The sequence below is a fragment of the Glycomyces halotolerans genome, assembly GCF_054779575.1.
This window is the reverse complement of record NZ_BAAGXZ010000003.1, coordinates 224,795-282,465: the sequence shown is the minus strand read 5'-3', so window position 1 is coordinate 282,465 and position 57,671 is coordinate 224,795. Positions and strand designations below refer to the sequence as shown.

General features: G+C 69.7%; 48 protein-coding genes and 1 pseudogene. 28 read left to right on the top strand and 21 right to left on the bottom strand.

The window, feature by feature from the left end; all coding sequences use genetic code 11:
* Nucleotides 1-152: 152 nt before the first annotated feature.
* The 3 genes from ACYVL2_RS04825 to ACYVL2_RS04815 all read left to right on the top strand — a co-directional run bounded on the left by ACYVL2_RS04825 (nucleotide 153) and on the right by ACYVL2_RS04815 (nucleotide 2,967).
* Nucleotides 153-626 carry a LytR C-terminal domain-containing protein gene (locus tag ACYVL2_RS04825; RefSeq protein ID WP_460540726.1) on the top strand — a complete coding sequence of 158 codons (474 nt, stop codon included), beginning with the start codon at nucleotides 153-155 and terminating at the stop codon, nucleotides 624-626.
* 214 nt (nucleotides 627-840) lie between these two features.
* Nucleotides 841-2,442, top strand: a complete 1,602-nt coding sequence (locus ACYVL2_RS04820) for an RNA polymerase sigma factor (protein ID WP_460540724.1) — start codon at nucleotides 841-843, stop codon at nucleotides 2,440-2,442.
* A gap of 285 nt (nucleotides 2,443-2,727) precedes the next feature.
* Nucleotides 2,728-2,967, top strand: coding sequence for a DUF7455 domain-containing protein (locus ACYVL2_RS04815; protein ID WP_460540722.1), 240 nt, complete (start codon nucleotides 2,728-2,730; stop codon nucleotides 2,965-2,967).
* Nucleotides 2,968-3,062: 95 nt separating this feature from the next.
* On the opposite strand, the gene ACYVL2_RS04810 is transcribed toward ACYVL2_RS04815, so the two are convergent.
* Both ACYVL2_RS04810 and dtd read right to left on the bottom strand, forming a co-directional pair.
* Nucleotides 3,063-4,769, bottom strand: a complete 1,707-nt coding sequence (locus ACYVL2_RS04810; protein ID WP_460540765.1) for a DEAD/DEAH box helicase — start codon at nucleotides 4,767-4,769, stop codon at nucleotides 3,063-3,065.
* 77 nt (nucleotides 4,770-4,846) lie between these two features.
* Nucleotides 4,847-5,269: a D-aminoacyl-tRNA deacylase gene (gene dtd / locus ACYVL2_RS04805; protein ID WP_460540720.1), complete on the bottom strand. Its 423-nt coding sequence runs from the start codon at nucleotides 5,267-5,269 to the stop codon at nucleotides 4,847-4,849.
* Nucleotides 5,270-5,310: 41 nt separating this feature from the next.
* Here dtd and ACYVL2_RS04800 point away from each other — a divergent pair, with 41 nt between their 5' ends.
* The 6 genes from ACYVL2_RS04800 (at nucleotide 5,311) to ACYVL2_RS04775 (ending at nucleotide 9,019) form a co-directional block, all read left to right on the top strand.
* Nucleotides 5,311-5,637, top strand: coding sequence for a DUF3099 domain-containing protein (locus ACYVL2_RS04800; protein ID WP_460540718.1), 327 nt, complete (start codon nucleotides 5,311-5,313; stop codon nucleotides 5,635-5,637).
* 56 nt (nucleotides 5,638-5,693) lie between these two features.
* Complete coding sequence (locus tag ACYVL2_RS04795; protein WP_460540716.1) at nucleotides 5,694-5,981, top strand: DUF3039 domain-containing protein; 288 nt, start codon at nucleotides 5,694-5,696, stop codon at nucleotides 5,979-5,981.
* A 65-nt stretch (nucleotides 5,982-6,046) separates the two neighbouring features.
* A complete protein-coding gene (locus ACYVL2_RS04790) occupies nucleotides 6,047-6,667 on the top strand; it encodes a trimeric intracellular cation channel family protein (RefSeq protein ID WP_460540714.1) in 621 nt (206 codons plus the stop codon).
* Between the two features lie 156 nt (nucleotides 6,668-6,823).
* Nucleotides 6,824-7,780, top strand: coding sequence for a sigma-70 family RNA polymerase sigma factor (locus tag ACYVL2_RS04785; protein ID WP_460540712.1), 957 nt, complete (start codon nucleotides 6,824-6,826; stop codon nucleotides 7,778-7,780).
* Nucleotides 7,781-7,908: 128 nt separating this feature from the next.
* Nucleotides 7,909-8,595 (top strand): metal-dependent transcriptional regulator, encoded by a 687-nt coding sequence (locus ACYVL2_RS04780; RefSeq protein WP_460540710.1) that lies wholly within the window; start codon nucleotides 7,909-7,911, stop codon nucleotides 8,593-8,595.
* 82 nt (nucleotides 8,596-8,677) lie between these two features.
* Entirely contained in the window at nucleotides 8,678-9,019 is a 342-nt protein-coding gene (locus tag ACYVL2_RS04775; RefSeq protein ID WP_460540708.1) for a PIN domain-containing protein, read from the top strand.
* Between the two features lie 3 nt (nucleotides 9,020-9,022).
* Here the strand turns inward: ACYVL2_RS04775 and ACYVL2_RS04770 are convergent, their stop codons facing one another.
* From ACYVL2_RS04770 to ACYVL2_RS04760, 3 genes are read right to left on the bottom strand one after another with little or no spacing between them, the layout of a single operon-like run.
* A complete protein-coding gene (locus ACYVL2_RS04770) occupies nucleotides 9,023-9,646 on the bottom strand; it encodes a hypothetical protein (protein ID WP_460540706.1) in 624 nt (207 codons plus the stop codon).
* A complete protein-coding gene (locus ACYVL2_RS04765) occupies nucleotides 9,643-10,452 on the bottom strand; it encodes a sulfurtransferase (RefSeq protein ID WP_460540704.1) in 810 nt (269 codons plus the stop codon). The genes ACYVL2_RS04770 and ACYVL2_RS04765 overlap by 4 nt, the downstream gene beginning before the upstream one ends.
* A gap of 10 nt (nucleotides 10,453-10,462) precedes the next feature.
* On the bottom strand, nucleotides 10,463-10,903 hold the full coding sequence (locus ACYVL2_RS04760) for a deaminase (protein WP_460540702.1): 441 nt from the start codon (nucleotides 10,901-10,903) through the stop codon (nucleotides 10,463-10,465).
* 119 nt (nucleotides 10,904-11,022) lie between these two features.
* Here ACYVL2_RS04760 and ACYVL2_RS04755 point away from each other — a divergent pair, with 119 nt between their 5' ends.
* Genes ACYVL2_RS04755 through ACYVL2_RS04735 form a run of 5 tightly spaced genes read left to right on the top strand, consistent with a single transcriptional unit; the run spans nucleotide 11,023 to nucleotide 17,987 of the window.
* Nucleotides 11,023-12,378: a hypothetical protein gene (locus tag ACYVL2_RS04755; RefSeq protein ID WP_460540700.1), complete on the top strand. Its 1,356-nt coding sequence runs from the start codon at nucleotides 11,023-11,025 to the stop codon at nucleotides 12,376-12,378.
* The gene (locus ACYVL2_RS04750) at nucleotides 12,375-13,364 is read left to right on the top strand and encodes a glutamate ABC transporter substrate-binding protein (protein ID WP_460540698.1); all 990 of its coding nucleotides are present in this window, start codon (nucleotides 12,375-12,377) and stop codon (nucleotides 13,362-13,364) included. Before ACYVL2_RS04755 ends, ACYVL2_RS04750 begins: the two co-directional genes overlap by 4 nt.
* Before the next feature lie 11 nt (nucleotides 13,365-13,375).
* On the top strand, nucleotides 13,376-15,736 hold the full coding sequence (locus ACYVL2_RS04745) for a serine/threonine-protein kinase (protein WP_460540696.1): 2,361 nt from the start codon (nucleotides 13,376-13,378) through the stop codon (nucleotides 15,734-15,736).
* Between the two features lie 14 nt (nucleotides 15,737-15,750).
* Nucleotides 15,751-16,821, top strand: a complete 1,071-nt coding sequence (locus ACYVL2_RS04740; protein ID WP_460540694.1) for a PP2C family protein-serine/threonine phosphatase — start codon at nucleotides 15,751-15,753, stop codon at nucleotides 16,819-16,821.
* A complete protein-coding gene (locus tag ACYVL2_RS04735; protein WP_460540692.1) occupies nucleotides 16,818-17,987 on the top strand; it encodes an FHA domain-containing protein in 1,170 nt (389 codons plus the stop codon). The genes ACYVL2_RS04740 and ACYVL2_RS04735 overlap by 4 nt, the downstream gene beginning before the upstream one ends.
* Before the next feature lie 46 nt (nucleotides 17,988-18,033).
* Here ACYVL2_RS04735 and ACYVL2_RS04730 read toward each other — a convergent pair whose 3' ends face one another.
* The 3 genes from ACYVL2_RS04730 to ACYVL2_RS04720 form a co-directional block, all read right to left on the bottom strand.
* Nucleotides 18,034-18,930, bottom strand: coding sequence for an alpha/beta fold hydrolase (locus ACYVL2_RS04730; protein WP_460540690.1), 897 nt, complete (start codon nucleotides 18,928-18,930; stop codon nucleotides 18,034-18,036).
* Between the two features lie 20 nt (nucleotides 18,931-18,950).
* Entirely contained in the window at nucleotides 18,951-19,532 is a 582-nt protein-coding gene (locus ACYVL2_RS04725) for a TetR/AcrR family transcriptional regulator (RefSeq protein WP_460540688.1), read from the bottom strand.
* Between the two features lie 77 nt (nucleotides 19,533-19,609).
* Entirely contained in the window at nucleotides 19,610-20,269 is a 660-nt protein-coding gene (locus tag ACYVL2_RS04720) for a BUD32 family EKC/KEOPS complex subunit (protein ID WP_460540685.1), read from the bottom strand.
* A 49-nt stretch (nucleotides 20,270-20,318) separates the two neighbouring features.
* Between ACYVL2_RS04720 and ACYVL2_RS04715 the strand changes: the two genes are divergently transcribed.
* Nucleotides 20,319-21,386 carry a PLP-dependent cysteine synthase family protein gene (locus ACYVL2_RS04715; RefSeq protein WP_460540683.1) on the top strand — a complete coding sequence of 356 codons (1,068 nt, stop codon included), beginning with the start codon at nucleotides 20,319-20,321 and terminating at the stop codon, nucleotides 21,384-21,386.
* A gap of 57 nt (nucleotides 21,387-21,443) precedes the next feature.
* Nucleotides 21,444-22,109 carry a VOC family protein gene (locus ACYVL2_RS04710; RefSeq protein WP_460540681.1) on the top strand — a complete coding sequence of 222 codons (666 nt, stop codon included), beginning with the start codon at nucleotides 21,444-21,446 and terminating at the stop codon, nucleotides 22,107-22,109.
* Between the two features lie 340 nt (nucleotides 22,110-22,449).
* Here ACYVL2_RS04710 and ACYVL2_RS04705 read toward each other — a convergent pair.
* Both ACYVL2_RS04705 and nrdR read right to left on the bottom strand, forming a co-directional pair.
* Nucleotides 22,450-28,600 (bottom strand): annotated as a pseudogene (locus tag ACYVL2_RS04705) (LAGLIDADG family homing endonuclease); the annotation flags it as partial.
* 57 nt (nucleotides 28,601-28,657) lie between these two features.
* The gene (gene nrdR / locus ACYVL2_RS04700; protein ID WP_460540679.1) at nucleotides 28,658-29,122 is read right to left on the bottom strand and encodes a transcriptional regulator NrdR; all 465 of its coding nucleotides are present in this window, start codon (nucleotides 29,120-29,122) and stop codon (nucleotides 28,658-28,660) included.
* A gap of 380 nt (nucleotides 29,123-29,502) precedes the next feature.
* Between nrdR and lexA the strand changes: the two genes are divergently transcribed.
* Nucleotides 29,503-30,159, top strand: a complete 657-nt coding sequence (gene lexA, locus ACYVL2_RS04695; RefSeq protein ID WP_460540677.1) for a LexA family protein — start codon at nucleotides 29,503-29,505, stop codon at nucleotides 30,157-30,159.
* Nucleotides 30,160-30,244: 85 nt separating this feature from the next.
* Here lexA and ACYVL2_RS04690 read toward each other — a convergent pair whose 3' ends face one another.
* Nucleotides 30,245-31,975 (bottom strand): hypothetical protein, encoded by a 1,731-nt coding sequence (locus ACYVL2_RS04690; RefSeq protein WP_460540675.1) that lies wholly within the window; start codon nucleotides 31,973-31,975, stop codon nucleotides 30,245-30,247.
* Nucleotides 31,976-32,079: 104 nt separating this feature from the next.
* The gene (gene hflX / locus ACYVL2_RS04685; RefSeq protein ID WP_460540763.1) at nucleotides 32,080-33,441 is read right to left on the bottom strand and encodes a GTPase HflX; all 1,362 of its coding nucleotides are present in this window, start codon (nucleotides 33,439-33,441) and stop codon (nucleotides 32,080-32,082) included.
* 228 nt (nucleotides 33,442-33,669) lie between these two features.
* On the opposite strand from hflX, the gene ACYVL2_RS04680 reads away from it, so the two are divergent.
* Entirely contained in the window at nucleotides 33,670-35,058 is a 1,389-nt protein-coding gene (locus ACYVL2_RS04680) for an NAD-dependent malic enzyme (RefSeq protein WP_460540673.1), read from the top strand.
* A gap of 15 nt (nucleotides 35,059-35,073) precedes the next feature.
* Here the strand turns inward: ACYVL2_RS04680 and dapF are convergent, their stop codons facing one another.
* The gene (gene dapF, locus ACYVL2_RS04675) at nucleotides 35,074-35,856 is read right to left on the bottom strand and encodes a diaminopimelate epimerase (protein ID WP_460540761.1); all 783 of its coding nucleotides are present in this window, start codon (nucleotides 35,854-35,856) and stop codon (nucleotides 35,074-35,076) included.
* A 50-nt stretch (nucleotides 35,857-35,906) separates the two neighbouring features.
* On the opposite strand from dapF, the gene ACYVL2_RS04670 reads away from it, so the two are divergent.
* Nucleotides 35,907-36,989: a nicotinate-nucleotide--dimethylbenzimidazole phosphoribosyltransferase gene (locus ACYVL2_RS04670; protein ID WP_460540670.1), complete on the top strand. Its 1,083-nt coding sequence runs from the start codon at nucleotides 35,907-35,909 to the stop codon at nucleotides 36,987-36,989.
* 40 nt (nucleotides 36,990-37,029) lie between these two features.
* On the opposite strand, the gene ACYVL2_RS04665 is transcribed toward ACYVL2_RS04670, so the two are convergent.
* Nucleotides 37,030-39,459, bottom strand: coding sequence for a glycoside hydrolase family 2 protein (locus ACYVL2_RS04665; protein WP_460540668.1), 2,430 nt, complete (start codon nucleotides 39,457-39,459; stop codon nucleotides 37,030-37,032).
* Between the two features lie 487 nt (nucleotides 39,460-39,946).
* Here ACYVL2_RS04665 and ACYVL2_RS04660 point away from each other — a divergent pair, with 487 nt between their 5' ends.
* From ACYVL2_RS04660 to ACYVL2_RS04625, 8 genes are all read left to right on the top strand, one after another.
* Complete coding sequence (locus ACYVL2_RS04660; protein WP_460540666.1) at nucleotides 39,947-41,686, top strand: ABC transporter substrate-binding protein; 1,740 nt, start codon at nucleotides 39,947-39,949, stop codon at nucleotides 41,684-41,686.
* A 61-nt stretch (nucleotides 41,687-41,747) separates the two neighbouring features.
* Nucleotides 41,748-42,743: an ABC transporter permease gene (locus tag ACYVL2_RS04655; protein WP_460540664.1), complete on the top strand. Its 996-nt coding sequence runs from the start codon at nucleotides 41,748-41,750 to the stop codon at nucleotides 42,741-42,743.
* Complete coding sequence (locus ACYVL2_RS04650) at nucleotides 42,740-43,621, top strand: ABC transporter permease (RefSeq protein ID WP_460540662.1); 882 nt, start codon at nucleotides 42,740-42,742, stop codon at nucleotides 43,619-43,621. Before ACYVL2_RS04655 ends, ACYVL2_RS04650 begins: the two co-directional genes overlap by 4 nt.
* A 2-nt stretch (nucleotides 43,622-43,623) precedes the next feature.
* Nucleotides 43,624-44,577 (top strand): ABC transporter ATP-binding protein, encoded by a 954-nt coding sequence (locus ACYVL2_RS04645; protein ID WP_460540660.1) that lies wholly within the window; start codon nucleotides 43,624-43,626, stop codon nucleotides 44,575-44,577.
* A gap of 1 nt (nucleotide 44,578) precedes the next feature.
* Nucleotides 44,579-45,460 carry an ABC transporter ATP-binding protein gene (locus ACYVL2_RS04640; RefSeq protein WP_460540658.1) on the top strand — a complete coding sequence of 294 codons (882 nt, stop codon included), beginning with the start codon at nucleotides 44,579-44,581 and terminating at the stop codon, nucleotides 45,458-45,460.
* Nucleotides 45,461-45,488: 28 nt separating this feature from the next.
* Nucleotides 45,489-46,526, top strand: coding sequence for a LacI family DNA-binding transcriptional regulator (locus ACYVL2_RS04635; RefSeq protein ID WP_460540656.1), 1,038 nt, complete (start codon nucleotides 45,489-45,491; stop codon nucleotides 46,524-46,526).
* An 88-nt stretch (nucleotides 46,527-46,614) separates the two neighbouring features.
* Nucleotides 46,615-47,607, top strand: a complete 993-nt coding sequence (locus ACYVL2_RS04630) for a glycosyltransferase family 2 protein (RefSeq protein WP_460540654.1) — start codon at nucleotides 46,615-46,617, stop codon at nucleotides 47,605-47,607.
* The gene (locus ACYVL2_RS04625; RefSeq protein ID WP_460540652.1) at nucleotides 47,604-48,575 is read left to right on the top strand and encodes a lysylphosphatidylglycerol synthase domain-containing protein; all 972 of its coding nucleotides are present in this window, start codon (nucleotides 47,604-47,606) and stop codon (nucleotides 48,573-48,575) included. The genes ACYVL2_RS04630 and ACYVL2_RS04625 overlap by 4 nt, the downstream gene beginning before the upstream one ends.
* Here ACYVL2_RS04625 and ACYVL2_RS04620 read toward each other — a convergent pair.
* The 5 genes from ACYVL2_RS04620 to ACYVL2_RS04600 are packed head-to-tail and all read right to left on the bottom strand — an operon-like array spanning nucleotide 48,500 to nucleotide 54,204.
* Nucleotides 48,500-49,639: a glycosyltransferase family 4 protein gene (locus ACYVL2_RS04620; protein WP_460540650.1), complete on the bottom strand. Its 1,140-nt coding sequence runs from the start codon at nucleotides 49,637-49,639 to the stop codon at nucleotides 48,500-48,502. The two genes, ACYVL2_RS04625 and ACYVL2_RS04620, sit on opposite strands and share 76 nt — an antisense overlap.
* Entirely contained in the window at nucleotides 49,636-50,772 is a 1,137-nt protein-coding gene (locus ACYVL2_RS04615; protein WP_460540648.1) for an exonuclease/endonuclease/phosphatase family protein, read from the bottom strand. Before ACYVL2_RS04615 ends, ACYVL2_RS04620 begins: the two co-directional genes overlap by 4 nt.
* Nucleotides 50,773-50,775: 3 nt before the next feature.
* Entirely contained in the window at nucleotides 50,776-51,726 is a 951-nt protein-coding gene (locus ACYVL2_RS04610) for a UbiA prenyltransferase family protein (protein WP_460540646.1), read from the bottom strand.
* Nucleotides 51,668-52,804: an NAD-dependent epimerase/dehydratase family protein gene (locus tag ACYVL2_RS04605; RefSeq protein WP_460540644.1), complete on the bottom strand. Its 1,137-nt coding sequence runs from the start codon at nucleotides 52,802-52,804 to the stop codon at nucleotides 51,668-51,670. The genes ACYVL2_RS04610 and ACYVL2_RS04605 overlap by 59 nt, the downstream gene beginning before the upstream one ends.
* On the bottom strand, nucleotides 52,798-54,204 hold the full coding sequence (locus ACYVL2_RS04600) for an aspartate aminotransferase family protein (RefSeq protein WP_460540759.1): 1,407 nt from the start codon (nucleotides 54,202-54,204) through the stop codon (nucleotides 52,798-52,800). The genes ACYVL2_RS04605 and ACYVL2_RS04600 overlap by 7 nt, the downstream gene beginning before the upstream one ends.
* Before the next feature lie 293 nt (nucleotides 54,205-54,497).
* Here ACYVL2_RS04600 and ACYVL2_RS04595 point away from each other — a divergent pair, with 293 nt between their 5' ends.
* Entirely contained in the window at nucleotides 54,498-55,526 is a 1,029-nt protein-coding gene (locus tag ACYVL2_RS04595; protein WP_460540642.1) for a glycosyltransferase family 2 protein, read from the top strand.
* Between the two features lie 65 nt (nucleotides 55,527-55,591).
* Here the strand turns inward: ACYVL2_RS04595 and ACYVL2_RS04590 are convergent, their stop codons facing one another.
* A complete protein-coding gene (locus ACYVL2_RS04590; protein ID WP_460540640.1) occupies nucleotides 55,592-56,590 on the bottom strand; it encodes an aldo-keto reductase family protein in 999 nt (332 codons plus the stop codon).
* A gap of 17 nt (nucleotides 56,591-56,607) precedes the next feature.
* Nucleotides 56,608-57,420 carry an AfsR/SARP family transcriptional regulator gene (locus tag ACYVL2_RS04585; protein ID WP_460540638.1) on the bottom strand — a complete coding sequence of 271 codons (813 nt, stop codon included), beginning with the start codon at nucleotides 57,418-57,420 and terminating at the stop codon, nucleotides 56,608-56,610.
* Nucleotides 57,421-57,671: the final 251 nt, after the last annotated feature.

The window sequence follows — 57,671 nt, the reverse complement described above, 5'->3', positions numbered from 1 at the left end:
AATGTGGCGAGAAACACTCTTGTGGTATGGGCAGCGAGTGTAGCGCCTCTCGACCCCGGGCCGCCAAAGCGCACGATAGCCTTTGGACTACATCGAGAGTCGGGGAGGCCGCTGTGCGAATCGCTCGTATCCGCGCGTTGATAGTCTTGTGCGTGTTGGCGCTGGTGGCGACTGCCGCGACCCTCTGGGCGATCCGGAACGACTCCCAGCTGGTCGCCGGCGACGACTGCGAGCCGGGGGCGGTGGCGATCAAGACCGCTCCCATTCCCGACCCCGAGGAGATCGAGGTGGTCGTCCTCAACGGCACCGACCGGCCCGGGCTCGGCGAGCAGGCCGCCAGTCAGCTCGAGGACCGCGGTTTCGTCGTCACCGAGATCGGCGACACGGACGAGGAGGTCGAGCAGTCGGCGGTGGTGCGGTACGGCCCGGACCAGTACGCCGCGGGCATCCACACCCACGCGTACTTCTACGGGGGCCGCGACGGCTTCGACCTGGAGTGGGAGGAGCCGATCACCATCGTGCTCGGCGACGCCTTCAAGGAGGTCCGGTCCACTTCCGATGCCCGCCAGTCGTTCGCGCTCGGCAGCGGCATCTCGACGCCTGAGGGCACCTGCGCGGTAGAATAGAGCGCCGTCGCACCCCTCGGACAAATGACATTGCCACCAAAAACGCGGAAACACAGCTCGAAACGGCAACACGGACGGGCCGATCGCGCATTTCAGCGCTACAATTCACGCCTGCCCGGTCGTGTAGCGACCTGGGCTGCCGACCCAATATCCAATGCTCACCCGCCATGGAGCCCGGCTTCGCCGTGCCCGCCATTGCCTCGGAAGGTTGCTCGTGACTGACGCACGTCCCAACGGCACTGACGTCAATTCTCTGACCGACTCATTGCTCGAACTGGCCCGTGAGAGCGATGGACAGCTGACGTCCGCGAAAGTCGCTCAGGTCTTGGAGTCGGCGCAGGCCTCCCCCGCCGAGGGCAAGCTGGTGCTCAGAGCGCTGGCCGAAGCCGACGTCACCGTTGTCGTAGACGGCTCCTCCGGCCGCAAGCGCGTCCCCGCCGCCCGCACCGCCACCTCCTCGCGCACCGCGACCGCCAAGGCCGCGAAGAAGTCCACCAAGAAGGCCGCCGTCAAGAAGACCGCCGCCTCGGACGCCGACGGCGACGAGACCGCCGCGCCGAAGAAGAAGACCGCCAAGAAGTCCACCGCTAAGAAGGCCGCCGCCAAGAAGGCGGCCAAGAAGACGACCGCCAAGAAGGCCGCCGCCAAGAAGGTCGTCGAGGAGATCGTCGACGAAGAGGCGCTCGAGGCCCTCGCGGCCGCCGAGGCCGAAGCGGAGGCGGAGGCCACCAAGCCCGCCAAGAAGGCCACCCGCAAGAAGGCCGCCAAGAAGACCGCCTCGAAGAAGTCCAAGAAGGACAAAGCCGACGGCGACGAGCCCGACGAGAACGACTTCGAGTGGGACGAAGAGGACTCCGAGGCGCTCAAACAGGCCCGCAAGGACGCCGAGATGACCGCCTCGGCCGACTCGGTCCGCGCCTACCTCAAGCAGATCGGCAAGGTGCCGCTGCTGAACGCGGCCCAGGAGGTCGAGCTCGCCAAGCGCATCGAGGCCGGCCTCTACGCCACCGAGCGGCTCAAGCAGATGCGGGAGTCCGGCGAGGAGATCCCCACGCAGATGCGCCGGGACCTGGAGTGGATCATCCGCGACGGCGACCGCGCCAAGGACCACCTGCTCGAGGCGAACCTGCGGCTCGTCGTCAGCCTCGCCAAGCGCTACACCGGCCGCGGCATGGCCTTCCTCGACCTGATCCAGGAGGGCAACCTCGGCCTCATCCGGGCCGTGGAGAAGTTCGACTACACCAAGGGCTACAAGTTCTCCACGTACGCCACCTGGTGGATCCGCCAGGCCATCACCCGCGCCATGGCCGACCAGGCCCGCACCATCCGCATCCCCGTCCACATGGTCGAGGTCATCAACAAGCTCGGCCGCATACAGCGCGAGCTGCTGCAGGACCTGGGCCGCGAGCCGACTCCCGAAGAGCTGGCCAAGGAGATGGACATCTCCCCGGAGAAGGTCCTGGAGATCCAGCAGTACGCGCGCGAGCCGATCAGCCTGGACCAGACCATCGGTGACGAGGGCGACAGCCAGCTCGGCGACTTCATCGAGGACTCCGAGGCGATCGTCGCGGTCGACGCGGTCTCCTTCTCGCTCCTGCAGGGCCAGCTCCAGCAGGTGCTGCAGACCCTCTCCGAGCGCGAGGCCGGCGTGGTGCGACTGCGGTTCGGCCTCACCGACGGCCAGCCGCGGACCCTCGACGAGATCGGGCAGGTCTACGGGGTCACGCGCGAGCGCATCCGCCAGATCGAGTCCAAGACGATGTCCAAGCTGCGGCACCCGTCACGCTCGCAAGTGCTCCGCGATTACCTCGATTAGCCGCACGCCACACGGGTATTCGAACGTGGTGACGCCCGCAAGCCCGCCGAGCGGCGGGCCCGGCATCACCCGAACGGACGAAGGTACGCATGCCTCGCCAGGTTGCCGATCGGGGAATCCTCGGCTACGGTGTGGAACAACTATCGCGATCTGGCGGTGGAGTGGGCTGAGTCTCACTAAGCCGTACTAGGGAAGAGGTAGTACAGTGCAGGCGTTGAACGGAATGAGCCGGTCAACGGGCCGACCGAAAGAACAACGACTACCGAACGCAGCGGAGGACCTGGTATGACATCCACCCTGACGCCCCCGCCCCAGACGGAGGAACGTCCGATCGCGGGCGAGCGCTGCGATCGGTGTAGCGCCGCGGCAAAACTGCGTGTGATGCTCGCGGAAGGCAGCGACCTCGTCTTCTGCGGACACCACGCGAACCAGTACGCCGAGAAGCTCGTACCGATCGCCATCGACTTCAATGTCGCCCCCGAATTCGAGTGGCGCGGCATGGACCTCATGGCGTCGGAGAACTGACGCGCGCCTGACCACCCACAAGCTTCGAGACGAGCCCAGACGGTCCCCCGTCTGGGCTCGTCGCTTGTCCGGGGCGGGGATTCGAGAGCGGGCCCCTACCAGGAGCGGATCGTGGCGATGCGCTCCTCGAGCTGCTCGATGGTCGCCTGAGCGCTCGGCGGGCCCCCGCAGGCCGACCGCAGCTTCGCGTGGATCTTCCCGTGGGGTTCGCCCGTAGCGAACGCGTGGGCGCCCACCAACTGGTTCAATTGCTTGCGCAGCTTCAACCGCCGCTGAGCGTTGGTCATCGACGGCTCCGCCTGCGGCCGCGTCGAGGCCGCCTCCCCGGCCTTGCGCCGCTGCTTGGCCAGCTGCTCGCGCTGGCGCTTCTGCAGCAGCAGATGGACCTGCTCGGAGGTCAGCAGCCCCGGCAGGCCCAGGTACTCCTCCTCCTCGGCGCTCCCGGCCTGGACCGGCAGACCGAACGAGCCGCCCTCGAAGATCACCTGGTCGAGCTCCGCGCTCGATTCCAGGGTCTCGCGCTCGCCCAGATCGGTGCCCTCGTTGAGCCGGCGCTGCGCCCGCTCCAGCAGCTCCTCGGGGTCGGCGTCCTCGGACTTCTGCTTGATGACGTGGTCCCGGTCGGCCTCCAGGCTCTCGGCCAGCTGCAGCAGCGGCACCACGCTCGGCAGGAACACCGAGGCGGTCTCCCCGGGCCGCCGCGACCGCACGAACCGGCCGATCGCCTGCGCGAAGTACAGCGGGGTGTGCGCATTGGTCGCGTAGACCCCGACGGCCAGCCGCGGAATGTCGACGCCCTCGGAGACCATGCGGACGGCGATCAGCCACTCGTCATCCGAATCGGAGAACTTCGCGATGCGGTCGGAGGATCCGGCGTCGTCGGAGAGCACCAGCGTGGCGCTCTTGCCGGTGACGCGCTTGAGGATCCCCGCATAGGCCCGGGCCGTGTTCTGGTCGGAGGCGATGATCAGGCCGCCCGCGTCGGGCATCCCGGCCGCCCGCAGGGAGCCCAGGCGCCGATCGGCCGCGCCGATGACCTGTTTGATCCACTCCCCCGCCGGGTCCAGGGCCGTGCGCCACGCGTGGCTGGTCAGCTCCTTGGTGAGCGGCTGCCCCAGCCGCACCGCCAGCTCGTCGCCCGCGCTGGAGCGCCACTTGGCCTCGCCGGAGTAGGCCATGAACATCACCGGCCTGACCACGCCGTCGGCCAGCGCGTCGCGGTAGCCGTAGACCGAGTCGGCGCTCGAGCGCTTGGAGCCGTCGGGGGCCTCCTCGTACTCGACGAACGGGATGGGGTTGTCGTCGCTGCGGAAGGGCGTCCCGGTGAGCGCCAGGCGGCGCTCGGCCTCGTCGAAGGCGGTCTGGACGCCCTCGCCCCAGGAGCGGGAGTCGCCGGCGTGGTGGATCTCGTCGAGGATCACCAGGGTGCGGCGGGCCAGGGTGCGGCGGCGGTGGACGGCCGGGTCGGCGCCGATCTGGGCGTAGGTGACGACCACGCCGTGGTAGTCGGAGGCACTGTGGACGTCGCCGTTGCGGAAGGCCGGGTCGAGCTGGATGCCGAAGGCCGCCGCGGCGGCCGACCACTGTGTCTTGAGGTGCTCGGTGGGGGCCACGACGGTCACGGTGTCGACGGTGCCGTCGGCCAGGAGGTCGTAGGCGATGCGCAGCGCGAAGGTGGTCTTGCCGGCGCCCGGGGTGGCCACCGCGAGGAAGTCCCGGCGCTGGCCCCGGTGGTAGGCGACCATGGCTTTGCGCTGCCAGACCCGAAGCGACGGAAGCGATTCGGGCGGGGCGGCCGGGATCATGCGGGCTCCTTCTTTCGTCGAAGCTTGCGGGGCGGACAGACGGGCTCGATTCTAGAGGGCTGGGGCCGTCGGTTTCAGCGCTCCAGGAGGATGGTGTTGGGGCCGACGTTGACGCTGCGGACTTCCATCATCGCGCCGAAGGATCCGGTCTCCACGTGCGCGCCGGACTCGCGCAGGAACGTGGCCACGGCCTCGACCAAGGGCTCGGCCACGGGCCCGGGGGCCGCGCCGTTCCAGGAGGGGCGGCGGCCCTTGCGGGTGTCGGCGTAGAGCGTGAACTGGCTGACCAGCAGGATCGGCGCCTCCATATCGGATGCCGACCGCTCGTCGGGCAGGATGCGGAGCCTCCAGATCTTGTCGGCGATCCACTTCGCCTCGTCGAGTCCGTCCGAACGGGCGACACCGACCAGGACGAGGAGGCCGTCGCGGATCGCGCCGACGCTCGTTCCCTCGACGGTCACTTCGGCTTCGCTGACGGTCTGCACGACTGCTCTCATGACGATGATCATCGCGCACCGGATCGGAGTAGGGTCGAGGGGTGGGACGGCGTGAGAAGGCTGCGGTCATCACCGACGCTGACCGCTCCCCCGCCGAGGAGCGGCGGATCAGGACGGTCAGATATGTCTGGATGATGTCCCTTCGCGCGGCACTGGTGCTCCTGTGCGGGGTGCTGCTGATGGTCCGCGCGCCGCTGCTGTGGCTGTGGCTCCCCTTGACGCTGATCGGCATGGTGGCGCTGCCGTGGCTGGCGGTCCTGCTGGCCAACGACCGGCTCCCGCCGGACCGCCGCCGCCTCTTCCGGCCCCATCGCAGGCGCGCCGAGACGCTCCCGCCGAGCGAACACCGCATGATCGATTCGGAATAACGCGCGTTACGTGGCAGACTTGACAGGTCTTTCCCGTGAACGAGGAGTGAGTTGACGTGAGCGAGCTTCCCACCCGGCACAGTTACGCCTCGCGAGCTTCGGCGAGCGGCGGCGGCTCGACGACGCTCGACGAGCAGACGGAGATCAAGCCGGACTACAGCTACTCGGAAGGCGACGAGGAGCGCTTCTCGCACTACGTGCCCAAGGAAAAGCTCATGGCCGCCATGGTCGACGGCGTTCCGGTCAAGGCTCTGTGCGGGAAGATGTGGGTGCCTTCACGCGACCCCGAGCGCTTCCCGATCTGCCCGAGCTGCAAAGAGATCTACGCCAAGATGAAGAAGTAGTAAGGTCCGTCGCCGTCCCGACGAGGTCGGCGATGTGATCCGGCTCTGCCTGCTATAACGCCGAGGTGGAGCCTTTTTCTCTGACGCTGGTCGCCGACCTGCTCGGCACCGCGGTCTTCGCCGCCTCCGGCGCCTCGGCGGCCGTGGCCAAGCGACTCGACATGTTCGGCGTCGCGGTCATCGGCGTGCTCACCGCCCTCGGCGGCGGCGCGCTGCGCGACCTGCTCATCGGCGCGGTCCCGCCGCTGCTGCTGACCGACTGGCGCTACCCGACCGTGGCCGTGCTGACCGCGGTGGCCGTCTTCCGATACCACCCGGCCCTGTCGCGGCTGCGCACCACGATGCTGGTGCTCGACGCGGCCGGCCTGGCGCTGTTCACGGTGATCGGCACCCTCAAGGGCCTCGACTTCGGTCTGGCCGTCTACGCGGCTTGCATCGTCGGAGTACTCTCCGGAATCGGAGGCGGCATCCTGCGGGACGTGCTGACTCAACAGATCCCGGTGGTCCTGCGCGCGGACTTCTACGCGCTGGCCGCCGCGATCGGCTCGATCATCGTGGCCGTGGGCGCGCGGTGGGAGTCGCAGATCGGCCTGGCGACGCTCGCGATCCCCGCGGCCGTGGCGATCTTCGTTGTACGGCTGGTTGCCATCAGGTATCGGTGGCAGGCCCCCAAGCCGAACTTCTGACGCTGTATCCCGGGTTCGTGCCACCCTTCCCGCTGCGGGGTTTCATTCGCCGATTCGGCCTGCAAGCTGGTACTTCCACCGGCCCGGTTCCCACCGGGCGAGGAGCGGGAGACACCCACCCGCTAGCGAGGGACTGCAGCGAAAGGCGAACCAACGATGGCACCCGTCGACAGCATCCGTCAGCGGCCGGCTCAGCGCGCGGCCGAATACTCCGGCGATCCCGTGCGCGCCTACCTCAACGGCATCGGCAAGCACCGGCTCCTCACGGCCCCTGAGGAGGTCGAGTGCGCCAAGGCGATCGAGGCGGGCCTGATGGCCGAGCGCCGAATCTCCGAGTCGACCGACCCCGACCTGCGAGGGGATCTGGCCAAGGTCGCGGCCGAGGGGCGGGCGGCGAAGCAGCGGATGCTGGAGTCGAACCTGCGACTGGTGGTGAGCGTGGCCAAGCGCTACTCCGGCCACGGCATGAGCCTGCTGGACTTGATCCAGGAGGGCAACCTCGGGCTCATCCGCGCGGTCGAGAAGTTCGACTACCAGAAGGGCTACAAGTTCTCCACCTACGCCACCTGGTGGATCCGGCAGGCGATCAACCGGGCCGTGACCGACCAGTCGCGGACGATCCGGGTGCCGGCGCACACCGTCGACCAGATCAAGCGCATGAACCGGGCGCGGCAGGACCTGTTGGTCGAGCTGGGCCGCGAGCCGCGCTACGAGGAGATCGCCGAGGCGATCGACACCACTCCGGGCAAGGTCCTGGAGCTGATGAGCTACGACCGGGAGCCGGTGAGCCTGGACCAGACCGTCGGCGAGGACGACTCGACGGCGCTGGGCGACCTGGTCGCGCACATGCCGCGGGAGCAGGCCGGCGAGGAGTCGGTCTCGTACGCGCTGCTGCGGCGCCACATCGCGTCGGTCCTGGCGAGCCTGCCCGAGCGCGAGCAGACCGTGCTGCGGCTTCGGTTCGGGATCGATGACGGTCGGCAACGTACACTCGAGGAGGTTTCTGCGGATTTCGGACTCTCGCGGGAGCGCGTCCGCCAGATCGAGAAGAACGCCCTGCACCGCCTGCGTCAGCCCGATTACGCGGGACGGCTCGCTGAGTATGTGGCGTGAGAGGCATATATCATTGGTGGTGACAGGGGGTCTGGCGGCACTTGACCCACCCGCCCGGATGACGCGGGCCGGCCACGGCTCGCAAGCCGTCGCCATGGCCGGGCGGCCCTTAACGAAGGAACGAAGCTGTGACCACGGACCTCGTCGATACCACCGAGATGTATCTGCGCACGATCCTCGAACTCGAGGAGGAGGGCGTTCCGGCGCTGCGCGCCAGAATCGCCGAAAGGCTTGAACAGAGCGGTCCGACGGTCTCCCAGACGGTCGGGCGGATGCAGCGCCACGGGCTGCTCAATGTCAAAAGCGACCGCCACCTCGAGCTGACCGAGGAGGGGCGCAGGCAGGCGGTGGCCGTGATGCGCAAGCACCGGCTGGCCGAGCGGCTCCTGGTCGACGTCATCGGCATGTCCTACGTCGAGGCCCATGAAGAGGCCTGCAAGTGGGAGCACGTGATGAGCGACTCGGTCGAGAAGCGCGTCTACGACCTGCTCCAACGCCCGACCCACTCGCCGTACGGCAACACCATCCCCGGACTCGAAGAGCTCGACGCCGGCGCGCTGTCGCCCACCGGGGAGGACGGCGAGCGCCCGCTGAGCGTGGTGGGACCGGGCTCGAAGGTGCGCGTGACGCGCCTGTGCGAGTCGGCGCAGACCCACCCGGACCTGCTGACGGCCCTGCATGAGGCCGGGATCGACCCGGGCGCCCAGATCGTGATCGACCGCTCCGACGGCGAGATCGTGATCGCCTCGGGAGCCGAGACGCTCCGCCTGCCGGTCGACGACGCCGCGAAGGTCTTCGCCGCTCCGGTCGAGTGACGGCCGCGGCCTGGACGCCGAGGGCGACGATGCTTGACCGGGGGGTGCGGGCACCGGTAGTCTGTCCCCAGCCGGAAACCGCTTGCGCGGGCCCGGCTGCGACGACTTTCCACCCCAGCAGGGCGCACTCCACGTTCCCCCGGCGCGGAGGGCGCCCTGTTGCCCTCCCCGGAACTCGAACCCTGCCGGTCGCGGGCGCACCGCGGAACGGGTGGAGGAGATGGTCGACGACCTCGCCTCGCAGGTCTATCCGATCGACCGCGAGGTGGCCAGAGCCGCGGCCGCCATTCGCGCCGGGCGCGGCGGCGTCAGACTTCCAGACGCGCTCGTCCTCGCCACCGGCGGCATCCTCGACGCCGAGGTGCTGACCGCCGACAAACGGTGGGGCGCCGAGCCGGGGCGCGTCACGGTCCTCGAACCGTGAAGGTCACTCCTCGGATTTGGCGTCGGCGCGGGCCTGGTTGATAGACCCGGCCAGCTCGGTGAAGCCCGGCACCAGCGCCTCGACCTCGGCGGGTTCGGTGCCCTCAGGAGTGGTGTAGCGCATCTCGAAGATGTCGCCGCCGTCGTACCAGCCCATCTCGAGCGCCGGCCCGGCCCCGGTGTCCTCGGTGTGCACGATCCAGTAGGCCGACTCCCCGAGGTCGTCGACGCTCTCGACGCCGTCGGGAAGCTCCTCCTCGTAGACCTCCACGCTGGCCTCGGTGCCGATGACGAACAGCGTCAGATCAGGATAGGCCGCCTCGCCGGTCTGGACGGCGCAGGTCGCCTGGGCGGGCGCGTCATCCTCGGCCTCCTCGCCGGCCCCGCCGGAGGCGAAGCGGAAGTCCCGGCCGGTGACCTCGTTGAGCTGCGCCGGGTCGATCAGCGGGCAGGCCCCGCCGGCCTCCTCGAGGTCGAGCTCGACCGGACCGGTCGCCTCCTCGGTGGGCGTCTCGGTGTCGGCACCGGTCTCCACCTGCCCGTCGTCGGGGTCATCGCCCTCGTCGCCTCCGCAGGCGGCCAGCGCAAGCGCCAACGCCGCCACCGAGATCAGTGCGAACCTCTTCATCGTTCCTCCCCAGTGGCGACCTCGCGGTCGAGTGAGACCCAGTCGCTCCAGGAGCCGACGTAGATCGGCGGCGTCGGCAGGCCGGCGGCGGTCGCCGCCAACGCCGCGCGGGACGCGCCCACGCCCGAGCCGCAGTAGAAGGCCGCATCGCGGTGCGGCTCATAGCGGGTCTTGAGTGTATCGGTGTCGGCGAACCGGCCCTCGGGGCCGAAGTCGTGGCCGATCGGCAGATTGACCGCCCCGGGGATGTGCCCGGCGACGGGGTCCATGGGCTCGTGCTCGCCCCGGTAGCGCTCGGGCGCGCGCACATCGACCAGTTCGCGCTCGGCGGCCCAGCGGGCGGCCCCGTCGGCGTCCAGCACCGGCAGGCTCCCGGGCCGCACGGTCAGATTCCCGCGTTCGGGCCTGGGGACGGTGTAGGACAGCGGGTAGCCGGAAGCGATCCAGGCGCCGATGCCGCCGTCGAGGACGTGGACGTCCTCGTGGCCGGCCCAGCGCAGGGTCCACCAGGTGCGGGCGGCGGCCATGCCGTCGCCGTCGTCGTAGACCACGACGGTCGAGTCGTCGCTCACTCCGGCGTCGCGCAGCGCCTCCTGGAGCCGCTCGGGGTCGGGCAGTGGGTGGCGTCCGCCGGTCGCGCCGACCGGCCCGCACACGTCGCGCTCGAAATCGAGCCAGACCGCCTCGGGCAGGTGCCCTGCGCGGTAGTCCGCTTCACGGGAGGGTCCGCCCAGCGTCCAGCGGACGTCCAGGAGCACCGGCCCGGCTAGTCCGGCAACCTCGTCGGCGCCGATCAATGGCCTCATAGGTGTCAGGTTAACCGAGATGCGCATTGGGCCGTGCGGCCGCTTCGGCGAACTCCGGCATCGTCTCCACGGCCACGCCGGCCTCGCGCAGCGCGGCGGCTCCGCTCGGCGCGCTCACGAAGTGCCCCGGCTCGGCGAGGGCGTAGACGACCCGGGACACCTCGGCCTCGGCCAGGAGCCGGGCGCACGGCTCCGGCCGCGAGGCCCGCTGCCCGCACGGCTCCATCGTCGAGTAGACCGTCGCGCCGCGAACCGGGGCGCCGGCTCGGCGCAGCGCGACCTCCTCGGCGTGGTCCCGGGGGTCCTCGGCCCGCGAGTGCCCTTCGGACACGAGCGTCCCGTCCACTACGATCACCACGCCCACGCTGAACGCGGTCCGCGACGGCGGGCACCGCTCGGCCTGCGCTACCGCGCGCGCCATCCAGCGCGCGTCTTCCTCGGAGTTCGGCACCGCCCAAACGTACCGTCCCGCGCTCCGGGCAACGGGTGTGAATGCGGCCACGCCCGGAAGGCCGCAAATTGGTGCCGTGTCGATACCATGAGGCCGTCCCCCGAACCTGTGAGGTGAAGTTGTCTGTCCAGGCCCCTCCCGCCCCGCCCCAGACGCCGCGAGAGCAGGCACCGGGCGCCTCGCCTGGACGGCGGCGGATCTCACTCGCGCTGGCGGCCTTGCGCCACACCCCCGGTCAGCTTCGCGGGCTGCTCACCGTCCTGGTCGTCCTGATCCTCGGCGCCGGCGTCACCGGCCTCACCGCGGTCCTCGGCAAGTCGGCCGTCATCGAGGAGACCACCACGCAGTCCGGCCGCCTCTCGGTGGCCGCTCTCCAGCTCTACCAGGCGCTCTCGCAGGCCGACGCGACGGCGGCCAGCTCGTACCTGACCGCCGGTACGGCCTCGGAAGCGGTCCGCTCGGACTACCAGGAGGCGCTGCGCGACGCGAGCGTCGCGCTCACCACCGCCGCCGGCGAAGTGAAGACGCCAGAGGACGCGCAACTGGTCGCCGAGCTCAACGCGCGGCTGCCGGTCTACACCGGACTGGTCGAGTCGGCGCGGACGTTCAACCGGCTCGGCGAGCCGGTCGGCGCCACCTACCAGCGGCAGGCGTCCACGCTCATGCGAAGCGAGATGCTCCCGGCGGCCAACACCCTGCAGCACAATGCGATCGACCAACTCGACGAGGCGCGCGACTCGGCCGCGGCGTTCCCGTGGCTCACCGCGATGCTCGCCACGCTCGGTCTCGGCGTGCTGATCTGGGCGCAGCTGTGGCTCGCCCGCAAGACCAACCGCGTGTTCAACCTCGGCCTGGTCGGGGCGACCGTGGCGCTCATCGGCTTCGCCGGCTGGCTGACACTGGCGGCGCTGGCGTCGGCCAGCCACACCGACCGGTCCCATCAGGACGGCGCCGAGCCGCTCGAGCTGCTCGCCGAGGCCCACATCGCCGCCCAGCAGGCCCGCGCCGAGGAGTCGCTCCTGCTCATCGCACGCGGTGAGGACGGCGCGGCGGCCGACCGCTACGCCGAGCAGATGTCCGCGCTCATCGGCGACGACGGCCTGCTCGCGCGGCTCAACGACGCCTACGGCGACGACGCCGAGCTGGCCGAACCGCTGGCGGCGGCGCGCGAGTCGGCCACGACCTGGAGCGAGGGCCACGACCAGGTCATCAAGCTCGCCCGGGACGGCGACTACACCGCGGCGGTCGGCATGGCCGTCGGCGAGGAGGAGCAGAGCCTGGCGACCTCGTTCGACATGCTCGACCAGAAGCTCACCGAGGCGACCGAGATCAGTTCGGACCGATTCGCGCAGGCCACCGGCGACGCGCAGCGCTCGCTGTCGGGCGCGGCCGCGGGCCTGTCGGCCTTGTGCCTCTTGGCGCTGGTGTGCGCCGCGATCGGCATCCAGATGCGAGTGGCGGAGTATTACGCATGATCGATCCCAGATCCACGGTGCGGCCGACTCGGGCGCGAAACCGGATGCGGCTGGCGGTCGCGGCCGCCGGGTGCCTACTCGCCGCCGCCTGCACCGCGCCGGCCACAGTGGAACCACCGAGTGTGGACGTGCCCACGCCCCTGCCCGAGGGCATCGACTTCGAACCGGAGATCAGCACCGACCCGGTCGCCTCCGACTGCGATCCCCTCGCCTCCTACGCCCCCGGCTCGGTCACCGCCGAGCAGGCGCGCCGAACCCTCGGCGACCCGGACAAGATCGTGGTCGGCATCAGCCAGTCGACGAACCTCATGGGCTACCGCGACCCGGTCACCGGCGACCTGTCCGGTTTCGACATCGACATCGCCAAGGCCGTCGTCGAGCGGCTCATGGGCGACGCCGCGAACGTCCAGTGGGTGCCGATGACCTCGGGCGAACGCGAGGACGCGGTCAACTCCGGCCGCGTCGACATGGTCGTGCGCACCATGACGATGAACTGCGACCGCTGGGAGAACGTCGAGTTCTCCACCGAGTACTTCCACGCCGGCCAGCGCCTGCTGGTCACCAAGGGCTCGGGCATCGCCGGCCTCGAAGACCTCACCGCCGACCACCTGGTGTGCACCGGCCACGGCTCGACCTCCACGCGGAACATCGCCGAGAACTCCCGGGCCCAGCCGGTCACGGTCCCCGACTTCAACGACTGCCTCGTCCTGCTCCAGCAGGGCGTGGTCGACGCGATCACCACCGACGACACGATCCTGGCCGGCATGGCCATCCAGGACCCGACCCTCGAAGTGGTCGGCGAGCCGTTCTCCGAGGAGCCCTACGGCATCGCCTTCGCCAAAGGCAACGTCGACCTCGCCCGCTTCGTCAACGGCGTACTCGAGAACATGCGCTCCGACGGCACCTGGCAGAGCGTCTACGACAAGTGGCTCGCCGCGCACCTCGGCGCGCAGGCGCCGACCCTCACCACCAAGTACCAGGACTGAAGGGGAGCGCCATGAGCGACCAGCAGCCCGACCACACCATGCGGTACCTCCCCGCCGACGGCCGGCCCCCGCAGGGCGGCGAGGAGCACGACTCCGACACCCTGCGGGTCCGCAAACGGCTCAACACCCCGCCCTCGCCGCCGCCGGGGTTCTCCCCCAGCCCCATCTCGGCGGCCCCCGCCGCGCCGCCGACCTCCCCGCCGGTGTCCCGACCGGTCTCCCAGGTCGTGCCGGCCGCCCAGGCGCCCTCGCCGCCGCCGGCGCCCCACCGCGCCCCGGCCGCGCCCCTGCCGCAGCCGATCACCGGACCGGTGACCCGCTCGACCGCCGGCAGCTCTCGCCAGCGCGGCGGCCTGTCGGACATGCCTCCGGTGCCACCGCGCAACCCCGCCGAAGCGGTCATGGAAGACCCGAAGGTCCCCGAGCACAAACGCTTCTGCGGCTCCTGCGGCAAACCCGTCGGACGGCCCCAGGCCGGCCGGTCCGGCCGCGTCGAAGGCTTCTGCCCCTACTGCCGGACCAAGTACTGGTTCACCCCGTCGCTGCGGCCCGGCGACGTCCTCTCGGACCGCTATGAGATCCTCGGCGCGATCGCCCACGGCGGCCTCGGCTGGATCTACCTCGCCAACGACCGGAACTTCGCCGACGACCTGACCCAGCGGTGGGTGGTCATCAAAGGCCTCATCAACACCACCGACGAGGACGCGATCGAAGCGGCCATCAACGAGCGGCGCTTCCTGGTCGGCATCGACCACCCGAACGTGGTCAACATCCACGACTTCATCACCGCCGCCGACGTCCGCTCCGGACAGCTCCAGTCGTACATCGTCATGGAGTACGTCGCCGGCAAGTCCCTGCGCGACATCCGCGACACCCCCGACGAGTCCGGCGAGCGGCGTCCGCTCCCGCTGGAGCAGGTGCTGACCTACACCGCCGAGCTCCTGCCCGCCTTCTCCTACCTGCACGACCGCGGCCTGCTGTTCTGCGACTTCAAACCCGACAACGTCATCCACGTCGAGACCTGGCTCAAGCTCATCGACCTCGGCGCGGTCAGGCGCCTCGACGACGAGGAATCGGCGATCTACGGCACCCCCGGCTACTCGGTGCCCAACGACGAGATCCTCTCGGTGGGGCCCTCGGTCAGCTCGGACCTCTACACCATCGGCCGCTCCATGGCCGTGCTCGCGCTCAAGTTCAAGGGATTCACCGGCGAGTACAAGGACAGGTTCCCCCCGGCCGCCGAGACGCCCCTGTTCCGGGAATTCGGCTCGTTCCACCGGCTGCTGCTGCGCGCCTGCCACAACGACCCGCGCTCACGCTTCCAGGACGCCGACGAGATGCGCACCCAGGTCCGCGGCGTGCTCCACGAGGTCCAGTCGATCCAGCGCGGCGAGCCCCGCTTCGAGCCCTCGTCCCTGTTCAGCGGCGAGCACTCGGTGTTCGGCGAACCCGACGTCGAATACGACCGCGCCACCATCGGCAGCCACTTCGAGGTCGCCCACGCCCTGCCGGCCCCGATGGTCGACATCGCCGACCCGTCGGCGGCGTTCCTGGCGACCCTGCAGGCCACCGACGCCGCCGGCATCCTCGCCGAACTGGCCGCCGCGCCCGTCCAGAGCCCGGAGGTGCAGCTGCGTCGCGTGCGGACCCTCGTCAGCGCCGGCGACCTCCACCAGGCGCACGCGACCCTGGACCACTTCGCCGCCCAGGAGGGCAACACGTGGCAGGTCACGTGGCTGCGCGGCATCATCTCGCTGCTGGCAGCCGACTTCCACACCGCCGCGGCACACTTCGACGCGGTCTACTCGCACCTGCCCGGAGAGCTGTCGCCGCGGCTGGCGCTGGCCGCCTGCGCCGAGCTGGCCGGGCGGAGGGACCTGGCGCTGCCGCACTACACGCGGATCTGGGACTGCGACCGCCGGTTCGTCTCGGCCGCGTACGGGCGGGCGCGGCTGCTGGACTACGAGGGCCACTCGACCGAGGCGATCGCGACGCTGCACCAGGTGCCGAAGACCTCCTCGCAGTACGGGGTCGCGCAGACCGCGGCGATCCAGACCTCGCTGCACAGCCTGACCGCGCCGCCGTCGCTGATGGACCTGCACCACATGGCGGGCCGGCTCGACGAGCTCAAGTTGGAGCCGCGCCGCCGCCACCTGGTCTCGACGCGGATCCTGCACGCGGCGATCGACCTGGTCGATCGGGGCGGACCGGCCACCGAACCGCGGATCTTCGGCGCCCAACCGGAGGAGCGCGAGCTGCGGACCGCACTCGAGGCGGCCTATCGTAAGCTCGCTCACACCTGCACGCGGCGCGAGGACCAGGTCTACTACTTCGATCAGGCCAATCGTCACCGCCCCCGCACGATGCTGTAGCGAAGGAGCCACGAATGCAGCCCTCAACGACCGCCACGCACGGCCCCGCGAAGCACTGCACCGAGTGCGAGCTCCCCGCGGACGTCGGCCGCTACTGCGAGGTGTGCGGCGGCGTCCTCGAGGAGCACGAGCGGCCCCCGGAGACGGCCGCCTGGCTCTCTTCGGCGGCCACCGAGGACAATCCCGAGCACCCGGGCGGGTCGGACGACCACGCGGCGTTCGCGCTGCCGGGCATCGGGGCGGCCACCGACGTCGGCAAGCGCCACCACTACAACCAGGACTCCCTGGCGATCGGCCGCAGCGACGACGGCCGCAAGATCGCCGTGGTCTGCGACGGCGTCTCGGGCGCCAGCGACTCCGAACGGGCCTCGCTGGCGGGCGTGGAGGCGGCGGTCACCGAGATCCGCCGGGCGCTGGGCGAGGGTCTGAGCGCCGAGGACGCCTCCCGGCGCGGGGTCAACGCCGCGCACCAGGCGGTGGCGGCGGTCGGCAAGCAGTATCCGAACTCGCCGCCGTCCTCGACTTACGTCTCGGCGGTCGTCGAGGGCGCCGAGGCGGTGCTGTGCTGGGTCGGTGACTCACGGGTGTACTGGGCCGGCGAGAAGGAGGCGAAATGCCTCACGGTGGACGACACGATCCAGGCGCGCCTGGAGTACCAGGGAGTGGACCCCTCGGACGACCGCTACAAGAACCCGTATGCGAAAGCCCTGCTCGCGTGGCTGGGCGCGGACGCGCCGGCGCTCAACCCGAACCTCCTCCGGGTGAGCCTCGCCGGCGGACATGTCGTAGTGTGCAGTGACGGTCTGTCACGCTATTTCGAGAAGGACTCGGATTTGCTGCCACTGCCGGAAGGCGATGTTGGCGGCAAGGCTGTAGCGTTGACACGACGAGCGCTCGCGCACGGCGGGCACGACAACATCAGTGTCGCGGTGCTGGAACTCGGTTCCCCCGGTTCGGTCCAGGTCGAGGAGCATGAGCAGGAACATGCCCGGCAGGACTCGCGGCAGGGGGACGATTCCACGTCGCTGCTCGGCGTCGCCAGTGAGGCCGAGTACACGGAACTGCTTGGAGGGGGAAGACCTTGACCTACCAGCCAGCCTATCCCGGCGGCGGTGCCCCACAGCCCGGCGGCTATCAGTGCGCCTGTGGGGCGTTCCCTCAGGCGCAGTTCTGCGAGCAGTGCGGCACGCCGAATCCGGCGTGGCAGCAAGGCCAGGCCCCGCAGTCGCCCGCCGCTTTCGGCCAGGGCTACCCGCCGAACGACCCGTACGCGCAGCAGCAGCAGGATCCGTACGGGCAGCCCCAGCAGCAGGACCCCTACGGGCAACAGCCCGGCTACGGGCAAGATCCCTACGGCCAGCCGCAACAGCAAGACCCCTACGGGCAGCCGCAGCAGCAGGATCCGTACGGGCAGCCCCAGCAGCAGGACCCCTACGGGCAACAGCCCGGCTACGGGCAAGATCCCTACGGGCAGCCGCAGCAGCAGGACCCCTACGGGCAACAGCCCGGCTACGGGCAAGACCCGTACGGCCAGCCGCAACAGCAAGACCCCTACGGGCAGCCCCAGCAGCAGGACCCCTACGGGCAACAGCCCGGCTACGGGCAAGACCCGTACGGCCAGCCCCAGCAGCAGGACCCTTACGCGCAGCAGTACGGCGCTCCGGCGTCGGCTCCACCCGCGCCCACGTCGGCGCCTCCCGGGCCGCCTCCGGGCGTCCCGGCCGCGCCGTTCGGCGCTCCGACCTCAGCGCCGCCGGCCGCCTCCTCGACCGGTGGCTTCAGCGTCCCGGACGCGCAGCCGCACGACCTGGCCTCGAACTACGCGCCGCCCGGCGGACAGGCCTCGGCCACGCGCTGGACGATCGCGGTCACGGCGGACCAGGGCTACTTCAACAAGGTGGCGGCCTCCGACGGTGCCTCGCAGCTGCAGTACCCGTCGTTCGCCAAGCCGCGGCGCGTCCCACTGGACAAGAACGAGCTGACCATCGGCCGCTACAGCGCCAAGCGCGGGGTCACTCCGGACATCGACCTGTCGGGCGACGTCGCCGACCCGGGCGTGAGCGCGCAGCACGCGAAGCTGTTCCTCAAGCCCGACGGCTCCTGGACGATCATGGACGTCGGCTCTTCGAACGGGACGTTCCTCAACGGCTCGGACGAGCCGCTGACGGCGCACGTGGAGTTCCAGCTCGGCGACGGCACCTACCTCAACATCGGGGCGTGGACGCGCCTGACGATCCACTACGAGGGTTAGACGCATCGACGGAAAGGGCCCGGGAGCCGATCCCGGGCCCTTTCCGCTACCCGGCCTTGACGAACGCGGTCACGCGCCGGTTGACTTCGGGGCTGACCAGGACCTTGCGGTGGCCCAGGCCGGTGGTGGCCATCAGCTCGGCGTTGGGCCAGCTCTCGGCGAGGGCGGCCCCGTGCCGGAACGGGTTGGGGCGGTCGCGTCGGTCGTGGACGACCAGCGTGGGGGCCTTGACCTGCTGGTCGATGAGGGTGACCTTCGACAGTTCCACTTCGGCGCGCCGCTCGATCATCGGGATCATGCGGCCCATGATCCTGGGGCCGGCCGGGACTATCGCGCCGATCGTGTCGCTGAAGCCGCTCACGCCGCCGATGAACGGGGCGATCAGGGCCAGGCGCGGTTCGTCGGCGAGGTCGATTCCGGCCTGGCGCATGCCCATGACGGCGGTCAGGCAGCCCAGCGAGTGCGCCACCACGGCGTGAGGGGGCCCGAACTTGTCGACGGCGGCGCTCATCGCGTCGGCCATGTGGAGGGCGTTGGTGGCCTGCTCGCCCCACGGGCTGGCGCCGGAGTTGCCGTGGCTGAGCGAGTCGAAGGCGACCACGCGCATGCCGCCGGCGACCAGCGAGGCGGCGATGTGGTCGAAGTCGCCGGTGGAGCCTCCCCAGCCGTGCACCATGTAGACCAGGGGTCCTTCGCCCCAGTCGTAGCCCCAGACCTCGCCGCCGAGGCAGTCGATGCCGAAGATCTCGGCGCCGGCCGGGGCCCTGCCGCGGAGGCGGCGGTGGGGCGAGCCGGGGACCTTGAACCACATCCGGCTCAGCACCTTCGCCGCCGAGGTCGGCGCGATGCGCTCGGCGGCCGCGAACGCGGTGCGCAGATGCCAGGGAGCACGAACGGTCGTGCTTTTCTTCGCCGGGCCATTGCCGGCGGAACGATTCGCCATGGGTGTTGCGACCTTTCGCTTCAGTGTCGGTGGCCGTCGACCACTCGGTTGAACGCCGCCCAGGCTCGCTCGGCGGCGTCGGGATGGCCGAGGATGCGGCTCATCCAGTTGAAGGACAGCAGGATGCCGAAGACCTCCTGCGCCACCTGGAAGACGTCGGTGTCTTCGGCGAACTCGCCCTCGGCGACAGCGGTGGACGCGATGCGGGCGAGCGAGTCGAGCAGACCGCGGTGATCGGCGACCATCTGGTCGCGCAGCGGCCCCGGCATGTCGTCGAACTCCGCGGCGGCGGCCAGGAACAGGCAGCCGCCGGGCCGGGAGTACCAGTGCATCCAGTTCTCGACCACGGCGCGGAGCCGCGTGATCCCGCGGGGCTTGGCCAGCGCGGGGCGCACGACCTCCTCGCTGAACTGCTCGCTGTTGCGCTCCATGCAGGCCAGCTGCAGGGTCTCCTTGGACTTGAAATGGGCGTAGACCCCCGACTTCGACATGTCGGCGGCGGCGGCGAGCGACCCGATCGTCAGCCCGGACAGCCCGTTGTAGCGGGCCATGCGGACGGCGACGTCGAGGATCGCCTGCCTGGTGAGTTCGCCCTTGCGCACCCGTCAAAAATAGCACGGTCGTGCTGAAAAATCCGGCCGCCTCGGCACTGCCGCGCCCGGATCACAGGACCTGCCGCTCAGCCGCCGCCGAGCGCCGCACGCACCCGCGCCATCTCGGCCCGGTCGAGGTTCGGATCGGCCTCCCGGAACCGCGCGGCCGCACCGAGGACGTCCTCCCGCAGGCCCTCGCGGAGCGGAACGAGCATCTGAGCGCTCACGTCCGCGATCAACTCAGCGGGCAGACCCATACCGGCCAGGTCGACCCCGGCCATGATCGCCCACGTGACGGCCCGATCGAAGTCGGGCTCGCCGGCGGCGGCGTTCGTCCAGTCGATGACGTACGGACCGGCCTCGGTCAACACCACGTTCTCCGGATGCAGGTCCAGATGCAGCAAGCGCCTCCCGGCACCGAAGCCGACACCGCGCGGCGAAGCGGGCATCCACTCCGGCGCCTCCAGCGGCGCCAACCGCTCGAGCAGACCGAGCAGGATCCCGGCGGACTCCCCCGCCGACAACCGACCGGCGACGACTTCGGCGGCCATCGTCGGCCCATGGAGCCGCTCCATCACCAACTCGCCCCCAGAAGCCGAGAACACCTCGGGCACCGGGAACCCCGCCGCCCGCACCGACTTCATCACCCGAGCCTCGTACTCCACATCGAAGTCGCCGCGCCGCAGCACCCGTCGATCATCGAGCGCGTACACCCGCGAGGCCCGCCCCGCACCGATCAACTCCATCGCGCGACCATATCGAGCCGCCGAATCCGATGCGTCATAGGCTGGTCCGATGGCCGAGCGACTCCACCGCGAATGGAACCACCACGCCATCGCCGCCCTGCGAGACGACGCCGCGTCCGCGCCCCCCACACCGCTGCGCACCGACGTCGAGCGCCTCGGCGACGCGATCCGCATCCACCTCAAGGACGAATCGGCGCACCCCACCGGAAACCTCAGACACCGACTCGTCCGCGACCTGCTCCTCCACGGCCTCGTCAACGGCCGCATCGACGAAGGCACCCCCATCGTCGAGGCCACCGGCGGCGGCGCCGCCCGGTCACTGGGCCACTTCACCCGGCTGCTCGACCTGCCGTACATCGCCGTCATACCCGGCAAGACCCACCCCGACCAGATCGCCGCGATCGAACGGCTCGGCGGACGATGCGAACTGGTCGACCCTCCCCTGGCGATCTACGAGACCGCCGAACGCATCGCCGAGGCCAAGGGCGGCCACTACCTCGACATGTTCCGACGCGCCGAAGCCGCGACCGACTGGCGCACCGGCAACATCGCCGACGAGATCCTCCGGCAGGCCCGGCGCGAACCCCGCTGGATCGTCTGCGGAGCCGGCACCGGAATCACCTCGGCCACCATCGGGCGCCACCTCCGCTACGTCGGCGCCGGCACCCGCGTGGCCGTGGCCGACCCCGAGCACTCCAGCTACTTCCCCGGCTGGGCCAGCGGCTACGACGGCTACGCCACCGGCATGCCCTCCCGCATCCCCGGCATCGGCCGCCCGCGGATCGAACCGGCCTTCAACTCCGAACTCGTCGACGCCGTCGTCCCGGTGCCCGACGGCGCCAGCGTCGCCGCCATGCGCCACCTCGCCGACCGCCGCGGCGCCGAACACGGCCCCGCCACCGGAGCCTGCCTCTGGGCCGCCCTCGAACTGGCCTCGAGCATGCGGGCCGACGGCGTCGGCGGCGACATCGTCGTCGTCGCCGGCGACCGGGCCGCGACCTACCGGAGCACCTTCTACGACGACGCATGGATCGACGCGAAGGGCTTCGACCTCGAACCGCACCGGCGCGCGCTCGAGGAGTTCGACGCCACGGGGCGCTGGCGCCACGACGGCTGACCGCGCGCCTGGTGGAAAACGGATAGAAACGTCCGACCGCGCCGATACCCTCGGCGGATGAGTGACGACATCGCAGTGCGAACGTTCCTGGAGACCGAGGGCGCCGAGGACTGGCGGCTGCTCGGCGAAGGCGCGTGCGCCTACTTCCCCACCGGCTCGCTCGCGGCCGGAATCCGCTTCGCCCAGGCCGTCGGCGAACTCGACGGCATCGAGGAGCACCCGCCGGGGATCGACATCCGGCCCGACGGCGTGACCGTGCGGCTGCTGACCATGACCGACGACTACTACGGTCCCGGCCGGAAGGACCTCGAACGGGCCCGCGAGATCTCCGCGACCGCCCGAGCGCTCGGGCTCACCGCCGAGCCCGAGGCGGTCGAGACCGTCCAGCTCAGCATCGACGCCATGTCCATTCCCGACATCATGCCGTTCTGGCGCGCCGTGCTCGGATACGAGTACCGGCCCGACAGCCCCGACGAGGACCTCGTGGACCCGCGCGGCCGGGGGCCCGGCATCTGGTTCCAGCAGATGGATCGCCCGAGGCCGCAGCGAAACCGCATCCACTTCGACGTGTGGGTGGGCCACGACGAGGCCGAGTCCCGTATCGAGGCGGCCCTCGCCGCCGGCGGTCGGCTCGTCAGCGACGAGTTCGCGCCGACCTGGTGGGTGCTGGCCGATCCCGAGGACAACGAGGCCTGCGTCTGCACGGCGCTGGGCCGCGGCTGAGACGACGCGGGGGCCGGACGCCTCGCGCCCGGCCCCCGCCGATCGTCTCTCCGCTAGCTGCAGCCGCTGGTGGCCCCGCAGCCTTCACAGGCGTAGCAGGAGCCCGAGGGCCGCATCTTGGTGCCGCAGTTGACGCACAGGGGCGCGTCGGCGCTGCGGGACTGGGCGGAGTTGAGGACGTCGGACCGCGACGGCTTCGACTCCGACCTCGGCTCGGCCGACAGCTCCTGCTTCACGATCTCCTCGACGGGAGCCGAGGAGCGCATCTGGTCGAGGTCGACCTCCGGTTCGGACTCCACCTTCGAGGGGTCCTCGCCGTTGACCTCGGCCGTGCGCTCGGCCGTGGTCAGGATGCCGAGCGCCGCGCGGTCCTCGTACGGCAGGTAGTCGAGCGCCAGGCGGCGGAAGATGTAGTCGACCACCGACGAGGCCATCCGGATGTCCGGGTCGTCGGTCATGCCCGCCGGCTCGAACCGCATGTTCGTGAACTTCTCGACGTACTTCTCGAGCGGGACGCCGTACTGCAGCGCGATCGAGATCGCCACCGACAGCGCGTCCATCACGCCGGCGAGCGTCGAGCCCTGCTTCGACATCTTCAAGAACACCTCGCCGAGCCCGTCGTCGGGGTACGACGAGGAGGTCAGGTAGCCTTCGGCGCCGCCGACGGTGAACGACGTCGTCTGCGACGGACGGCGCTTGGGGAGCTTGCGGCGCACCGGCGAGTGGACCGACATCTCCTCCACGACCTTCTCGACGACCTCTTCGACCTTGGCGTCGATCTCCTTCTTCTTGGCCGACAGCGGCTGCCCGACCTTGCAGTTGTCGCGGTAGACCGCCAGGGCCTTGAGGCCCAGCTTCCAGCCCTGGAAGTAGATCTCCTCGAAGTCCTCGACCGTGGCGTTCTCGGGGACATTGACGGTGTTGTGATTCACGATCCCGTTGGCGACAAAAGCGTGGGAACCGGGAACAGAGAGGTCGAAGACTTCGGCGTCGTCACGATCGTTGACCTCAGCGACCGGCGAGAAGCACAGCTTGTCGTCCAGGACCTGCTGCAGCCAGCCCGGAAGTTCCACACCGGGGATCGAGGCGACTCGTTCAAGCGTTTCACGGCTGACGTGCCGCGTCCTTGAGTCCTTAAGGTGGCGGAACCGTTGCCTCATACCGGTCCCCGCACCGTTTCGGCCGGACTTTCCGCGCGGAATGAGCTCATGCAGCTCGGTTCCGCTCACGCCTGGAACGACATCGGCCGTCGACTGCGAGTACGTCATCGCCAGCAGCTCCTGCGCCGACTGCCGCTTGGCGGGTTCCAGGAACGGCACCAGGCCGGCGAGTTCCTGAGCTTCGCGCCCAGCGGCATAGACCTCGTCGTAGTACCGGCCGTACTTCTTGTCGTACTTCGAGACGCGGCTATGGCGAACGCCGAGGTTGGTGAGCACGGCTTGCAAGTCGTCGAGAAGCCCGTTGCTCGCCAGGGAGATCCCCCACTTGCCGGGGCGGGGAATCGTGTACGCGTCCAACGCCAGACCCTGAAGGAAGGCCAGAACCATTCGTTTCGGCGAACGGAGGACCGCATCCGGGATTCGCTTGCCCGAGGCGCGAGTACCACAACCGAGTTTGTCCATGAATTCCACGACTGTCTTCGAGGACACCTTGACGCCCGGGCACTTGCCAGGCTGTTCCACGATCGCGGCGTCAAGACCGAATTGGCTCTTCCAAGCGGCCTTGACCATTTCGAGCACCTCGGGAACCGAGTTTGTGATGGTCACACTGTAATTGGAACCGGTCGTGTGCCCCTCGGAAGCGTAAGCACCGAGCAGGAAAGCCAGTTCTTCGCTCATCTCCATCGGAAGCGAGACGCGTTCGTCCCACCATTTCGGCTCCACCGGATGCATCCCCCGGAGATTGTACGGAACGGACGACCAGAGGTCGGCCCCGTACTGCGTGGCGACATAGTCGCCTTCTCGGATCTCGCCGAGATGCTTCCAAGTGAGCTCGCCGTGACCGGCCACCAGCAGCCGATGCTGGTATGTCCCCCGAATCCGGTGGCCCGAACGGAGTACCACTTCTCGTGTCGGTCGGACGCCACCGTAGTAGAAGGCATCGGTCTTCCGGTCACCGCCAAGCGAAGCGACTCGGAGGAGTTCTGAGCGGAACGTACCCTCCGGCTCGCCGCCGTACAGGGATCCGATTCGGATGAGGCCATCCTCTGAAGCGACGAGCGATTCCGCGGTAACGCACTTGCTGATCGCCCCGGAGAGGAACGGCTGGACGGCCGCCATCATGTTGACGTGGCCCATCGGGGAGATCGCCCGCTCGCCCATGGCGCAGTCGAACACCGAGTAGTGCTCTTCCGCCAGCGCCGGAGCGCCCACGACGTGGCCGTGCTCGGCGATGTAGTCGATGATCGCCTTGCAGTCGGCCTCGCTGTAGCCGAGGTGGCCCAGCGCGCGCTCGACGGTCTGGTTGACGATCTCCATCGACCCGCCGCCGACGAGCTTCTTGTGCTTGACCAGCGCCAAGTCGGGCTCGATTCCCGTTGTGTCGCAATCAAGCATAAAGGATATGGTGCCGGTGGGTGCCAACACCGAGGCCTGCGCGTTGCGCCAGCCGTTGACCTCGCCGAGCTGGTTGCCCTTGGCCCATTCGGCCTTGGCGGCCTCCAGGATCGTGGCGTCGATGTCGCCGAAGGTGCGCACCCGGTCGGCGGCCTCGGCGTGCTTGCGCATGACGCGCTGGTGCGGCTCGGCGTTGATCTCGTAGCCGGCGTACGGCCCGACCGCGCCGGCGATCTCGGCCGAGCGCCGGTAGGACGCGCCGGTCATGAGCGCGGTGATGGCGGCGGCGAGCGCGCGCCCGTCCTCGGAGTCGTAGGCGTGCCCCGAGGCCATCAGCACCGCGCCGAGGTTGGAGTACCCGATGCCGAGCTGCCGGTAGTCGCGGGTCGTCTGGGCGATCTGCTCGGTCGGGAAGTCCGCGAATGAGATCGAGATCTCCATGGCCGTGATGACGAACTCGACGGTCTTGACGAACCGTTCGACGTCGAACGACCCGTCATCGCCGAGGAACTTCATCAGGTTCAGGCTCGCCAGGTTGCACGACGAGTCGTCCAGGCTCATGTACTCCGAGCAGTTCGCCACGACGACGCCGCCGACGATGTAGGAGTGGTTCCGCGGCTCGGTGAGGTTGTAGGTGGTCTCGAAGCCGACGCTCTCACGGCTGACGAGTCTCACGGACCGGTCGGTGTAGTAGCGGGATTTGCAGTCGAGCACCGACGCGAGCTTCTCGGACTTGGCGGTCAGGCCGAAACCGATGAGCGCGGCGAACTCGACCATCGACGGCCCGGTGATCCGCAGGTCGAAGAACGGTCCCTCAGAGGCGTATTCGACGTCGGTGCCGTCCTTCTTGGTATACCGGAACGTCGCTTCGTTCTCGTCGGTGCGGTAGATGCGAGCGCTGATGCCCAGCGACGCCAGCGTCTCCTGCACGCCCCGGAGCAGCTCCTCGGACTTGCTGCCGAGGCCGATGTAGCGGGTGCCGTCGTCCTGCTCGACGACGCAGCCGTCGGCGTCGAACAGGCCCTGGAGGAAGTTCACGAGGGTGTCCTCGTCGGCTTCGAAGAGGGCCTCGGGCAGCACCTTTTCGGCGGCGCGACCGGTCGAGCATCCGAGCGCCTCGAAGAACGCGGCGAGGCCCGAACGCATCGAGCGCAGCTGCCGGGTGCCGTTGGCCTGCAGGCTCGGCTTGCTGACGTGGCCGGTGATCCGTTCGAGCAGGCGCTGGTGGCGGGGCAGCAGTTCGCGCTGCTCCGCTTCGGTCCCGTAGACGGTGACGACGCCGTCCTCCTTCACACAGCCGTCGCCGACGAGCCAGCCCATGTAGTGGGCGAGGTCGGGCAGCTCGTCCCACTTCTCGGGGAGCGCGATCGCGGCGTTCCCGGCCGCGGCGCGACGCTGAGCGGCCTCGATCGCCGCTCGCGGCACGGCGGCGCTCGCTGCCGAGCGCGGTGCGTACTGGTTGGACCGCACCACGCGGTCGTCGGGCTGCAGCTGGTCGGCGTGCACCCAACCGCGGTTCTCGGTCCACAGCCGGTGGCCCGGCGTGCAGCGGAGCCGGGAACCGTCGGAGAATCGCAGCTCGACGATCTCGTTGGTGCCGGTGACCATGTACCGGACCGGGTTGGTGGCGACGACCCGGTCGGCGGCGTCGGTCTCGGCGGTGACGTCATTGGTGAAGACCGCGAAGGTCTCGCCTTCGGCCGAGCGTCGCACCAGGTCACCGATCTTGATCAGGCCCTTGTCGGTGACCACGCGCTGGTCGGCCGGGAAGCACGGGTTGGACGCGTAGATGCGGTCGGTGTTCGGGTTGGTGTGCCAGTCGTTGATGGTGTCGTCGTACTGGATGCCGGGATCGGCGCACTCCCAGGCGGCCTCGGCCATCTTGCGGAACACCTCGCGCGCGTCGCGGCGGGAGATCTCCTTGCCGTCCAGGCGCCCGGTGAGGGCGTAGTCGCCGCCGGACTCGACGGCGCGCATGAACTCGTCCGAGACGCGCACGGAGTTGTTGGCGTTCTGGTACTGGACGCTGAACATGTCGGCGCCGCCGAGGTCGACGTCGAAGCCGGCGTCGCGCAGGGCCCGGATCTTGTCCTCTTCGCGGGCCTTGGTCTCGATGAAGTCCTCGATGTCGGGGTGGTCGACGTCGAGGACGACCATCTTGGCCGCGCGGCGGGTGGCCCCACCGGACTTGATGGTGCCGGCCGAGGCGTCGGCGCCGCGCATGAAGCTGATCGGCCCGGAGGCGTTGCCGCCGCTGGAGAGCAACTCGGCCGAGGCGCGGATCTTGGAGAGGTTGACCCCGGCGCCGGAGCCGCCCTTGAAGATCATCCCCTCTTCCTTGTACCAGTCGAGGATCGACTCCATGGTGTCGTCGACGCTCAGGATGAAGCAGTTGTGGACGCGCAGGTTGTGCGACAGGTATTCGCCGCTTTCGGTTTGGATGTCATAGACCTCCTGCGGACCGAGCTTCTCGATGCGGTCGATCTGGAGGCGTTCGGTGGCGTTGGCCGGGTGGCCCTTCTTCGCGAAGCTCGCGACGAGCTTCTCGTGCTTGCGCTCGCAGACGAACCCGATCTCGGTGGCGAACACGCCGCGGTCGCCTTCGCTCTGGATGCCGAGGCTCCAGAGGTCGTGGCGGTTCTCGCGCGGCTCGCGCTTGCGCCTGACGCGCGAGAAGATCGCGAATCGCTGCAGCAGTTCCTGCATGCCGCGGACCAGCTTTTCGCCGATCATGTCGCAGCCGACGAGTGTTGACCGCTCACGGGCGGATACGTAACCCTCCGCCTGGAAGATACTGCGCAGGTACGCCTTGACTACTGGCAGCGGAGCGGTGTAGAGGCGCTCGGGCACGGTCATCTCGGTGCCGCGGGCCAGCAGGCCCCATTTCTCGATGAAGGGCCGGAGGTGTTCGCCGTAGAGTCGGATCCGCTTGCATTCGAGAGACTCGTCTTGGGTCCGATGTTCCCTGACCTTGTAGTGAGCGCCGGGGAAGACGGCTTCGATCGCTTTGACGACCCATTCGTACTCGGCCTCGGTGACGGTGATGGCCTCTATGGTGAGCGATCGGTTGGTGCCGTGCTCGTACCGGCCGACGAATCCGTCGGCCTGGAGCCATCCTGCGAGGGCGGCTTCGTGCATGTCGGCGTCGGAGAACTCGGCTTCGCCCTCGGTGTACCAGCGGTGCCATTCGAGTTGATCGCCCTCGCCGAGTGTTCCGGCCTCAACGAACCGACCTGTGCCTTGGCCGGTGCTCTTCCACACCAGGTGGTCGGCGGTCACGTCGAGGGCGTGCCCGGACTTGGTGTGGAGGCGCAGCACGTCTTTGACTCCATTGGCCTTGACCGCGAGAATCCGCGTGAGTCCGGTGGCGTCGTAGACCTTGGTTCCCACCATCTCGTCTTCGACGAGCTTGCCGATCGGGACGGGGCCGGCGGGGGTGCTGACCAGCGCGTTGTAAGGTTGGCACGCTGAGACTTGCTGCGCTGCTTCGGTTCCGACGTTGAACCAGACCGGCGAGTTGAAGCTGAAGTACTGGTGGAGCAGGAGCCAGGTGAGCTCGTCGGCGAAGATCCGGGCGTCTTGGCTGGAGGCGAAGTAGCCGTGCTCCTCGCCGGCCTTGTGGTAGGTGCGGACGACGCGGTCGATCAGCTGCTTGAGGCTGCTCTCGCGCTGGGGCGTGCCCACGGCGCCGCGGAAGTACTTGGACGTGACGATCTGCGTGGCGTTCTGGCTCCAGAATTCCGGGAACTCGACGCCGCGCTGCTCGAAGTTGACCGAGCCGTCGCGCCAGTTGGTCATGACGACGTCGCGGGTCTCCCACTCGACCTCGTCGTACGGGTGCACACCCTCCGTTGTGAACACACGTTCGACATGTAGCCCATCGCGGGCCGGCTGCTTCGCGGCCTTCTTGGCCGCGGCGCTGTTGGTCTTCGGCATGTCTCCTCGCCCTTGTCTGCTCGTGCCCTGGTTTGCTGGCTGTTGAGAGGGGGATCTCTAGCCGCCGTGGCCGGCGGCGTGCTGCTCTCGCAGCTGGCTGATGGCGGCCTCGAAGTCCTCGAGGGATTCGAAGCTGCGGTAGACGCTGGCGAATCGCAGGTAGGCGACCTCGTCGAGCTGCCGCAGCGGCTCCAGGATCGCCAGACCCACTTCGTTGCTCGGGACTTCGGCGACCCCCCGCGAGCGGATCTCGTCCTCCACGTTCTGCGCGAGTTTCGCCACATCGTCGGCGTCCACGGGCCGGCCCTGGCAGGCCTTCATGACCCCTTGGGCGACCTTGGAGCGGCTGAACGGCTCGGTCGCGCCCGAGCGCTTGACCACGGCGAGGACCGATTCCTCGACGGTGGTGAAGCGTCGTTCGCACTGCTGGCAGACCCGGCGGCGCCGGATGATCTTGCCGTCCTCGCCCTCACGGGAGTCGACCACTCGACTGTCGGGATGACGACAGTAAGGGCATCGCATCGCTACTCTCCTTCTGGGCGATCATCTCGCCCGGGTCCGACAGTCTCCCGATCGGCGCCCGGGCCGCCGTCGGCGCGCCGGGGGCCCAGTGTCCTCCGCGCCGCGGCGTGTTGGACTCGAACCCCAACACCTAGTGAAAGACGATACATCAAACCACTAGATCTTGGGTTCAAGTCTACTTCAAGATGGCACATCCGTGATCATGCGGCGACCTCGGGCCGACCATACGCGCCCGAATCGGTGGATTCGCGAGCCGCCGCGGCACGTTCGACCAAGCCCCGCGACACGCCGAAGTCGCACGAATGTTTGACTTGACACTGAGCCTGAGCTACATTGTCGGAATCAGACATACCGTCCCATTTGTCTTACAGGAGCTTCCTGTGGCTACCGAGACCACTACAGCCCGAACGAAAACGCGCAAGCTGACTCGTCGGCAGCAGCAAGTCCTCGAGTACATCGAGGAATTCATCAACAACAAGGGGTATCCACCCAGCGTCCGCGAAATCGGCGCCGAAGTCGGCCTCGCGTCGGCCTCGAGCGTCGCCTATCAGATGAAGCAGCTCGAACGCAAGGGCTACCTCAACCGGCTGGCCGGGCGTCCGCGCGCGGTCGGCGTCAAGCAGTCCACACCCGGGGGGGTCCAGACCTGCTCGCAGCACCCTCGGCCGCGCTATGTGCCGATGGTCGGCGAGATCGCCGCGGGTCAGCCGATACTCGCCGAAGAACGCGACTACGACGTGATGCCGCTGCCGGCCGAGTTCGTCGGCGAGGGCGTCCACTTCCTGCTGCGCGTCAAAGGCGATTCGATGATCGAGGCGGCCATCACCGACGGCGACTGGGTCGTCGTGCGCCAGCAGCCCGACGCGCTCAACGGCGAGATCGTCGCCGCCATGATCGACGGTGAGGCCACCGTCAAGACCTGGAAGCGCAAGAACGGCAAACCGTGGCTGATGCCGGCCAACCCGCTGTACGACCCGATCGACGCCTCAGAGGCCGAGATCCTCGGCCGCGTCGTGGCCGTCCTCCGCAAGATCTGACCGAACGCGCACGACACGGCCGAGCCCAGTGAGCCGTGCACCGGCGCACCCGAGCGCGCGGCCGCACCAGTGAGTGGGTGCGCCGTCAGCGCCCCCGACCGTAACCGCCGCCGTTCGACGGACCCCAGTAGTCCTCGTCGGGCTCAGGGGCCCGTTGTTCCCCGCCTCCCGCGCCGTAGACCGTCCCACCGGCTTCACCGCCCGCACCGTAGACACTTCCGGCGGCATCCGGCGCCGCGCCGCCATGGACACCGCCGGCCGCCTGGCGCGGCGTGCCGTAGGTCTGCTGCGCCGGCGGGGGCGCGGCGGGAGGCGGTGCGGGCGGTGAAGCCGGAGCGGGCGCGGCGGGCGGCGGAGGCCCCGAATCGATCGCGAAGGACTCCCCGACGTCGTTGTAGATGCTGCCTTGGCCGGCCGCTTCGAAGGCCCCGTACTGAGGCTCGTCGCGGCCGCCGCGCCCGTAGACGCCGGCGGGAGGCTCAGGTGCGGCGTCGCTCCGAGGCGAGCCGTACACGCCGGGAGTCGGCTCGGACCTCGCGGCGCCGTAGACACCGCCTTCGGCCTCGGGCCGCTTCGCGCCGTACACGTTCCCGCCCGGCTCCGCCTTCGGCGAGCCGTACACGGACCCTTTGGCGAGCTCGCCGACCTCCGGGTCGGGCTGGCCGGCGTCGAGCCCCAGGTCCACCGGATCATCGGCCCGGATGTCACCGAAGACCGACTCCTCCCGGGCGAACCCCATCTCGGCGCCGTCCTCGTCCTCGGCGCGGTGCTCACGGCGGTGCTTGCGGATCACCATGATGCCGGCGAGCATCACCAGGAAACCGACCACCGCGATCGCGGCCAGGATCCTGATGATCGCGTCGAAGCCCAGGCCCAGCAGCATGTCGACGAAGCCGCCGTCGTCCGCGGCGGACCCGCTCTCACCGCCTTCGGCGGGAGCCGGCTCCTCGGGCTGCGGCTCGGCCGGGGTGTAGCCGGTGATCGACGCGAACGTGTCGTCGCCGTCGACCTTGCTGAGGGTGACGAATTCGCCGTCCGCGCCGTAGGTGATGTCCTGGCCCCCGGATGCGCCCTCGAGCGGCGTCACGAGCGGATCGGTGTCCATCATCGCCTGGATGACGTCGCCGTCCTTGACGTCCCACTCGTAGGCGTGCGTCGCGGTCCGGACCACGACCTTGTCGCCCGCGGCGTTGAGCGAGGCGCCGGTGACCGTGCCGCCCTCCGAGAGCTGGACGGTCCCGGCCAGCTTCATCGGGGTGTCCTCGGACTGCTTCTGCGAAGTCTCCATGTAGAGGGGCGCCTGGCCCTCGACCGCGGGGATGAACAGCGGCGTCTTGCCGTCGGGCATCAGCACGAACGCCTCGGCGTGCTTGAGCCCGTCGGGGTAGACGAACCGGTACATCACGTTGTTGGAGGGGTTGCCCGGCTCGACCTGGGTCACCGCGATCGAAGAGCGGGTGCCGTCGTGCTCGCCGATGTCGGCGGCCCACAGGAAGCCGTCCGCATCGAGCGAGAGCGCCTGCGGGTCCAGCGGCGGATGCTCGATGAAGATGCTCTCGGAGTCGCGGACGTTGCAGTCGGCGCCGACGCGCAGGATCCACATGCCGTAGTCCTGCTCGGAGCTCTCGCCGTCGGGCAGGATCCACCAGCCGTCGCCGTCGGCGGCCGCGGTGATCCCCGAGGCCTCCCTCAAGCGCGAGTCGTGAAGGTCGCAGAGGGTCGCTCCGCCCGATTCGGCCTCGTCCTGGGCGACCACCGGGGAAGCGGTCAACGCCAGGACGGCGCCTGCCGCACCTGCGGCGAGACGCAATTTCATCCAGGTGGGGGATACCCGACGGCGCTCTCGCATCAGGCAAGTGTTCCAGAACACGCCCGAACGACGGCGCGACCCCCGCACGACATGTTCGGGACCACGGAAACTCAGTCGCTTTCGAGGACGAATGCGCGCAATTCACCGGCCAGCGCGGCGTCGACCCGCACGTTCATCACGGTCCCGTCGCCGCGGTGCTCGGTCGAGAGGACCTCGCCGCGGGAGCGGACGCGCGAGACGAGGTCGCCGCGGACGTAGGGCACGCAGACGGTCATCGTGGTGTCGGGCTGCGGCAGGGCCCGCTCGATGGCGTCGCGCAGCTTGTCGATGCCGTCGCCGGTGCGGGCGGAGACGAAGACGGCGTCGGGCCAGTCGGAGCGGAGCTGGAGCAGCCGGTCGGGGTCGACCGCGTCGAGTTTGTTGACGACGAGGAGTTCGGGGATCGATTCGGCGCCGACTTCGGCGAGCACTTCGCGGACGGCGTCGGCCTGGCCGACGGGGTCGGCGTGGGCGCCGTCGATGACGTGCAGGATCAGGTCGGCTTCGGCGACCTCTTCGAGGGTCGAGCGGAAGGCCTCCACGAGCTGGTGGGGCAGGTGGCGGACGAATCCGACGGTGTCGGAGATGGTGTATTCGCGGGCTTCGGAGGTGCGGGCGCGCCTGGTGGAGGTGTCGAGGGTGGCGAAGAGGGCGTCCTGGACGAGGATGCCGGCGCCGGTGAGGGCGTTGAGCAGGCTCGACTTGCCGGCGTTGGTGTAGCCGGCGATGGCCACGCCGGGGACGCGGTTGCGGGTGCGCGAGTCGCGTTTGGTTTCGCGGGTGACGGTGAGTTTGGCGAGGTCTCGGCGGAGTTTGGCGACGCGGGCGCGGATGCGGCGGCGGTCGGTCTCGAGTTTGGTCTCGCCGGGGCCGCGGAGGCCGACGCCGCCGTTGGAGCCGGCGCGGCCGCCGGCCTGGCGGCTCATGGCCTCGCCCCAGCCGCGCAGGCGCGGCAGGAGGTACTGGAGCTGGGCGAGTTCGACCTGGGCCTTGCCTTCGGAGCTCTTGGCGTGCTGGGCGAAGATGTCGAGGATCAGCGCGGTGCGGTCGATGACCTTGACGTTGATGGCCTTTTCGAGGGCGATGAGCTGCCCGGGGGTGAGTTCGCCGTCGCAGATGACGGTGTCGGCGCCGAGCGCTTCGACCACGTCTTTGACTTCGCGGACCTTGCCGGAGCCGATGAAGGTGCCGGCGTCGGGCTTGGAGCGGCGCTGGATGAGGCCGTCGACGACCTGGGATCCGGCGGTCTCGGCGAGGGCGGCGAGCTCGTTGAGGGAGTTCTCGGCGTCTTCGGCGCTGCCTTCGGTCCATACGCCGACCAGGACGACCTGTTCGAGGCGCAGGCGCCGGTACTCGGCGTCGGTGACGTCGGTGAGTTCGGTGGAGGCGAGTCCGGAGATGCGCCGCAGGGCCTGGCGGGCCTCGAGATCCATCTCGCCGGTCGACGGGGATTGGTTCGTGATGCGTTCTTCGTTCAAATTCAGGTGCTCCATCTGCATTGACTCAAGCTTGACACGGACTTGCGCCGATCAGAAGCGATTATTCAGTGTCGCGCCCTACGCCGGTGGCGGCCGCGGGCGGTCGGGGTCCCGTCGGTGGCAGAATTGCCGGTACTCGTACCTCTGAGTCCCACAACGACGTGGTTTTCTGCAAGGAGTGGCATGACTGCAGCCCGACTGACCAGCGCCGGTTTCTCGATCACGGTCCGGTTGGCGCTTCCGGCCGATCCCGGTGCGGCCGGGCGGCTCGCCACGGTCGTGGGGCAGGCGGGGGCGATCGTCACCGCCTTGGACGTGGTCTCCTCCGACAGCAGGCGCATGGTCGTGGACCTCACTTGCGACACTTCGGACTCCTCGCACGCCGAGCAGGTGACGCAGGTGTTGGAGTCGATGCCGGACTTCGAGGTCAAGAAGGTCTCGGACCGGACGTTCCTGGTGCATCTGGGCGGGAAGATCGAGGTGCAGCCGAAGGTGCCGCTGAAGAACCGGGACGATCTGTCGATGGCGTACACGCCGGGTGTGGCGCGGGTGTGCATGGCGATCGCGGACAATCCGGACGATGCGCGGCGGTTGACGATCAAGCGGAACACGGTTGCGGTGGTGTCGGACGGCTCGGCGGTGCTGGGTCTGGGCAATATCGGCCCGGCCGCGGCGATGCCGGTGATGGAGGGCAAGGCGGCGCTGTTCAAGAAGTTCGCGGACGTGGACGCGTGGCCGGTGTGCTTGGACACGCAGGACACCGACAAGATCGTGGACATCGTGACGGCTTTGGCGCCGACGTACGGGGGCATCAATCTGGAGGACATCGCGGCGCCGCGGTGCTTCGAGATCGAGGCGCGGCTGCGTGAGCGGTTGGACATTCCGGTGTTCCACGACGATCAGCACGGTACGGCGATCGTGGTGCTGGCGGCGTTGACGAACGCGCTGCGGGTGGTCGGCAAGGATTTCGCGGACGTGCGGGCGACGGTGGTCGGCTGCGGCGCGGCGGGCACGGCGATCATGCGTCTGCTGGCGAAGGCCGGGATCGGCGACATCGTGCCGGTGGACCGGGACGGGGCGCTGCATCAGGGCATGGACTGCGACAACGAGACTTGGAAGTGGTTGGGCGAGACGTTCAACAAGGAGAACTACTCGGGGGATCTGTCCGGGGCGGTCGAGGGCTCGGACGTGTTCATCGGGGTGAGCGCTCCGAACATCCTCAAGGGTTCGGACGTGGCGAAGATGGCGTCGGATCCGATCGTGTTCGCGCTGGCGAATCCGGATCCGGAGATCAGTCCGTCGGAGGCGGCGCGGTATGCGGCGATCGTGGCGACGGGGCGGTCGGATCAGCCGAACCAGATCAACAACGTGCTGGCGTTCCCGGGCGTGTTCCGGGGGCTGCTGGATGCGCAGGCGCGCGGCTGGAACGACGAGGCGGCGCTGGCGGCGGCGTGGGCGATCGCGGACTGCGTCGGCGAGGAGAAGGTGAACGCGACTTATATCGTGCCGAGCGTGTTCGACCCGCTTGTGGCGCCGGCGGTGGCAGCGGCGGTGAAAGCCGCGATGCGTTAGCGGCCCGGCCGGGTCTCAGATCCGCGCGGTCCCGTGGGCGACGATGACGGCCGGTCCGATGAGGTGGACGGTCTCGTCGGTGACGGTGACGGTGAGCGTTCCTCCCGGCAGGTCGACTTCGCAGGTGCCGGTGTCGGTGCCGGATCGGCGCAGGGCGACGGCGGCGACGGCGCAGGCGCCGGTGCCGCAGGAGGCGGTCTCGCCGACGCCGCGTTCGTGGACGCGCATGCGCACGTGGGGGGCGGAGCCGACGACGAATTCGACGTTGACGCCTTCGGGGAACAGGCCCGTGTCGAACAAGGGCGCGCGGTGCAGGTCGAGCCCGTCGAGGCGGTCGGTCTCGGCGAGGTGGCAGACGAGGTGCGGGTTGCCCATGGAGACGGCCTGGCCCGGCCAGGTGAAGCCGTCGAGGGTGGCCTCGGAGGCGGGGCCGAAGGCGGCCGGACCCATGTCGACGCCGAGGCGGTCGCCTTCGACGGTGACGGTCTTGGTGCCGGCGCGGGTGGCGATCGGGATCCGGTCGCCGTCGGCGAGCCCCTGCTCGAGCAGGTAGCGGGCGAAGACGCGGATGCCGTTGCCGCACATTTCGGCGACCGAGCCGTCGGCGTTGCGGTAGTCCATGAACCACTTGGCCGCGGGGTCGTCGGACGGGGCGACGCGCAGGAGGCCGTCGCCGCCGATGCCGAAGCGGCGGTCGCACAGGGCGGCGACCTGGGGGCGGGTGAGTGGGTGCTCGTCGGCCGGGTCGGCGACGATCACGAAGTCGTTGCCGGTCCCGTGGCCCTTGGCGAAGTCGATGGCGGTCACATGGCAATTGTGCCGCATGGTCGTCGCGATAGCCTTACCCCGTGACCGATACGACGGATGCCGGCCCCCTCGACGACCTGAAGGCGAAGTTCCCCAACGGGGTGTGGACGACCCGCGCGAACGCGCGGCTCCAGAAAGCGCTCATCGAAGGCTCCGGGCTGGGCAGTCTCCAGCCGGCCGTCGGCTGGGCGGCCCGCATGCAGGGAACCGACGACCCGCAGCCGTTCTCCTCGCCGAGGATGCTGCTGTTCGCGGGCGAGTATCCCGACGGCTGGGCCGCCGGGGACCCGAGCGCGCTGTCCGACCAGATCCTGGCGGTGCAGCGCGACGAGGGCCTGCTCGGGGAGCAGGCCGCGCGCGCGGGCATCCCGGTGGAGGTCGTGGAGACCGGCCCGAGCGGCGGGGACGAGGGGCCGCTGCTGGACGAGGCCCGCCGCGTCGAATGCCTGACGCTGGGCCGCCAGAGCGCCGACCGCGCGATCGACGGCGGCGCCGACCTGCTGCTCATCGCGGGGCTCGGGGCGGGCGCGGCGACGGCCGCGGTGGCGCTGTGCTCGTTCATCGCCAAGGACGACGTGACCTCGTTCATGCCGCAGCTGCAGGCTCCCGGTGGGCTGGTCGACGACATTTCGTGGATGAGGCGCGTGGCGGCGCTGCGGGACCATCTGGCGTTCAATCACGGCTTCAAACGGCAGGCCGACGCGCTGGTGTCGCGGCTGGGCGGCGCCGAGCTCGGCGCGATGGCCGCGGCGATCATGACCGCCGCGACCCGTTCGACGCCGATGCTCCTGGACGGCCCGGCGGCGGCCGGGGCGATGATGATCGCCCGCGACTTCGGCCTGGCGGCACCGAAGTGGTGCTACATGCCGAACCGCTCGCCGCACCCGGTGGTGGCCAAGCTGTCGAAGCAGGGCGGACTGGCCGACGACTTCGGGCTGGGCATGGACATGGGCGACGGACCGGGGCTGCTCATCGGCTGGGAGCTGCTGCAGCAGGCGCTGCGGATCTCTTCGGCGCTCCCGCTGGCCGAGGAGGAGCAGCCCCCGGCCGAGGAGAAGACGAAGCAGGAAGCGGAGCGGCAAGAGGACGAGCGGTCCGAAGCCGCCGAGTCCGAGCCGGAGTAGCGGCCCCGGCCGGAGGCACTCCCCCGGACGGGTCTCGGGTTCAGTCGTTGATCGCGCGGAGCACCGGCTTGGCGCACAGCGCCTTCGCCAGTGCCGCGTCGTCCCGCAGCTTCGCGCTGGTCACGGTGAAGGTGGCCCGCTCGCCCGGGATGAGGGTCAGCAGGGCCTTGTCCACGACCGCGTCCGGGTCGAGCCGGTCGGGGAAGAGGCACAGGTCCCGCAGGACCGTCTCGGCGGTGACGGTCACGGCCACGCCGTTCTCGACCGGTTCGACTTCGGCGCCGAAGCGGGCGGTCGGCCAGTCCATGTCCTTGTCCTCCTTGGTGAACCAGGCCGCGCGAGGGAAGTCCTCGGTGCCGGTGACCAGGAATTCGCCGTCGGTCGGCAGCGTGCCCGGCTCCAGTGCGACCTCGGCGCTCTCGCGGGGCCCGATGTCGAGTTTGAGCAGGGCGCGGCCCAGAATGCGGCCTTCGGGACCGCACTTCCAGAAACCGACCGCGTCGTCCCAGGTCTGGTCGCAGTCGTTGACCACCACGAGTTTGAGGCCCTCGCCGTCGGGTTGGAAGGTCACGATCCGGTCGGCGTAGACGTCGCGCAGCGCGTACCAGAGCGGCTTGCGGCGCTCCTCGCCGTCGATCGCGGCCCAGGAGGTGACCGGCCAGCAGTCGTTGAGCTGCCACACGATGGAGCCGGTGCAGTACGGCTGGAGCGAGCGGAAGTACTCGATGCCGAGCTTCATCGCCCGCGCCTGGTTGACCTGCGTGAAGTACAGCCAGTCGTCGAAGTCGCGCACCGGCGGCAGGTGGGCGTCCAGGCCGCGCTGGAGCTTGGCCTGCCCGTCAATGGCCTTCTGGTGCCAGAGCATGTTCGGGGTCTCGGCCTGGAGCGGTTCGTCGGTGACCATGCGCCGCACCGTGGCCCAGGTGGCGGGCGCCTGGTAGCCGAATTCGGCCACGAACCTGGGCTTCCATTCGCGGTAGCGGGCGTAGTCCTCCTCGTTCCACACGTCCCAGATGTGGACCGAGCCGTGCGCCTGGTCGTTGGGGTGGATCGCGGGGTCGCCCGAGTAGGGGCTGCCGGGCCAGTACGGGCGCGTGCGGTCGATCTCGGCCACGAGTTTGGGGAGCAGGTCGTGGTAGTAGCCGGCGCCCCAGGTCCTGCCGTCGAGCGGCTCCCGCCAGTCCCAGTCGTGCCAGCCCCAGATGTTCTCGTTGTTGCCGATCCAGGCGACCAGGCTCGGGTGCGGGGCGAGCCTGACGAGGTTGTCGCGCGCCTCGGCCTCGACCTCGGACCAGAACGGCTCCTCCTCGGGGTAGGAGGCGCAGGCGAACGGGAAGTCCTGGGAGACCAGCATCCCGAGGCGGTCGCACACGTCGTAGAAGTCGTCGGCCTCGTAGACGCCCCCGCCCCAGATGCGCACGAAGTTGACGTTCGCCTCGGCGGCCTGGTCGAGGCGCCGCTCGTAGCGGTCGCGGTCGACGCGGGCGTGCATGACGTCGTCGGGGATCCAGTTGACGCCGCGGACCCAGACCGGCCGGCCGTTGACCTTGACCGTGAAAGGGGTGCCGTCGCCGTCGGGCTCGGTGTCGAGCTCGACGGTGCGGAATCCGATCTCGCGCCGCCACGAGTCGAGTTCGACTCCGTGGGCGCGCACCGACACCGCGGCCTCGTACAGCCTCTGGTCGCCGTAGCCTCGCGGCCACCACAGCTCGGGGTCGTCGACCTCGAGGCGGGCCTCGGCGGTCACGGCGCCGGCCTCGACGGTCAGCGCCGTCTCCCTCCCGGCTACCGAGCAGCGCAGCTGGACGTCGGTGTCGACGGCCTTGCGCAGGCGGACCTCGAGATCGAGGACGCCGCGTCCGGCTTCGACGCCGACCCGGGGCACCACCTGGTCGATTCTGGCGATGTTCCACGTCTCCAGGCGCACCTGCCGCCAGATGCCGGCCCCGGCCAGGTTCGGGCCCCAGTCCCAGCCGAAATCGCAGGCGGCTTTGCGGATGAAGTTGAGCGGTTCAGGTTGGTAGGCGTGGGGCCGGTCGCCGAGGCGTTCGCGGTGCGCCTCGGCGTACGCGTACGGGGAGGTGAACGCCACCTCCAGCTCGTTGGCGCCGTCGCGGATCGCGTCGCCGACGTCGAAGCGGAAGCGCCGGTGCATGTTCGCGGTCTCGCCGACGACCCGGCCGTTGAGGCTGACGCGGGCGACCGTGTCGAGTCCGTCGAAGACCAGCTCGACTCCGTCGTGCGGTTCGACCCGGTGCTCGAAGACGGTCCGGTAGGTCCAGTCGGTGCGCCCGATCCAGGCCAGCTCCCGCTCGGCGTCGTCCAGGTAAGGGTCGCCGATGAGGCCGGCCGCCATGAGGTCGGTGTGGACGCAGCCAGGCACGGTCGCGGGCAGGCCCTCGACCTCCAGTCGAGAGCCGGAACCGGCCGTGACGGTCCAGCCTTCGTGGAGGGTTCGCTTGGCGCTCAATGAGACTCCTAGGTTGATTCGATGAGCTGTTTCGACGCCGCAGGCGATTGTTCCACTCGGCCGGCGCGGCGGTCTTCCGAGTCGCCGAGCGGGGGTGCTCGGGCCTCGGGGTCGGGGAGGTTCACTTCGTTCAACGGCGGGCCGCTTCGGGCCGATTGCTTAACCGGGTAAGCACTCAGAATCTATCGGTTGGATCCACGCACGTCAATATTGGGTCCTTTCCGTGATGCAATTGTAATCATAGACGTCGATACTGCCTCGCAAAATGCGGCGTTGAGCAGCTGAAACATAGGCTCAACGCTCCCATGAAATCCCCCTGAAGCGCACGCCTGAAACGATTGAGGCCGCCTGTGGCGGCTTGACATCGAAAAAGACGCATGGTTCAGTAGGCTCACTGACCCGGTTAAGATGCGACGCGTCACATACCCAGAGACACCCTTCGGAGCAGCTGAGCATCGATCGGACCGGGCACCGATCATCCCTCGATGTGAAAGTTGAGCAGATCATGTTGAAACGGCGACAACTCATCGCCCTCGCCGCGGGCACCGCCCTGGCGGCGGGCGCCTGCACCGACGGCGGTGGCGGTGGGACCGAGAACCCCGAAGACCTGTCCATGGGCGAGTTCCCCCGCGACGAGACCCTCTACACCACCGGTTCGGCCTGGGGTCCGCCCGCCGACTGGAACCCCATCAACCCCGGGCAGGCCACCGGCCTCAACGGCCTGGGCTACGAGCCGCTCTTCCTGTTCGACCCGAACCAGCAGGAGTTCACCCCCTGGCTCGCCGAGTCCGGCGAGTGGACCGAGGATCTGGTCTACGAGCTCACACTGCGCGAAGGGATCACCTGGAGTGACGGCGAAGAGCTGACCGCCGAAGACGTCAAGTACACCGCCGAGCTCGGCCACATCGAGGCGGTCCCGTACTCCAACACCTGGAACTGGCTGGAGTCGGTCGAGGCGGTCGACGACCTGACCGTCCGATTCAGCTTCTCCGAAGCACGCCACCAGGAGTGGAACAACTTCCTGTTCACCACCATGATCGTCCCCGAGCACGTCTTCTCGGGGTACTCCGAGGAGGAGATCCTCACCGGCGCCAACGAGGACCCGGTGGTCTCGGGCCCGTACACGGTCCACAGCTACGACCAGGACCGCATCGCCTGGGTCAAGCGCGACGACTGGTGGGCCACCGAGCACCTCGACCTCGAGGTCAAGCCGACCTTCATCGTCGACATCGTCAACACGAGCAACGAGGTCACCCTCAACATGCTCATGCAGGGCGAGATCGACCTGTCGAACAACTTCCTGCCCGGCATCTCGGACCTCCTCGAGGGCGACCCGTCACTGAGCACCTACTACGACTCGCCGCCGTACATGGCCTCGGCCAACACGGCCATGCTCATCCCCAACACCACGATCGAGCCGCTGAACGACCCGGAGTTCCGCCGGGCCATGGCCTTCGCCATCAGCCCCGGCGAGATCGTCGACTCGGTCTACTCCGGCATCGTGGCCGAGTCCAGCCCCACCGGACTGCTGCCGATCTGGGAGCGCTATTACGACCAGGAGGTGCTCGCCGACCACGGCTTCCAGTTCGAGCCCTCCGAGGCGGTGTCCATCCTCGAGAACGCCGGGTACACCGACTCCGACGGCGACGGCTACCTCGAGACCCTCGACGGCCAGCCGTTCGAGTTCAAGCTCAACGTCCCGACCGGCTGGACCGACTGGGAGGAGGCCGCGCGCTCCATCTCGAACGACCTCCGCGACGTGGGCGTCAACGTCACCGAGGAGTTCCTCGACGCCGGCGCCGTCGACGACGCCCGCACCTCCGGCGACTTCGACCTGATCCTCAACAACTGGAGCGGCATCAGCCACTCGCCGTGGACCCACTACCGGTACCTGTTCCAGCAGCCGATCCTCGAGGACCAGAACGACGCCAACTTCTCCCGCTGGGAGAGCGACGAGGCATGGGAGCTCACCGAGGAGCTCGCCGCGACCCCGACCGAGGACCCGCGGTTCCAGGAGATCGTCTCCGAGCTGCAGCGCATCTCGCTGGAGGAGATGCCGGCCATCCCGATCTGGTACAACGGCGTCTGGGCGCAGGCGACCAACCAGGTGTGGACCAACTGGCCGAGCAGCGCCGAGGACACCTCCGACGTCTACCCCTCGACGTGGAACGAGATGTGGCGCATGAGCTCCATCCTCATGCTCACCGAACTCGAATCCGCCCGATAGCAGCCCCCGGGGGCCGGGCCGCCGCGGCGGCCCGGCCCCCGGCCGACCCCAAGGAGTCCCGATGGGCCGCTATTTCCGGCGCAAGCTCCTCATCTACGGCATCACCTTCTTCATCGCCGTCACCATCAACTTCGCGATCCCCCGCCTCATGCCCGGGGACCCGGTGGCGCGCATGCTCACCCGCAACTCGGTGGCCAACCCCGAGACCTCGGAGGCCATGCGCGGCTACTTCGAGAACCTGTTCGGCTTCGACGTGCCGCTGTGGCAGCAGTACCTCAACTACTGGGCGGCGCTGTTCCAGGGCGACCTGGGCGTCAGCGTCTTCGCCTTCCCCTCCCCGGTCTCGAAGGTCGTCCTCGACGCCCTGCCCTACACCCTCGCGCTGCTGCTCCCGGCCATCCTCCTGAGCTGGATCGTCGGCAACGGCCTCGGCGCCATGGCCGCCCGCAGCAAATGGCTCGACAACACCGTCCTGCCGCTCGGCTACCTGTTCACCGCCGTCCCGTACATGTGGCTGGCGATCCTGCTGGCGTGGGTCGGCGGCATCATCCTCGGCTGGTTCCCGGTCGCCGGCGCCTACAGCTTCTCGATGCAGCCGAACCTGAGCTGGACGTTCTTCGTCGACCTGGTCCACCACTGGTTCCTGCCGTTCCTGTCGCTGTTCATGGTCGCGCTCGGCGGCTGGGCGATCGGCATGCGGAACCTGGTCATCTACGAGCTCGAGTCCGACTACGCGAACTACCTGCAGGCGCTCGGCGCCCCGCGGCGGCTGGTGCGCCGCTACGCGTTCCGCAACGCCATGCTCCCGCAGATCAGCGGCCTCGCGCTGCAGCTCGGCGTAGTCGTCGGCGGCGCCCTGGTCACCGAGGTCGTCTTCGCCTACCCCGGCCTGGGCAGCCTTCTGCTGAACGCCATCAACAACCAGGACTTCTTCCTGCTGCAGGGCATCCTGCTGTTCATCGTGCTGGGGGTGCTGGTGTTCAACTTCCTGGCCGACGTCGTCTACGTCCTGGTCGACCCCCGCACCCGCCTCGGACTCGAAGGAGGCCAGTCATGACCACCGACGCCACCCTCAACACCGACGTGGTCGGCAAGCGCGGCGAGCACCTCTACTTCGCGCTGCGGAACCCGAAGGTCGTCATCGGGCTGTCGATCGTGCTGGCCCTGCTGCTGCTGGGCGTGATCGGACCGTTCTTCCTCTCCTCGAACCCCAATGAATACGTCGGTCCCAAGTCCGAGGCGCCCTCGGGCGAGTACTGGCTCGGCACCACCTACTTCGGGCAGGACGTGTTCGCGCAGTTCACGCACGGGCTGCGATCGTCGTATCTGGTGGGCGCGCTCGGCGGCGGCATCGCGTTCGTGATCGGGCTGACGGTCGGTTTCACCGCGGGCTACCGCGGTGGCCTGGTCGACGAGCTGCTCAACATGATCACCAACGTGGTGCTGGTGCTGCCGGCGCTGGCCGTGCTCATCGTCATCAGCTCCTACCTGGAGGTCCGCGGGGTCGTCTCGCAGGCGGTCATCATCGGGCTGTTCTCGTGGCCGTGGGTGGCCAGGGCGGTCCGGGCCCAGACGTTCACGCTGCGCAACCGCGACTATGTGGACTTGGCGAAGCTGACCGGCAAGCGCGCTCCGCAGATCATCGTCCGGGAGGTCATGCCGAACATGGCCTCGTACCTCTTGATGTCGCTGATCCTGCTGTTCGGCGGCGCGATCCTGTTCGCGGCGATGCTGGACTTCATCGGCCTGGGGCCGACGAACGCGGTGTCGCTGGGCACCATGATGCAGCAGTCGATGGCCTGGAGTTCGCTCCATCTCGGACTGTGGTGGTGGTTCGTCCCGCCGGGGCTGGCGATCACCGCGATCGTCGGCGCGCTGTACATCACCAACGTCGGCCTCGACGAGGTCTTCAACCCGAAACTGAGAGAGATGTAGCCATGGCACTGGAAGTGGAGGACCTCCGCGTCCACTACCGCACCACCAAGGGCGATGTGCGGGCGCTCGACGGGGTCTCGTTCGATCTGGCCGACGGCGAGATCATGGGCCTGGCCGGCGAGTCGGGCTGCGGGAAGACCACGCTCGGCAAGAGTCTGATCCGGCTCGACGGGCGGATGCGCCACGTCGGCGGCAAGGCGGTGCTCGACGGCGAGGAGCTGCCCATCGCCGACGACCGCAGGATGAACCGGCGCCGGTACGCGGACGTGTCGATCATTCCGCAGTACTCGATGAGCGCGATGAATCCGACTCGGAAGATCGGGAAGATGACCGCCGACCTGCTGCGGGCCAAGGGCGAGTCATTCCGGGAGCTGCGCCCGGAGCTGGTGCGGCGCCTGGAGCTGGTGGGGCTGTCGGAGCGGGTGCTCGACAACTACCCGATCGAGCTGTCGGGGGGCATGAAGCAGCGGATGGTCATGGTGCTGTCGACGCTGCTGGACCCGAGCCTCCTGATCGCCGACGAGGTGACTTCGGCGTTGGACGTGTCGAATCAGAAGGCCGTGGCCGAGACGCTGGTGCGCTTCCGCGAGCTGGGGTTCGTCAAGAGCATGATCGTGGTGACCCACGATCTGTCGCTGGTCTACCAGATCGCCGACACGATCATGATCATGTACGCCGGCCAGGTGGTGGAGAAGGCGCCGGCCGAGACGATCATCAAATCGCCGCGGCATCCGTACACCCGGGCGCTGATCGGGGCGCTGCCGGAGGTGGGGCTCGAGTACGGCGACGAGCGGCTCAAGAGCATCCCGGGCAAGCCGCCGCAGCTGCTGAACCCGCCGACCGGGTGCCGCTTCCGCGATCGCTGTCCGCTGGCGTTCGAGCGCTGCGCCGAAGAGCCTCCGGCGGTGGCGATCGCCGACGACCACGTGGCCTCGTGCTGGAAGGCGGCGAACTGACGTGTTGGAACTGGAGAGCGTGTGGAAGTCCTACCGGACCGGGGCGCTGGGGTCCAAGCGGTTGACGGCGGTCCGCGACGTCAGCTTCTCGATCGCTCCGGGCGAAGTGCTGTCGGTGGTGGGCGAGTCGGGCAGCGGCAAGACGACCGTCGGGAAGATGGTGCTGCAACTGGTCTCGGTCAGCCGGGGCTCGATCCGGCTGAACGGGCGGGACATCACCGCCCGCGGGCACACCGACCGCAAGGCCTATTATCGCCGGGTGCAGGGGGTGTTCCAGGACCCGTTCAGCAGCTACAACCCGATCTTCAAGGCCGACCGAGTGCTGGAGACGGTCCGCGAGTCGTTCTTCCCGGGGGTCAAGCGGCCCGAGTGGGAGGCGAAGGTCGACGCGGCGCTGCAGTCGGTCGGGCTCGAGCCGGACGCGGTGCGCGGGAAGTACCCGCACCAGCTCAGCGGCGGGCAGCTGCAGCGGATGCTCATCGCGCGGGCGCTGCTGCTGGACATCGAGATCCTGGTGGCCGACGAGATCATCAGCATGCTCGACGCCTCGACGCGCATCGACGTGCTCAACCTGCTCGGCGACCTCAAGCGGCGAGGACTGGGCGTGCTGTTCGTCACCCACGACCTCTCGCTGGCGAATTACATCAGCGAGCGGGTGATCATCATGCGGCACGGCGCGGTGGTAGAGATGGGGGCCACGGGGAAGGTGTTCGGGGATCCGCGGCACCCGTATTCGCGGAACCTGCTGGCATCGGTGCCGCAGCTGCACCGCAAGTGGTCGGAGTCGCCGACCGAGCTCGAGGAGCTCGAGCCCGACGGCGACCGCGAGGTCGCGCCGCCCGCGCTGACGCGGGTGGACGAGGACCACTGGGTCGCGGCCTGACCCGCATCACCGGTTACGAGGAGACGACATGAGCAGACGGCCGACCATCGCCGACATCGCCCGGGCCGCGGGCGTGTCGAAGGGCGCGGTGTCGTATGCGCTCAATGGACGGCCGGGCGTCTCGGCGGCCACGCGGCAGCGGATCCTGGCCATCGCCGCCGAGATCGGCTTCGTGCCGAACCGGGCGGCGCGGTCGCTGTCGGTCTCCTCGGCCCAGGCGGTCGGGATCGCGCTGCGGCGCTCGGCCCGCACCCTGGGGATCGAGCCGTACTTCATGGAGCTCATCAGCGGCATCGAGGCCGCGCTGTCGTCCCGGTCGCTCGGCCTGACCCTGCAGATCGTCGGCACCGTCGAGGAGGAGCTCGACGTGTACCGGCGCTGGTGGGCCGAGCGGCGGGTCGACGGCGTGCTGCTGTGCGACGTCGGCGCCGACGACCAGCGGCTCGATGCGGTGGCGGCGCTCGGGCTCCCGGCCGTGGCCGTCGGCGGGCCGATCGAGGGCTGCGCGCTGCCGTCGATCTGGCACGACGACGCCGAGCCGTGCCACGAGGTCCTGGAGTACCTCTACGCGCTCGGGCACCGGCGGATCGCCCGCGTCGCGGGACTGCCGCGGCTGCTGCACACCACCATCCGGGACGCGGCGTTCGCCGAGGCGGCCGAGAGCATGGACTTCGCGTCGTTCGAATCGGTCCACAGCGACTACTCGGGCGAGCAGGGCGCCAGGATCACCAGGCGGCTGCTCACCTCGCCGTCGCGTCCGACGGCGGTGATCTACGACAACGACGTCATGGCCGTGTCCGGGCTCGGCGTCGCCCACGAGCTCGGACTGACCGTGCCCGACCAGCTGTCGATCGTGGCCTGGGACGACTCGCCGCTGTGCCGGCTGACCCACCCGACGCTGACCGCGTTCAGCCGCGACATCCCGGCCTACGGTTCGAAGGCCGCCGGGATCCTGCTGTCGCTCATCGGCGCCGAGCCGCCGTCCCCGCACGACGGCGAGCTGTCGATCCAGTGCCCGTCGGCGCAGCTGTCGCCTCGGGGCTCGACCGGCCCGGCCGCTTCCTGACGCCCGCTGACGGTCCTGGTCAGGGGCGTGAAGCCGAGATCCAGTCCGAATATGGGCGGCCTCCAGATCGCCGCGCCAGGATCGGGGCATGTCCACACCGCTCACTGACTGGTCGGTCATCATCCCCTGCCACAACGCGGCCAAGACGTTGCGTCTGTGCCTCGCTTCGGTGTTCGAGCAGACCGCGCCGCCCGGCGAGGTCATCGTCGTCGACGACGCCGGCACCGACGAGTCGGCGGCGATCGCCGCCGAGTTCGACTGCCGGGTGATCGAGCAGCGGCCCAACCGGGGCCCGGCCGCGGCGCGGAACCTGGGGGCCGCGCACGCGGCCGGGAAGGTCCTGTTCTTCCTCGACAGCGACCTGGCGTTGGAGCCCGACGCGCTCGAGCGCGCCTCGGCCGCGCTCGCGGCCGATGCGGACACCGCCGTCGTCCAAGGCGTCTATGCTCCCGAGCCGCTGGTCGACGACGGCCCGGTCGAGCGGTACAAGGTCCTGTTCGAGCACCGCTGGCGGACCCGCGTCGCCGGGACGGGCTCGGCGACGCTCTTCGCGCTCACCGCGATCCGCGCCGAGGCGTTCGAGGAGACCGGCGGCTTCGACGAGTCGCTGCGCGACGGCGAGGACGTCGAACTGGGCACGCGGCTGCGGCCGCACTGGACCGTCCGCACCGACCCGGCCGTGCGCGGCCGCCACGACGACGTCGACACGCTCATCGGACTGCTCGCCGAGCAGTGGCGGCGTTCGCTGCGGTTCGCCGAGCTGCTGGTCCGCTCCCGCCGCTCGAAGGGCCCGGGGCAGACGGTCCGCACCGTCTCTCTGGGACCGGCCACGGTCCTGTCGTGCGCGTTCGTGGTGGCCGGTCTGCCGGCCGCGCTGTGGTGGCCGCCGCTGGCGGCCGTTCCTCTAGTCGCGGCGGCGGTGTTCGCGGTCGCCAACGTCGGGCTGCTGCGTCTGGCCGCGGCCCGCGGCGCCGGATGGGTCGCGGCGGTCTTCGGACTGCATCTGCTGTACGTGGCCACGGCCGGGCTGGCGGCGCTGGTCGGCGTCCTGCGCCCGGCGGTGTGGACGGTGCGGCCGTGAGCGCGGGGCGGTGGGCGCGGACGCGCCGCGTGCTGTGGCGGATCTCCGGCGTCGCGGTCATGGTCGCGGTGGCGGCCGCGATCTGGACGGCCATGCGCGGGCAGGACTGGAGCGAGGCGGCGGCGTTCGCCGACACCGAGCATCTGCCGCTCATCGGGCTGTCGGCGGCGGTGAACCTGGTCGGGCTGATGCTGGCCATGCTGTCGTGGCGGGCTCTGGCAGACGGTGGCGGCAATCGGGTGCGGGTCGCCGACGCGGCGAAGATCTACTTCGCGGGGATGTTGGTGAAGTACCTGCCGGGGCGCTTGTGGACGCTGCTGGTGAACCTGCGGATGGGGGCGGGCGCGGGCATCCCGGCCTCCCGCATGACCGGCGTGTACTTCCTTAACATCGTGGTCATGGTGGCCACCGGCATGCTGGTCGGCCTGCTGGCGGCCCGGACCGCCTTCGGCGACCGGTGGGCGTGGGTGGCGGCGGCCTCGCTTCCGGCGCTGGTGCTGTTCGCCCGCCCCCAGCTGGTCGACGTGGCGATGCGCCTGATGTCGCGGCTGCTGCGGCGATCGCCGGTCGAACTGCACTACGGGTCGGGGTCGATCCGGAGGGCGCTGCTGCTCCAGACCGGTTCCTGGATCGTCGGCGGGCACCACTTGTGGGCGCTGGTCGTGGCGGCCGGGGCCGACCCGCTGCGGTCCTATGCCCTGTGCGTGGGCCTGTTCGGGCTCGCGACCGTCGTCGGGGCGCTGGTGCTGGTCGTCCCCGACGGCCTGGGAGTGCGCGAGGGCATCCTGACGGCGACGCTGACACTGGTGATGCCGCTGCCGCTGGCCGCGGCCGTCGCGATCACGAGCCGGGTGGTGGCGACGGTGTGCGAGCTGGTAGCAGCGTTGGCGGTCTACCTGTGGGCGGCGCGGTCGGCGGCCTCGTCGAGAGCCTCGACGTACCGGTCCAAAGTCGATTCCATGGAGTAGGCCGCTCGGGCGGCCTCCGCGCCGCGCGAGCGGCGCTCGTCGTCCCAGAGGCACACGCGCCGCAGCGCCTCGGCGAGGTCCGGCGGCCGCCCCGCGGGTACGAGTTCGCCGAAGCCGGTGGTGCGCACCGGCACCCGCATGCCAGGCAGATCGCTGGCGACGACCGGGACACCGGCCATGAGCGCCTCGGTCTGGGTGATCCCGAAGGACTCCTCGGCGACCGACGGCAGCGCGAAGGCGTCGATAGAGGCGTGGAAGTCGCCGAACTCGGCCTCGTCGAGGCGGCCGAGGAACCGGACCCGCTCGTCGCCGGCGGCCTGCCGACGCAGCTCGGCGGCGACGCCGCCGCCGGCGACACCGGACTCCTCCCCCGCCAGCAGCAGGCGAGCGGTCGGGTCCGGCCAGTGCTTGAAGGCCGCCACGAGATGGTGAAGGCCCTTCTCGGGAGCCATGCGTCCGAGGAAGCCGACGTGCGGGCCGGAGCCGTCGCGGAACGACGGCCGTCCGCGCCCGCGCAGGCGGCACGGCGGCGGGATCTCGTGGACGCCGCTGCGCCGCATCGAGTCCCAGTGCCGGGAGCCCTGCGCGTGGTCGAGGTTGGAGACGACCACGCCGGCGCTGCGGCGGATCGCGGCGGCGACCGAGCGTTCGACGACCGCTATCTGAGCCGCGGCGAGGAGGCCGCCGCCCGGCAGCCACACGTCGTCGTGGTGGTGGCACACGATCGGCGTGCCCGCGGCCGCGCGGGCCACCGGACCGGCCTCGAGCATCGGCAGGTGCAGGTTGACCACGGCCGAACGCCGCGCGACCTGTCCGGCCAGGCCGACGAACTCGGGGCTGAGGACGCCGCGGCCGATCCGGGCGGCCACGCGGGACCGGAAGACGTGCACGCCGCCGAGCACCTCGCGGCGAGGCAGCGCCGCCTCGTGCCGGGAGGCGACCACCGCCACGCGGCGGCCGCGCGCGGCCAGCGACTCGGCAACGTCCCGGGCGACCTGGGTCAGGCCGCTGGTGTAGGGCGCGTAGTAGTTCAGGACGACGCAGGCGTCGAAGCGCTCGTTCACCGCTCCCCCAGGTCCAGTCCGAGGAGCTGCGGCTCGTGATCGGACAGGTCGGCCTCGTCGGTGAATCGGTAGTCGGTGACGGCCGCGCCGCCGCCGACGCAGGCCCAGTCGAGCCGCCACAGCTCCGGGAAGCCGAAGCGGCGCTTGGGCCAGCTGGCCGGGTACACCTCGCCGTCGGGGTCGGGGCAGTCCAAGTGGTCCTTGAGCGTGGCGATGGCGCCGCTGACGGCGCTCGAGTTGACGTCCCCGGCGACGAGCACCGGATTCGGGTTGGACTCCAGGTCCTCGACGAGGACGTCGACCTGGGCGGCGCGGCGGTCGAACTGCGCGCGCACGTTGTCCCAGAACTCGCCGCGGAACACGCCGGCCCCGTCGGTCGGCACCGGGACCGACAGGTGCAGGTTGTACATCGACACGATCCGGCCCTCGACGTCGAGGTCCGTGCGGAGGATCTTGGTGGTCCAGTAGGCGTCCCAGTCGTCTTCGGGCGGCGCGCCCGGATCACCGGGCGCGATGAGCCCGGTGGTGTCGAGGGCGCGCTGCTCGACGATCGGGAACCGGGAGATGGTCACCATTTCGCTGGCGATGGCGATGTGCCAGCCCTCGAAGTGCTCGCGCAGGGCCTCCTCGTCGTCGATCGGCACGACCCGGTCGGTGCGGGTCAGGTACTCGGTCAGCAGGAAGACGTCGGCGTCCTGGTCGAGCAGGAAGTCGTAGAACTCGCCCGGCTCGTTGAACCGGGTGTGCCAGTAGTCGGTGTTCCAGGAGAAGACCGTCAGTTCGGCGTCACCGGCGTCGCTCTCGCCGTCGAAGAGCGCGCCGGGGTTGACCCCGAGCATGGGGGCGACCAGGAGCGCGCTCGCGGCCGCCGTGACCTCGACGCGCCAGCGCGCGCCGCGCGCGATCCAGATGCCGGCGATCGCCAGCACGAGCGGCGGCAGGGCCATGGCCGGGGGCGGGATCATCTCGGCGACCGACCACCACCAGAGCTCGCCGGCCAGCAGCAGGTGGGCTATCAGGAAGGCCGACCAGGCTATCGCGGCGGCGACGACGATGCGGGTGGCCCAGCACCAGCGTCGTCGCGGCGCGGCCTCATCGCCGGTCTCGGTTGCGGATTCGCGCAGTGCGGTCACGGTTCACAGTCCTCCGGTCCACAGGTTCGGATCGATCACGTTGTAGGCGGCGACGATCGCCGCGCTGGCCAGGGCGATGGCGACGAGCACGGGGTCGCGCAGCAGGATGCGGGTGGGGTCGCCGTCGCCGCCGCGCACGGCCAGGAGCTGCAGGTAGCGGAACAGCCCGGCGACCAGGAGCGGGACGCCCAGGAGCGGCAGCGGTCCGGTGTCTCCGGGGGAACCGGGGCCGTGGAGGGCGAACAGGAGGAACGTGGCGGTGGCGAGTCCCGCGGTGATGGAGACGTACTGGTCGAGCAGGGCCGAGGTGTAGCCGGACAGTGCCGCGCGGTGGGAGGTGCCGGCGACGACCAGTTCGCGGCGCCGTTTGCCGAGGACGAGCAGGAGGGAGGCGAACAGGACCGACAAGACGACCAGACCGGAGGGGGCGGCGCCGAGCGCGAGGTAGCCGGCGACGGCGCGCAGCGGGAAACCGGAGGCGACGCAGAACAGTTCGAGCACGGGGACGTCGCGGAGCCTGCGGCTGTAGGCGAAGTTGACGAGCGCGTAGGCGGCGATGGGGACGGCCAGGATCGGGGCGACGGCCACGGCGGCGATCGAGGCGGTGGCGCAGGCGGCGGCGAGGGTCCAGGCGCGCGGGAGGGTGACGGCGCCGGAGGCTATGGGGCGGTGGCGTTTGACCGGGTGGTGGCGGTCGCGTTCGCGGTCGGCGATGTCGTTGACCGCGTAGACCATCGCCGAGACGGCGGTGAAGGCCGCGATGGCCAGTGCCAGCTCGTCCCAGGCTTCGATGGTCCACAGTCGGGGGTCGATGAGCGGGAGGGCGACGGCGAGGTTCTTGACCCACTGGCCCGGGCGGAGCAGGGCGAGTGCGGCTCCGGCGCGCCTGGGGCGGCTAGGCCGGTCCGCTGCGGCCGCGACCGGTGAGGGCGCCTCGGTCTTGATGCTGGTCATGGCCTCTCCCTTTGTCGGTTCCCTTGGCTCGTGCGGGGAAGCAGACTTTCGCGCTCGCGAGCAGGCCCTGCTTCCAGCGGTCGGCGGAGGTGGCCCCGGCCGCACCGGGGTCGGACTGCGGGCGCGAACGCCACCAGCGGTAGGTGCGCAGGACCGCCTCGCGGTTGGAGTGCCGGGGCGCGAAGCCGAGGCGTTCGCGCGCCTTCGATATGTCGACATAGGAGTCGGCTTTGAGTTTGCGGACCAGCCGGTCGTAGACCGGGGAGAGCTTCACGGCCGACGCCAGGCGAAGGGCGGCCACGGCGGGTCCGGTCGGCAGGGAGCGGACGCGGCGCCCGTGCCCGGCCGCGTCCAGCACGGCTTGGAAGTCCTCCCGCAGCGTGGCGAACTCGGCGGCGCCGACGTTGTAGGCGTCGGCGGCGGTCTCGTCGGGCGCGGCCAGGACGGTCGTGACCGCCTCGACGAGGTCGTCGAGGTCGAGCATCTGGATGCGGACGTCGCCTTTGCCGATGATCGGGAAGTCGCGTCCTTCCTCGGCCCATTCGAACAGCATCCCGAACAGGCCGAGGCGGCCCGGTCCCAGGAAGGTCTTGGGACGCACGATCGAGGTGCACCGCTCGGAGGCGCGGGCGGCGACGGCGCGCTCGGCCTCGGCCTTGGCGGCGCTGTAGGCGTCGACCGGTTCGTGCGGATGGTCCTCGGGGGTGGGGACGTGCTCGGGGAGGCCGTAGACGGCCGTCGAGGAGATGTGGACGAGCCGGTCGACGCGCGCGGCCGCGGCGGCCTCCAGCACCGACTCGGCTCCGCCGACGGTGATCGAGCGGATGTCGGCCTTGGGGTAGGACGGCAGCGCCGAGGCGCAGTGGACGATGGCGCGGCAGCCGGAGGCGGCCCGGGCCAGTTCGGCGCGGTCGCGGACGTCTCCGGTGACGGCGCGGAGCCGGTCGGACGGCGGGACCTCGCGGCGGTCGTAGGCGACCACTTCGGTCCCTTCGGACAGCAGGCGGGCGGTCAGGTTCGAGCCGAGGACACCGGCGGCGCCGGTCACCAGGACCGGCGAGGGCAGCTGGTTCACCACAGGTGGCTCACCTTCTGCTTGAGGAAGCGGCGCACCAGTTTCCCGACGCCGACCGACAGGGTCTCCTCGATCGCCTCGAGGCAGCGCCGGACTTCGTCCAGGGGCGTCACCAGCGGCGGCCCGATCACGACCGGGTGGTCGCCGTTGAGGGTGTAGTAGAGATAGATCCCGTGGTTCTCGTACATGGCCTGGAGGAAGGCCGAGGCCATGAGCTTGTTGCGGAATCCGGGGTCCTTGGACAGTCCTCCGGGGACGAGTTTGAGCATCGACTCGACCAGGCCGGGGTTGCTCTTGAGGAAGAGCCCCCACAGCGCGCCAGAGCCGTTCACTTCGGCGATCTCGTCGGGGAACGCCTTCGCGATCCGCTCCAGGCCGGGTCGGAGGATCGCCTCGATGTCGCGGGCGCGTGCCGGGTAGTCGTCCTCGACTGCGATCTGGATCGCCTCGATGGCGGTCGCGTTCTCCTCGCCGAAGCCGTAGTAGGTGGTGCTGGTCGTCTGCAGCAGCGCGTCGCCGAGGTTGTCGTAGGCCTTGCGGTAGACCGGTCCGCGCACCACGAACGCGGAGACGGACGACTTGCCGCCGCCGAGCGCCTTGGAGGTGCAGACGATGTCGGGGATCAGGCCCTCGTACCGGGTGAAGTGGAACATGGTCCCGGTCTTGCCCCAGCCGGTGTAGATCTCGTCGAAGATCAGGACGATGTCCTCCTGATCGCACAGTGCGCGCAGGCCGAGCAGGAACTCCTCGGAGCACCGCCGCATCGTGGAGGCGCTGAGCGGCTCGATCAGCAGGGCGTAGACGTCGCCTTTGTGGGCGGCGACGGCCTCGCGCACCGAGTCGAGGTCGTCGTAGGCGAACTGGGCGATGCCGGGGATGGTGGGGAACTGGAAGCGGTTCCCCTGGCTCGCGGACAGGCCGCCCGATCCGAGCAGTTTGCCGTGGAAGGCCGAGTCGGCGCGCAGGACGGTGCCGCGCTTGCCGCGGTGGTATTTGTAGGCGCACTTGACCGCGCCTTCGACCGCCTCGGCCCCGGAGTTGGGGAAGAAGGCGTGGTCGAGGTCGCCGGGGAGGACCTGGGCGATGTTGTGGCTCAAGGCCGCCAGGTACGGCGAGAAGTACGTCTTGTGGACCTCCATGCGCTGCCGTTCGGCGAAGCGGCGGCGGGCCTCGAGGATGCGCGGGTGGTTGTGCCCGTGGTTGAGCACGCCCACGCCTCCGGTGAGGTCGGTGATGCGCCGGCCGTCCTTGAGGTACAGGTAGCAGCCTTCGGCGCGTTCGACCAGGTCCCGGCCGAAACCGAAGGAGCTCATGAGCGAGACCTGGCTGGAGTTGACGTAGTCGCGGTAGAGCCGCTGCACCTCCTTGAGCGAGAGTTGCTCGGCTGCTTCGATGTCGATCAGTTGCAAGGTCGGAACTCCGATCGGACGGGCCTGGTTCCACTGGTCAGGGTCACTTCACCCAACGTAGGGGCGGGTGCTGGAGCCGGGCTCGACGCGACCTAGAGCGCGCCTTAACCACCTTCCGTGCCATTGACATCACCGTTCGTGATCACCATCCGATGAGGACCGCGCGGGCGCATCGGCGCGGTCACCCCGCGTAGTCCAGATCGGCTCCATTCGGGATCGGGCCCGGATCCAAGGCCGATGCCTACCGTGGGGAGCGCCGAAGTCACCGCGACCTCTTGGAGCTGATAGTGGAAACGACTCCGCGCTCGACCGATGCGGCCACGACCGTCAGCGTCGTCATCCCGTGCTTCGACGACGAGGACGCCCTGCCGCTGTGCCTGGAGGCCGTCAAATCCCAGACCAGGCCCCCCGATGAGCTGATCGTCGTGGACGACGCCAGCACCGACTCCTCGGCCGAGGTCGCCGAGCGCTTCGGCTGCCAAGTGATCCGGCACGATCGCAACCGCGGCGTCTCGGCCGCCCGGAACCGCGGCATCGCCGCCGCCTCCGGCGACCTGCTGTTCTTCATCGACTCCGACATCGTGCTGCACCCCGACGCCATCGAAGCGGCCGTGGCGGCGTTCGAACGCGACGGCGACCTCGACATCGTGCACGGCGTGCTCGACCCCCACCCCCTGCCGGGCAGCGGCGCCGTCGGCCGCTACCTGGTCGGACGCGAATCCCATCTCCTGCACCGCTCGGTCGGCAGGGCCAGGCTGGCCCGGTTCTCCGTGGCGGCCGTGCGCCCGTCCGTGTTCGAGCGCTTCGGAGGTTTCGACGAGGGACTGCGCGACTGCGAGGACATGGAGTACAGCGCCCGGCTCGGCGGAGCGGTCGGCATCGCCATCGACGCCGGCATCCGGGTGCGCCACGACGGCGAACCGAACCTGCCGCGGGCGCTGGCGATGATGTGGCGCCGGTCGGTGCCGCTGCCCGACATCGCCGCCCGCTTCAAGCACATGAAGTTCGAGCGGATGAACCGGATCTCGACGCTGGCGGCGGTCTGCGTGACGCTCGCGGCGCTGGCGGGCTCGGTCCTCTATCCGCCGCTGCTCATGGTCGCCGCCGCGGCGATCGTCGCGGCGCTGGTGAGCGAGCGCGGTCTGCTCGGCTTCGCCCGCGCCCACTACGGGCTGCCGGCCGCTTGCGGCTTCGCGCTCATCCACCTGTCGGTGCTGGCGGTGACCGTCTGCGGGATCGCGGTGGGGCTGGCGTCCCGGGTCCTGACGGGGCGGAGGCCGGCTCCGCAGCGGAGTGTCGACCACGCGACGCACTGACGCGAGATCCGAAACGACGCGGGCATCGACCGGGCACTGGCCCGGTCGATGCCCGCGATCGCGGTTCAGGCCGCGTCGAGCCGGGCGAGGGTCTCGGCGTCGAGCTCGAGATCCAGGGCCCCGAGCGCCACTTCGAGCTGAGCGACCGAGCTGACCCCGATGACGGGGATGACGGTGGCGCGGTGGGCCATCATCCAGGCCAGCACGACCTGGGCCGGGGTGGCGCCGAGGTCGGCGGCGACTTTGCGGACGCACGCGATGCGCGCCTCCGATCCGGCGTGGTCGTAGTCGACCGGTTCGGGCGGCGGGCGGCGGTCCTCGCGGTCGAAGACGCCGCCGGAGAGCGGTGAGTAGGCGAAGACGGCCACGTTCTCGGACTCGGCGTAGTCGAACACCTCGTCGGTGGCCGGCAGTTGGATCGCCTCGGGTGCCGGGACCGTGGCAGGGCGCGGGTACAGGTACGTGTAGCGCAGCTGGATCGCCCGGTAGGCCGGCAGCCGCCGTTCGGCGGCGATGGCCCGGGCCCGGTGGAGCCGCCAGGTGGTGTGGTTGCTGGCGGCCAGCGCCTTGGCCGTGCCGTCGGCGACGAGCGAGGCGAGGGTCTCGACGACCTCGACTTGGTCGGTGGACCGGTCGTCGACGTGCGTGTAGTACAGGTCGATGGTGTCCACGCCCATGCGTTCGCGGCTCTGTTCGGCCTGTTCGCGGATGCGGTCGGGGGCCAGGCCTTCGCGGTTGCGGCCGCTGTAGGGCTCATCGTCGCGGGCCCGGTGCGCGCCGACCTTGGTGGCCACCTGCATGCGCCCGGCCATGCCTCGGTCGGCCAGCCATGCGCCGATGAGCGTCTCGCTTTCGTCGCCGGTGCCGCCCTCGGCCCAGAACGCGTAGCAGTTGGCGCTGTCGAGCAGGTTGCCGCCGGCCTCGGCGTAGCGGTCGAGGATCCGGAAGGCCTCGTCGCGGTCGGTCTTGGTACCGAAGTCCATGGTGCCCAGGCACAGCCGCGAGACTTCGAGTTCGGTCTCGCCGTCGGCGCCCGGGGAGGGGTTCAGGACGTGCTTGCGCATCGCTTTCCTCTCTCGATTCATCGGTGTTGCGTGGTCAGTCGGAAGTGGGCGTCCCAGACCTCGCCGGGGGGCTTTTCCGCGATCAGGTCGCCGAACAGGTTCTGCACTCGCTGGGAGGGGTTGATGCCCAGGTCGTCGTTGAGGCGTCGGCGCAGGTCGTGGTAGGCCATCAGGGCTTCGCCGCGGCGGTCGGCGATCGCCAGGGCGAGCATGAACAGCATCCACAGGCGTTCCCTGAACGGATGCTTGCCGATCAGGGTGGCCAGTTCGGCGATGGTGTCGAGTCCGTGGCCCTCCTTCATCTGCAGGGCGATGCAGTGCTCGACGGCGTCGAGGTAGTGCTCGGCCAGCCGCCCGCGTTCGCGTGAGGCGAGCGGCCCGATCGCGCCGTGGAGGGCGATCGCGCCCGACCATTGGTCGATGGCGCGTCGCAGGGCCTCGTGGGCCTGGTGGAGGTGGCCGGCCCACAGCAGCGCCATGCCGGTGCGGCGCTCGGACTCGAACTCGTCGACGTCGAGTTCGATCGCGTCGGGTGCGACCGAGTATCCGGGGTGGAGGGAGCGGACGAGGGCGTGGTCGCGTGATTCGGGGGCGACCAGGCGGCCGCGGAGGCGGCTGACGTAGGTGTGGACGACGTTGACGGCGCTGGCCGGGGGTTCGGCGCCCCAGAGGTCTTCGATGAGTTGGTCGACCAGGACGGGTGCGCCGCGGCGGAGGACCAGGGCGGCGAAGCATTCGCGTTCGCGGGACGGGCCGAGGTGGATCTCGTGGTCGTCGCGGGCGGCGCCGATGGGTCCTAGGAGACGTACGGCGGTCGGACTTGCTCGCATGATTTCCTTCCGAGTGGAGAGGTGTCTCGGGGTCGCAGGCAGGCGGAACCGACGGGGCCGAGGGCGCCGATCGCCTTTGATAGCGCTCCCATAGGAGGGTCCGTGAGACGGATGGTCGCTGCCGGTGCGACCCGCGGGCTGGAACGCGCGAGGGGATTTGTATAAAAGCGACTGTCCCTATGTGGTACATAGGGGCGCGGCAATCATAGCAATCGTGATCGCTCGGCGACCGTTCGGATTGTGGCACCTGC

Coding starts and splice junctions, on each gene's coding strand:
- ACYVL2_RS04815 (WP_460540722.1), top strand. CDS start 2,728: ATGACATCCACCCTGACGCCCCCGCCCCAGACGGAGGAACGTCCGATC.
- dtd (WP_460540720.1), bottom strand. CDS start 5,269: ATGAGAGCAGTCGTGCAGACCGTCAGCGAAGCCGAAGTGACCGTCGAG.
- ACYVL2_RS04785 (WP_460540712.1), top strand. CDS start 6,824: ATGGCACCCGTCGACAGCATCCGTCAGCGGCCGGCTCAGCGCGCGGCC.
- ACYVL2_RS04770 (WP_460540706.1), bottom strand. CDS start 9,646: ATGAAGAGGTTCGCACTGATCTCGGTGGCGGCGTTGGCGCTTGCGCTG.
- ACYVL2_RS04765 (WP_460540704.1), bottom strand. CDS start 10,452: ATGAGGCCATTGATCGGCGCCGACGAGGTTGCCGGACTAGCCGGGCCG.
- ACYVL2_RS04750 (WP_460540698.1), top strand. CDS start 12,375: ATGATCGATCCCAGATCCACGGTGCGGCCGACTCGGGCGCGAAACCGG.
- ACYVL2_RS04745 (WP_460540696.1), top strand. CDS start 13,376: ATGAGCGACCAGCAGCCCGACCACACCATGCGGTACCTCCCCGCCGAC.
- ACYVL2_RS04740 (WP_460540694.1), top strand. CDS start 15,751: ATGCAGCCCTCAACGACCGCCACGCACGGCCCCGCGAAGCACTGCACC.
- ACYVL2_RS04730 (WP_460540690.1), bottom strand. CDS start 18,930: ATGGCGAATCGTTCCGCCGGCAATGGCCCGGCGAAGAAAAGCACGACC.
- ACYVL2_RS04720 (WP_460540685.1), bottom strand. CDS start 20,269: ATGGAGTTGATCGGTGCGGGGCGGGCCTCGCGGGTGTACGCGCTCGAT.
- ACYVL2_RS04715 (WP_460540683.1), top strand. CDS start 20,319: ATGGCCGAGCGACTCCACCGCGAATGGAACCACCACGCCATCGCCGCC.
- ACYVL2_RS04710 (WP_460540681.1), top strand. CDS start 21,444: ATGAGTGACGACATCGCAGTGCGAACGTTCCTGGAGACCGAGGGCGCC.
- nrdR (WP_460540679.1), bottom strand. CDS start 29,122: ATGCGATGCCCTTACTGTCGTCATCCCGACAGTCGAGTGGTCGACTCC.
- ACYVL2_RS04690 (WP_460540675.1), bottom strand. CDS start 31,975: ATGAAATTGCGTCTCGCCGCAGGTGCGGCAGGCGCCGTCCTGGCGTTG.
- hflX (WP_460540763.1), bottom strand. CDS start 33,441: ATGGATCTCGAGGCCCGCCAGGCCCTGCGGCGCATCTCCGGACTCGCC.
- ACYVL2_RS04680 (WP_460540673.1), top strand. CDS start 33,670: ATGACTGCAGCCCGACTGACCAGCGCCGGTTTCTCGATCACGGTCCGG.
- ACYVL2_RS04655 (WP_460540664.1), top strand. CDS start 41,748: ATGGGCCGCTATTTCCGGCGCAAGCTCCTCATCTACGGCATCACCTTC.
- ACYVL2_RS04650 (WP_460540662.1), top strand. CDS start 42,740: ATGACCACCGACGCCACCCTCAACACCGACGTGGTCGGCAAGCGCGGC.
- ACYVL2_RS04645 (WP_460540660.1), top strand. CDS start 43,624: ATGGCACTGGAAGTGGAGGACCTCCGCGTCCACTACCGCACCACCAAG.
- ACYVL2_RS04635 (WP_460540656.1), top strand. CDS start 45,489: ATGAGCAGACGGCCGACCATCGCCGACATCGCCCGGGCCGCGGGCGTG.
- ACYVL2_RS04630 (WP_460540654.1), top strand. CDS start 46,615: ATGTCCACACCGCTCACTGACTGGTCGGTCATCATCCCCTGCCACAAC.
- ACYVL2_RS04610 (WP_460540646.1), bottom strand. CDS start 51,726: ATGACCAGCATCAAGACCGAGGCGCCCTCACCGGTCGCGGCCGCAGCG.
- ACYVL2_RS04590 (WP_460540640.1), bottom strand. CDS start 56,590: ATGCGCAAGCACGTCCTGAACCCCTCCCCGGGCGCCGACGGCGAGACC.
- ACYVL2_RS04585 (WP_460540638.1), bottom strand. CDS start 57,420: ATGCGAGCAAGTCCGACCGCCGTACGTCTCCTAGGACCCATCGGCGCC.